At 65.3% G+C, this 57,671-nt stretch carries 47 protein-coding genes, 1 tRNA gene and 1 pseudogene (2 of these 49 running past the window's edge); 19 read left to right on the top strand and 30 right to left on the bottom strand.

Annotated features, from left to right (window positions below):
* The 8 genes from DPV79_RS18910 to DPV79_RS18875 form a co-directional block, all read left to right on the top strand.
* Positions 1 to 1,516, top strand: the 3' portion of a protein-coding gene (locus DPV79_RS18910) for an acyl-CoA ligase (AMP-forming), exosortase A system-associated (protein WP_113046147.1). It extends 104 nt beyond the left edge of the window; the window shows 1,516 of its 1,620 coding nt (coding positions 105-1,620); its start codon lies off the left edge, out of view; the stop codon is at positions 1,514 to 1,516.
* On the top strand, positions 1,513 to 2,721 hold the full coding sequence (locus DPV79_RS18905) for a pyridoxal-dependent decarboxylase, exosortase A system-associated (protein WP_113046146.1): 1,209 nt from the start codon (positions 1,513 to 1,515) through the stop codon (positions 2,719 to 2,721). Before DPV79_RS18910 ends, DPV79_RS18905 begins: the two co-directional genes overlap by 4 nt.
* Before the next feature lie 28 nt (positions 2,722 to 2,749).
* Complete coding sequence (locus DPV79_RS18900) at positions 2,750 to 3,859, top strand: acyl-CoA dehydrogenase family protein (protein ID WP_113046145.1); 1,110 nt, start codon at positions 2,750 to 2,752, stop codon at positions 3,857 to 3,859.
* Positions 3,856 to 4,449: a GNAT family N-acetyltransferase gene (locus DPV79_RS18895; RefSeq protein WP_113046144.1), complete on the top strand. Its 594-nt coding sequence runs from the start codon at positions 3,856 to 3,858 to the stop codon at positions 4,447 to 4,449. Before DPV79_RS18900 ends, DPV79_RS18895 begins: the two co-directional genes overlap by 4 nt.
* Positions 4,446 to 5,486, top strand: coding sequence for a beta-ketoacyl-[acyl-carrier-protein] synthase family protein (locus DPV79_RS18890; RefSeq protein WP_113046143.1), 1,041 nt, complete (start codon positions 4,446 to 4,448; stop codon positions 5,484 to 5,486). Before DPV79_RS18895 ends, DPV79_RS18890 begins: the two co-directional genes overlap by 4 nt.
* Entirely contained in the window at positions 5,483 to 6,409 is a 927-nt protein-coding gene (locus tag DPV79_RS18885) for a beta-ketoacyl-[acyl-carrier-protein] synthase family protein (protein ID WP_113046142.1), read from the top strand. Before DPV79_RS18890 ends, DPV79_RS18885 begins: the two co-directional genes overlap by 4 nt.
* Positions 6,410 to 6,827: 418 nt before the next feature.
* Positions 6,828 to 7,532 (top strand): autoinducer binding domain-containing protein, encoded by a 705-nt coding sequence (locus tag DPV79_RS18880; RefSeq protein ID WP_244321773.1) that lies wholly within the window; start codon positions 6,828 to 6,830, stop codon positions 7,530 to 7,532.
* Between the two features lie 239 nt (positions 7,533 to 7,771).
* Complete coding sequence (locus tag DPV79_RS18875) at positions 7,772 to 8,419, top strand: acyl-homoserine-lactone synthase (RefSeq protein WP_208866731.1); 648 nt, start codon at positions 7,772 to 7,774, stop codon at positions 8,417 to 8,419.
* Positions 8,420 to 8,487: 68 nt separating this feature from the next.
* Here the strand turns inward: DPV79_RS18875 and DPV79_RS18870 are convergent, their stop codons facing one another.
* A complete protein-coding gene (locus tag DPV79_RS18870) occupies positions 8,488 to 8,925 on the bottom strand; it encodes a hypothetical protein (protein WP_341867607.1) in 438 nt (145 codons plus the stop codon).
* A gap of 817 nt (positions 8,926 to 9,742) precedes the next feature.
* Between DPV79_RS18870 and DPV79_RS18860 the strand changes: the two genes are divergently transcribed.
* Positions 9,743 to 10,036, top strand: coding sequence for an H-NS histone family protein (locus tag DPV79_RS18860; RefSeq protein ID WP_113046138.1), 294 nt, complete (start codon positions 9,743 to 9,745; stop codon positions 10,034 to 10,036).
* Positions 10,037 to 10,385: 349 nt separating this feature from the next.
* Here DPV79_RS18860 and DPV79_RS18855 read toward each other — a convergent pair whose 3' ends face one another.
* The 8 genes from DPV79_RS18855 to fdnG form a co-directional block, all read right to left on the bottom strand.
* Positions 10,386 to 11,639 carry a tyrosine-type recombinase/integrase gene (locus DPV79_RS18855; protein ID WP_113046137.1) on the bottom strand — a complete coding sequence of 418 codons (1,254 nt, stop codon included), beginning with the start codon at positions 11,637 to 11,639 and terminating at the stop codon, positions 10,386 to 10,388.
* Positions 11,640 to 11,809: 170 nt separating this feature from the next.
* Positions 11,810 to 11,905, bottom strand: a tRNA-Sec gene (locus tag DPV79_RS18850).
* Positions 11,906 to 11,937: 32 nt separating this feature from the next.
* Positions 11,938 to 13,863, bottom strand: a complete 1,926-nt coding sequence (selB, locus tag DPV79_RS18845; RefSeq protein WP_113046136.1) for a selenocysteine-specific translation elongation factor — start codon at positions 13,861 to 13,863, stop codon at positions 11,938 to 11,940.
* Positions 13,860 to 15,299: an L-seryl-tRNA(Sec) selenium transferase gene (gene selA, locus DPV79_RS18840; protein ID WP_060376246.1), complete on the bottom strand. Its 1,440-nt coding sequence runs from the start codon at positions 15,297 to 15,299 to the stop codon at positions 13,860 to 13,862. The genes selB and selA overlap by 4 nt, the downstream gene beginning before the upstream one ends.
* Before the next feature lie 73 nt (positions 15,300 to 15,372).
* Complete coding sequence (gene fdhE, locus DPV79_RS18835; RefSeq protein ID WP_208866730.1) at positions 15,373 to 16,308, bottom strand: formate dehydrogenase accessory protein FdhE; 936 nt, start codon at positions 16,306 to 16,308, stop codon at positions 15,373 to 15,375.
* Positions 16,309 to 16,727: 419 nt separating this feature from the next.
* A complete protein-coding gene (locus DPV79_RS18825; protein WP_021162866.1) occupies positions 16,728 to 17,354 on the bottom strand; it encodes a formate dehydrogenase subunit gamma in 627 nt (208 codons plus the stop codon).
* Positions 17,351 to 18,265: a formate dehydrogenase subunit beta gene (gene fdxH, locus DPV79_RS18820; protein ID WP_021162865.1), complete on the bottom strand. Its 915-nt coding sequence runs from the start codon at positions 18,263 to 18,265 to the stop codon at positions 17,351 to 17,353. Before fdxH ends, DPV79_RS18825 begins: the two co-directional genes overlap by 4 nt.
* Positions 18,266 to 18,275: 10 nt before the next feature.
* Positions 18,276 to 21,347: a formate dehydrogenase-N subunit alpha gene (fdnG, locus tag DPV79_RS18815; protein WP_081078936.1), complete on the bottom strand. Its 3,072-nt coding sequence runs from the start codon at positions 21,345 to 21,347 to the stop codon at positions 18,276 to 18,278.
* 142 nt (positions 21,348 to 21,489) lie between these two features.
* Here fdnG and DPV79_RS18805 point away from each other — a divergent pair, with 142 nt between their 5' ends.
* The 4 genes from DPV79_RS18805 (at position 21,490) to DPV79_RS18795 (ending at position 24,845) form a co-directional block, all read left to right on the top strand.
* Positions 21,490 to 22,422, top strand: a complete 933-nt coding sequence (locus DPV79_RS18805) for a YihY/virulence factor BrkB family protein (RefSeq protein ID WP_113046133.1) — start codon at positions 21,490 to 21,492, stop codon at positions 22,420 to 22,422.
* 103 nt (positions 22,423 to 22,525) lie between these two features.
* Positions 22,526 to 22,744, top strand: a complete 219-nt coding sequence (locus DPV79_RS42150) for a hypothetical protein (RefSeq protein WP_133295685.1) — start codon at positions 22,526 to 22,528, stop codon at positions 22,742 to 22,744.
* 81 nt (positions 22,745 to 22,825) lie between these two features.
* Positions 22,826 to 23,986, top strand: coding sequence for a porin (locus DPV79_RS18800; RefSeq protein WP_060343329.1), 1,161 nt, complete (start codon positions 22,826 to 22,828; stop codon positions 23,984 to 23,986).
* A 385-nt stretch (positions 23,987 to 24,371) separates the two neighbouring features.
* Complete coding sequence (locus DPV79_RS18795; protein ID WP_060050602.1) at positions 24,372 to 24,845, top strand: VOC family protein; 474 nt, start codon at positions 24,372 to 24,374, stop codon at positions 24,843 to 24,845.
* A gap of 128 nt (positions 24,846 to 24,973) precedes the next feature.
* On the opposite strand, the gene DPV79_RS18790 is transcribed toward DPV79_RS18795, so the two are convergent.
* Complete coding sequence (locus tag DPV79_RS18790; protein WP_113046201.1) at positions 24,974 to 25,786, bottom strand: AadA family aminoglycoside 3''-O-nucleotidyltransferase; 813 nt, start codon at positions 25,784 to 25,786, stop codon at positions 24,974 to 24,976.
* 281 nt (positions 25,787 to 26,067) lie between these two features.
* On the bottom strand, positions 26,068 to 26,517 hold the full coding sequence (locus DPV79_RS18785; RefSeq protein WP_011355701.1) for an HU family DNA-binding protein: 450 nt from the start codon (positions 26,515 to 26,517) through the stop codon (positions 26,068 to 26,070).
* Between the two features lie 257 nt (positions 26,518 to 26,774).
* Here DPV79_RS18785 and DPV79_RS18775 point away from each other — a divergent pair, with 257 nt between their 5' ends.
* Entirely contained in the window at positions 26,775 to 27,893 is a 1,119-nt protein-coding gene (locus DPV79_RS18775) for an acyltransferase family protein (RefSeq protein WP_113046132.1), read from the top strand.
* A gap of 399 nt (positions 27,894 to 28,292) precedes the next feature.
* On the opposite strand, the gene galU is transcribed toward DPV79_RS18775, so the two are convergent.
* Both galU and DPV79_RS42690 read right to left on the bottom strand, forming a co-directional pair.
* Positions 28,293 to 29,180 carry a UTP--glucose-1-phosphate uridylyltransferase GalU gene (galU, locus tag DPV79_RS18770; RefSeq protein ID WP_021162860.1) on the bottom strand — a complete coding sequence of 296 codons (888 nt, stop codon included), beginning with the start codon at positions 29,178 to 29,180 and terminating at the stop codon, positions 28,293 to 28,295.
* Between the two features lie 230 nt (positions 29,181 to 29,410).
* The gene (locus DPV79_RS42690; RefSeq protein ID WP_006479318.1) at positions 29,411 to 29,554 is read right to left on the bottom strand and encodes a hypothetical protein; all 144 of its coding nucleotides are present in this window, start codon (positions 29,552 to 29,554) and stop codon (positions 29,411 to 29,413) included.
* A gap of 217 nt (positions 29,555 to 29,771) precedes the next feature.
* On the opposite strand from DPV79_RS42690, the gene DPV79_RS18765 reads away from it, so the two are divergent.
* Positions 29,772 to 30,947, top strand: coding sequence for an acyltransferase family protein (locus DPV79_RS18765; RefSeq protein ID WP_021162859.1), 1,176 nt, complete (start codon positions 29,772 to 29,774; stop codon positions 30,945 to 30,947).
* Between the two features lie 522 nt (positions 30,948 to 31,469).
* On the opposite strand, the gene DPV79_RS18760 is transcribed toward DPV79_RS18765, so the two are convergent.
* From DPV79_RS18760 to DPV79_RS18750, 3 genes are read right to left on the bottom strand one after another with little or no spacing between them, the layout of a single operon-like run.
* Positions 31,470 to 33,935: a glycosyltransferase family 4 protein gene (locus DPV79_RS18760; protein WP_059859118.1), complete on the bottom strand. Its 2,466-nt coding sequence runs from the start codon at positions 33,933 to 33,935 to the stop codon at positions 31,470 to 31,472.
* Positions 33,932 to 35,398, bottom strand: a complete 1,467-nt coding sequence (locus DPV79_RS18755) for a flippase (RefSeq protein ID WP_060065527.1) — start codon at positions 35,396 to 35,398, stop codon at positions 33,932 to 33,934. Before DPV79_RS18755 ends, DPV79_RS18760 begins: the two co-directional genes overlap by 4 nt.
* A 26-nt stretch (positions 35,399 to 35,424) precedes the next feature.
* Positions 35,425 to 37,617 (bottom strand): NHL repeat-containing protein, encoded by a 2,193-nt coding sequence (locus DPV79_RS18750; protein WP_165843534.1) that lies wholly within the window; start codon positions 37,615 to 37,617, stop codon positions 35,425 to 35,427.
* A gap of 488 nt (positions 37,618 to 38,105) precedes the next feature.
* Here DPV79_RS18750 and DPV79_RS18745 point away from each other — a divergent pair, with 488 nt between their 5' ends.
* The 3 genes and pseudogenes from DPV79_RS18745 to DPV79_RS18735 all read left to right on the top strand — a co-directional run.
* Complete coding sequence (locus DPV79_RS18745) at positions 38,106 to 39,170, top strand: acyltransferase family protein (protein WP_113046129.1); 1,065 nt, start codon at positions 38,106 to 38,108, stop codon at positions 39,168 to 39,170.
* Between the two features lie 35 nt (positions 39,171 to 39,205).
* A complete protein-coding gene (gmd, locus tag DPV79_RS18740; RefSeq protein ID WP_113046128.1) occupies positions 39,206 to 40,252 on the top strand; it encodes a GDP-mannose 4,6-dehydratase in 1,047 nt (348 codons plus the stop codon).
* Positions 40,239 to 41,186, top strand: a pseudogene (locus tag DPV79_RS18735) (NAD-dependent epimerase/dehydratase family protein); the annotation flags it as partial. The gene gmd and the pseudogene DPV79_RS18735, both read left to right, overlap by 14 nt.
* 129 nt (positions 41,187 to 41,315) lie before the next feature.
* Here DPV79_RS18735 and DPV79_RS18730 read toward each other — a convergent pair.
* From DPV79_RS18730 to DPV79_RS42145, 13 genes are all read right to left on the bottom strand, one after another.
* Positions 41,316 to 42,506, bottom strand: a complete 1,191-nt coding sequence (locus DPV79_RS18730; RefSeq protein WP_048022068.1) for an O-succinylhomoserine sulfhydrylase — start codon at positions 42,504 to 42,506, stop codon at positions 41,316 to 41,318.
* Between the two features lie 247 nt (positions 42,507 to 42,753).
* Complete coding sequence (purF, locus tag DPV79_RS18720) at positions 42,754 to 44,286, bottom strand: amidophosphoribosyltransferase (protein ID WP_021158732.1); 1,533 nt, start codon at positions 44,284 to 44,286, stop codon at positions 42,754 to 42,756.
* A 51-nt stretch (positions 44,287 to 44,337) separates the two neighbouring features.
* Positions 44,338 to 44,832 (bottom strand): CvpA family protein, encoded by a 495-nt coding sequence (locus DPV79_RS18715; RefSeq protein WP_006491262.1) that lies wholly within the window; start codon positions 44,830 to 44,832, stop codon positions 44,338 to 44,340.
* Positions 44,833 to 44,838: 6 nt separating this feature from the next.
* Entirely contained in the window at positions 44,839 to 45,678 is an 840-nt protein-coding gene (locus DPV79_RS18710; RefSeq protein WP_113046126.1) for an SPOR domain-containing protein, read from the bottom strand.
* Between the two features lie 29 nt (positions 45,679 to 45,707).
* On the bottom strand, positions 45,708 to 47,018 hold the full coding sequence (folC, locus tag DPV79_RS18705; RefSeq protein WP_021158730.1) for a bifunctional tetrahydrofolate synthase/dihydrofolate synthase: 1,311 nt from the start codon (positions 47,016 to 47,018) through the stop codon (positions 45,708 to 45,710).
* Between the two features lie 100 nt (positions 47,019 to 47,118).
* The gene (gene accD, locus DPV79_RS18700) at positions 47,119 to 47,991 is read right to left on the bottom strand and encodes an acetyl-CoA carboxylase, carboxyltransferase subunit beta (RefSeq protein WP_021158729.1); all 873 of its coding nucleotides are present in this window, start codon (positions 47,989 to 47,991) and stop codon (positions 47,119 to 47,121) included.
* Positions 47,992 to 48,055: 64 nt separating this feature from the next.
* Positions 48,056 to 48,871: a tryptophan synthase subunit alpha gene (gene trpA, locus DPV79_RS18695; RefSeq protein ID WP_042974247.1), complete on the bottom strand. Its 816-nt coding sequence runs from the start codon at positions 48,869 to 48,871 to the stop codon at positions 48,056 to 48,058.
* A 41-nt stretch (positions 48,872 to 48,912) separates the two neighbouring features.
* Entirely contained in the window at positions 48,913 to 49,767 is an 855-nt protein-coding gene (locus DPV79_RS18690) for a DNA-methyltransferase (RefSeq protein WP_021158728.1), read from the bottom strand.
* Between the two features lie 9 nt (positions 49,768 to 49,776).
* Entirely contained in the window at positions 49,777 to 50,970 is a 1,194-nt protein-coding gene (gene trpB, locus DPV79_RS18685; RefSeq protein ID WP_027791145.1) for a tryptophan synthase subunit beta, read from the bottom strand.
* Between the two features lie 55 nt (positions 50,971 to 51,025).
* Complete coding sequence (locus DPV79_RS18680) at positions 51,026 to 51,727, bottom strand: phosphoribosylanthranilate isomerase (protein WP_042974244.1); 702 nt, start codon at positions 51,725 to 51,727, stop codon at positions 51,026 to 51,028.
* Entirely contained in the window at positions 51,724 to 52,536 is an 813-nt protein-coding gene (gene truA / locus DPV79_RS18675) for a tRNA pseudouridine(38-40) synthase TruA (RefSeq protein ID WP_048022073.1), read from the bottom strand. The genes DPV79_RS18680 and truA overlap by 4 nt, the downstream gene beginning before the upstream one ends.
* On the bottom strand, positions 52,536 to 54,671 hold the full coding sequence (locus tag DPV79_RS18670; RefSeq protein ID WP_113046124.1) for a motility hub landmark protein FimV: 2,136 nt from the start codon (positions 54,669 to 54,671) through the stop codon (positions 52,536 to 52,538). Before DPV79_RS18670 ends, truA begins: the two co-directional genes overlap by 1 nt.
* Positions 54,672 to 55,082: 411 nt before the next feature.
* On the bottom strand, positions 55,083 to 55,283 hold the full coding sequence (locus DPV79_RS42145; protein ID WP_133295684.1) for a hypothetical protein: 201 nt from the start codon (positions 55,281 to 55,283) through the stop codon (positions 55,083 to 55,085).
* A 234-nt stretch (positions 55,284 to 55,517) separates the two neighbouring features.
* Here DPV79_RS42145 and flgE point away from each other — a divergent pair, with 234 nt between their 5' ends.
* Entirely contained in the window at positions 55,518 to 56,762 is a 1,245-nt protein-coding gene (flgE, locus tag DPV79_RS18665; protein WP_048022078.1) for a flagellar hook protein FlgE, read from the top strand.
* A 105-nt stretch (positions 56,763 to 56,867) separates the two neighbouring features.
* On the opposite strand, the gene asd is transcribed toward flgE, so the two are convergent.
* A protein-coding gene (gene asd, locus DPV79_RS18660; RefSeq protein WP_027791140.1) for an aspartate-semialdehyde dehydrogenase crosses the window boundary here: on the bottom strand, positions 56,868 to 57,671 show its 3' portion. It continues 318 nt past the right edge of the window; the window shows 804 of its 1,122 coding nt (coding positions 319-1,122); its start codon lies beyond the right edge, outside the window; the stop codon is at positions 56,868 to 56,870.

The raw sequence follows: 57,671 nt of genomic DNA, 5'->3' as shown, positions 1-57,671 counted from the left end.
CCGCGCGAGAGGCATGGGCAATGCGCTCGACGCGCTTGGATTCACGGCCGGCGCGCGCATTGCGATCTATCTGGACAAGCGTGTCGAAACCGTCGTGTCGATGCTGGGTGCCGCCGCCGCGCAATGCGTGTTCGTTCCGATCAATCCGCTCCTCAAACCCCATCAGGTCGCTCACATCCTGCTCGACTCCGGTGCCGATTGCCTGATTACCAGCGCGCTGCGCGCGCGGGTCCTTGACGAACATGGTCTTACCGGCGTTTCCTACACCATCATCGTGGACGATGCCGTCACCGCAAGCCGACATCTCCGAACAACAACGCGCGTTCAAAGCTGGCCCGAGTCCGCCAGCGGACATCGCACGGAACGCGAGGATGAAAATGCATCGCCCTCGCCGGCGTTGGCCAATGTCGACACGGATCTGGCCGCCATTCTCTACACCTCCGGCTCGACCGGATTGCCGAAAGGCGTGATGCTGAGCCACCGCAATCTGCTCGAGGGTGCCTGGAGCGTTGCCCACTATCTGAACCACGCCTCATCCGATCGCGTCCTCGCCGCCCTGCCGCTCAGTTTCGACGCTGGCCTGAGTCAGCTCACATCCACTTGGGCGGCGGGCGCGACTGCCGTGCTCATCAACTATCTCGCACCGCAAGACGTGATCGATGCCTGCGCGAGCGAACGCATTACGGCCATCACGGGCGTACCGCCCTTGTGGATGCAACTGGCCCGTGCGGCTTGGCCCGAGCCGGCACGCCGAGAGCTGCGCTACTTCGCGAACACCGGTGGCAGGCTGCCGACGCCCGTCTTGCAGCAACTCCGGGCATTGTTTCCGCAGGCCAAACCCTATTTGATGTATGGCCTGACGGAGGCATTTCGCTCCACGTTTCTCGCCCCCTCAGAGGTCGATCGTCGCCCCGATTCCATCGGGAAAGCCGTCCCTAACGCCCGAATTCTGGTGGTTCGCGATGATGGCTCGCCTTGTGGACCGGACGAAACCGGCGAACTTGTCCACGTCGGAGCCTGCGTCACGCTCGGTTATTGGAATGACGCGACACGCACAGCCCAGCGCTATCGACCTTCGCCCGAGCTCAAACCCGGTGGCGCGCCCCGAGATCGTGCTGTCTGGTCAGGTGATCTGGTACGGCGCGATGCAGACGGATTTCTCTACTTCGTCGCACGCAACGACGCCCAAATCAAGAGCTCCGGCTATCGCATCAGCCCGGAAGAGGTCGAAGAAGTCGTTCACGACAGCGGTCTCGTCACGGAAGCGGTTGCCTTCGGGATCCCCGATGATGAACTAGGCGAAGCGATCGTCCTGTTGGTCGTGCCAGCCGCCACTGGATTCGATGCTCAAGTGCTTCAGACCTGGTGTGTGGAGCACGTGCCACGCTACATGGTGCCGCATCGAATCGTGGTGCGCGAGACCGTTCCGCGCAACCCCAACGGAAAATTCGATCGAGCCGCATTGCGCACGGCCTTCGCCGGTCCTGACGCCGCCTCCGAAGTGAGGCAATCATGAACGCGCTGTTTGGCGAGCGTGAAGGCATGCTCACCGTCGGCGGCGTCGAGATCAATCGCCTGGCGGACCGCGCAGGACGCACGCCGTTCTTCGCCTATGATCGCGCCACGCTCGACGCGCGTGTATGCATGTTGCGCGACACGCTGCCAGCCGGTATCGACCTACATTACTCGATCAAGGCGAACCCGATGCCCGCAGTCGTCCATCACCTAGCGCCACAGATGGACGGGTTCGACGTGGCATCGGCCAACGAGATGGCACTTGCGCTGAATGCCGGCATGCCCGCGGAACTGATCGGCTTCGCCGGGCCCGGCAAGAATCGCGACGACTTGCGTCGCGCCGTCGCAAGCGGTGTCAACATTCACCTCGAATCGATCACGCAATTGCACCTCGTGACAGCCCTTGGCTGGGAACTCGGCGTTCAGCCCAAGGTCGCCATTCGAGTCAATCCAGACTTTCGTATCGACCACAGCGGCATGCGCATGGGCGGCGGCGCCACCCCTTTTGGGCTCGACGCGGAGCAGGTCCCCGGGCTACTGCGCGAGCTCGATGCCAGAGAAGTATCGTTGGCCGGTTTTCACATTTTTTGGGGATCACAGTGTCTGCACGCCCCGACCGTCGTCGAGGCTCAACGGAAAAGCGTGGATCTCGTTGTGAGATTGGCCGCTGGCCTGTCGCTCGCGCCGCAATATGTCAACCTCGGAGGCGGTTTCGGCATCCCGTATTTCGCAGGCGAAACGTCACTCGACCTCGCTGCGGTCACCGACGCCATGCACGATTGGCTCGGCATATTCCGCGGTCGTTTACCGGACACACGCACGGTACTGGAATTTGGACGATATTTGGTCGGGGAAGCCGGCATCTATGTGTGCCGAGTGATCGATCGCAAAGTATCCCGAGACCGAACGTTCCTGATCACCGATGGCGGTCTGCACCACCACTTGGCCGCATCCGGCAACTTCGGGCAGATTCTGCGCCGCAATTTTCCAGTCACCATCGGGAATCGCCAGACACAAGCGCCAACAGAGCGCTGCCACATCGTCGGGTGCCTGTGCACGCCGCTCGACCGGATCGCCGATGACGTGCTGCTTCCCGAGGCTCGCATTGGAGACTTTGTCGTTGTCTTCCAATCAGGCGCATATGGCCGCTCGGCCAGCCCCAGGGACTTTCTCGGCCACCCTGATGCGATCGAGATGCTCGTCTGACCACCCTCGTTCTTTGTGGAGGATTGCGATGTTCTCACCCGATTCCTTCCCGCAGGGGCCGGCCGCGGCGCCGTGGGCACTGACCGATGATCAATGCAACCTCTATATCGCGAGCCAACGCTTCGCACGCGACCGACTGGAGCCCTTGCTTGCCGGTTCGCTCAGCGTAGCATCGTGGCAAGAAACCGTCAGACTCGCTGCCGCAGCGCTTGATCTTGGAGCCATGGTTTTACCCGAGGTATACGGCGGCCTGGGAATCGATCGTCACGGTCTGGCACTTGTCGTCGAAGCGCTCGCCGCTGGGCCACTCGAGCGGGCGTTGGAGTTGACGCTGCCAGCACCCGCGCTCATGGTACTCCGCACACACAACGCGCTCGGTCCGGTTCTGGCTCGGCCCGTTCAGGCGTATTTCGACGGCACAACAGCGATCGCGTTGTCCGTGCTCGACATCGACAATGCAACAACATGGCAACTCCGTCCACTGGGCGACGCGGTGACCCTCACCATGCGGATAGATGACAAGCGGCGCCTGCTCCTCACTGAGCGCCCACGCGATCAGCGATCTTCGAGATCGACAGGCATCGCCACGCTCGGCGGCCTTGTTTTGGAGCAAGTGCATTCCGATGGGGCCGCGGCCGAAATGCCGCTCGCCGTGATTGAGCAAGCCGACCGCGATGGCGTTTCTCCCGCGCAAACGTACATGACCGAAATCGGCCTCTATCTCGCTACGCTCTTGACGGGCGCGATGCAACATAGCGTCCAGTTCGCGTTCGATTACGCGACGACTCGGCAAGCGTTCCGAAAATCGTTGGCGAGCCACCAACTCGTCGCGGCGCGATTGTCCGACATGCTGATCGCCACCCATGGCACCCACCTGTTTTTGCAGGCTGTCAGTGCGGCCCGCCCGTCGGCGCCAGTCTCGCTGGTCCGTCAGTTACTGCGACACGTCGCGGCAGAGTCTGTAAATGTCGGTCGCGAATTCGTGCAGCTTTGCGGCGGCCATGGTTATGTTGAAGGGCTCCCACCGGCAGCCCGCTTCCAGACGGGCCACTGGTTTGCCTTCCTGCTGCAGCGCATCGACACAACGCTCGGCTGGCTCGCGGAGCCGCAGGTCGCGAATGAGGAGGTCGACGGATGAGTGGTTGCGCCCCTACGGATGGCACGCTTCAGCGCTCGGTGGACAATGCCGCAACGCATGTAACGCCCTCCACGTGCTGGTTACGCGAACCCGGACCGAATGATATCGACGACATCGTCGCGTGGCTCGCACAGCCGACCACCGGTCGGTGGTTCGACTTCGGGCTCGGCCGCCAAGCCCTGCCCGCATTGGCGGTACAAGCGATGGTCCATAGCAGACAGCATCGAATACGCGTGTTCGGTTCGCCCGGCTATCCGGTGCCGAGCGGTGTGGTCGCGGTCAGTGATGTCACGCATCGCTTCGCGACGGGTTCATTCTGGATCCTTCGCGACCGGTTGCGACCAGCCTGCGTCAATATGGCTTACAACGCCGCCACGTCCCTCCTCCATGAAGCGTTCGCCCGTGATCGGTTGCGGTGCATCACTGCATGGGCTGTCGACCGCAATGTTCCGTCGCAGCGTCTACTCGCACGCTTGGGTTTTCATCTGATCGGACTGCAACGAGACTGTCATCTCGTCGATGGCACGCGCGTCGGGCGACTCCTTTACGATCTGCTGCCCGAGGACTTCGCGCTACCACGCGCACCATGAATACACCCGCGATCACGGCAATTGCCAGCTATGTGCCACGCACCGTCGCTGTACATCGTGAGTGCGGAATCGAGCCGACGCTCGGTGCTCCGATACGGTCCGGTTGGCACGCTTGGGTCGCGTCGTGGCAAGCGGATTACGCCCCCCATCCCGCAAAGAAGGCGGCTTCAACCAGAAGCGCTGCAATCAGCGCAGCGCGGGACGAATTTCGTTTTGTCCCTGTTGAGCGCGATACCGATCTATCCGGGCTCGCCGCGAAAGTGGCGCAGACAATATGTGCTGCGCGGCCGACCAATGCAGCGCCGATCGATATTGCAATGCTCTGCCACAGTAGCCTCAACGAGCATGTGTCCACAACGACTGCTGGACGCTTACGCGCAGTAATCGGCGCGCCCTGCTTCCCGTTCGCTGTATCCCAACAGCAGGGAGCCTCCACGTTCACGGCGCTCCAGCTGGCAGGTGATCTGCTGACTGCGGAACCGGAAATCCACACCATCTTGATCGTCGCTGCAGAAAAGTGGTGTCCGCCGTTCTCGCGATGGACGGATCAGGGAATCGTGCAGGGCGACGCAGCCGGTGCCATCCTGGTGGAACGCTCCAGACCCGCTTCTTGCGGACTGGTTGTGATCGACGCACGCGCCAGCCGCCTCCACCGGTTCGCGCCACCCGCCCCGCACTCAAGCCTAGACATCCGCACAGATTGGGTTCCGGCGCTGCAATCGACGATCGACGCGGTACTTCTCCGACACGCGCTTCAACCGAACGACCTTGGCACCGTCGTGGGAGCAGGAATAGATCCGCAACTTGATGAAGCTATTTGCCGACATCTCAGTCGTCGTGTCGTTGAATTTTCCGACCGCCGCCGCGCCCATCTAGGCGCAGCCGAACCTATCGTGCAACTCGCCAATGTACTCGAATCTCGTGACCTGCCAGCGCGCGATCGAATCCTGACGTGGGGCATCGGCCTGGGCGGTTTCGTCGGTTGCGCACTGTTCGAATCGCATGGCAGGCCGTTCCTATATCTTAATCCGCCATGAGCGCTTCTATCGGGATCGTCCATACCGCTTACTATCTGCCTGAGCCGGCCGAGGACGTCCGCAGTTGGGCCCAACGAACGAAGCAGTCTGCCGAGACCGTCAAGCGCCTCGAAAAAGCAGGGGTGCGCTTGTTCTATGACGCTCGGGGACAGACTGCGCTTTCGCTCGCTGCGAACGCCATCCAATCGCTCGTTCGGGCGACCCAGCTTGGGCCCGACACGATCGACTTTCTCGTCTACGTTCACACACTTCAGGGCAGCATCGCCCCACCCCCGCTATCCTTGCCGTGCCGGCTATGTGAACATTTTGGTTTCGAGCAGGCGGAGGCATTCTCGTTTGCGCAACAGCATTGCGCCTCATCACTGGGCGCGCTACGAATCATTCGCGCGATGTTTGCCGCCCGTCCGGCCATCAAGCGCGGCCTGCTGGTCGGTGCAGACGTCATGCCCCTCGCAAGCGACCGGTCAATAGCCGGGGCCGGATTGCTCAGCGACGGCGCATGTGCCGCGCTCGTCGAACGCAATGCCTCGATCAATCGATTGGTCTCGCTGGCGTTTCACGCGAGCGGAGAAGGTTGGCGCGGCACATTGGCGGACGATGAATCGCGATTCGCGGCTCAGTACTTCTTTGCGGCCCGTCGACTCGCGACGCAAGTGAGCGCTGAGGCGAATGTGCCCCTAGCCGAGATTCAGCGCATCTTGCCTTCCCATCTTGATATGCCAACCTGGCGCCGAACGGTCGCATCGCTCGGCCTTCCGGCACGTTGCCTATTTACTGACAACTTTGCCCGCGTCGCGCATGTGACGGTCAGCGACCCATTCATCAATCTCGCCGACTGCGATGATCTGGTTCCCGGTAAGCCTTTCCTGCTATGCGCCCGGGGAGTGGGAGGATTTTCCGCGGCGGCGCTATTCGTTCGCTAATAGGATCGTTGAATTCAGGAAATTTCGACGATGGCGCGGCACATGCTTGCTAAATCCGTCGCAATATCGCTCCCGTTCCGGGCGGTGACTTTTAAAAAATCACGTATTAAATTATTACAATATATTGAATGACGTTCCAATTCCAACCATTAGACTCCACACTAGTTACGCACCCAACGTCCATCTCGACGTAACCTCCGACGTCGCCCATCGTATAGCGGGTGCACGGGCAATCAGCGCCCCACGGGCCATACCTCTTTCCGGAGTCGCTGACACTGTGCTGGCGCCCTGCTCCAGCACTTCTCTTGAATGCCACTAGGCAATAAGTGAGGTAGAAGTCATGAGAGCGCGATTTCGGTATCGCACGAGCAAAAAATCGTCCAAGCCGCCACCATGGAATGTCACATTAGCCACTCGAATGGCGCCGATCCTGTCTCTCTTTACCGATGCAAAGGATATTTCTTCGCTTTCTGACTTGCTTGGCAATGCGGTGCTTCCATTGGGTTTTCCATGTTACGCCGTCACACGGATCTCCCTGACTTGCGCTCGCTCTAGACCTAGCCTATCTATGGAGGCAATCTGCTCGCATTATCCCAATAACTGGGTGCAGCACTATCTACAGCACAACTATGGCCCCGTTGATCCCGTACATCGAGCCGCTTTTACTTCCTCAGGACCTTATCGCTGGGGCGATATTACCGACTTGAACCACGCTGAGCGACATGTGCTCGTAGAAGCATGCGACGCCGGACTCAAAAACGGGCTGAGCGTCCCAATTCGTGAGATCGGGGGCAGTGTGTTGCTCATCAATCTGTCAGGGCCGTCATCCCGTATCAATGCAGGGACGAGCCGGCAGCTCGCGAGTGTAATCAGCAATCTATTTCGTTTGGAGCTGGATCGGTTCGTTCCTCCCCATCCAAAGGCATTGGTTGAGCTTTCTCCACGTCAGCATCAATGTCTTTCATGGGTCGCGCAAGGAAAAACATCACCAGAAATCAGCATGCTTCTTGGTATATCCCGTCATACAGTCGAATATCATATCGCCGAAGCAATGAAGGTTCTGAACGTAAATAGCAGGATAGCAGCCGCCGTCATTGCCTCCAATTACGGTCTACTTGATTAGCTCTCTTATTTTCAGTCGAAGTTTTCCGTGTGTAAGCGCGCCGCCTGCATGATTTAACCATCCCCGCGCCTCTCGAATCCCATATATTGAATAATTCTGGACCAGCCCGAGATCTTCACGCTCGCACGGATGACGCGCGGCCAATATTCATTTGCGCCTCCACCTCCCTACCTAACTAGTTCCTGTTGTTGTTTCGACTTGATACGGTGACGCCCATCAATAAACGATGGAGAACGCAAATGCCACTCATTATCGCGGGTAGGTTGAGCAACTTGCCGCTTGAACTTCGTGATGGACTCGGCGCGTTCCGGTACGACGTGTTCGTGCGCCGCCTCGGCTGGCCGCTACCCGATGTAAAGGAAAATGAAACCATAGAATGGGACCACTTCGACGGCGAAAACACCATTCAGGTTGTTGAACTCACTTCCGAAGGGCAGATATGTGGTTGCGCACGTCTGATGCCGACTACCGCCCCGTACCTGCTCCGAGAACTACTTCCTCGATCGTCGAACCTCGATTTTCCCTCGTCACCGACCGTATGGGAGCTATCGCGGTTCGCCGGTTCGGGTATGCAACTGTTTCCCTATGTCATGGCCGTCGCGGCGTCCCTCGGCGCGACCCGCATCATTGGTGTCGTCACCCGGGCAATCGCACGACTGTATCGCCGCTTTGGCCTCGATCTTCAGTATGTGGGACCTCTTCCGGTGACCGCTACCTCTTCGTTCGTGGTGTGCGCTATTGATCTCACGCCCGTCGCGTTCGGCAACCTTGGGTTCGATCTCGATAGTCTCCGATCTTCAATCACGTGGTATCGGCCGCTCACGCCGAATGTTCCTGGCTCGCTGGGGACGGCACCGCGCGCTACGCGTTGCGCGGCAGACGTGTAATAGATCCCGTCCCGGCGGGGACCGTCGCGCTCCGCCGGAATTGATGCGCTCGACCTCCAAGACCACAGCTAGGATGTGGATCGCCGCCGATGATGCCGGTTATCCGCATCCTTTACCCAATCCGGCCGAATGGCGGACGCGTAGGCCTGACCGGTGCGTGAACCTTCGCCGCTTGCCTGTGCGCGCAGTCCGAGACGTTCGTCAATTGCATGAGCGACAGTCGAAGATTTTGGCAGACGGCCGTCATCGCAGTCGGCCCAGAACATGTGCATCGCGTCGAACAATACTGCGAGGATCGCGGTCAGGTAAGGCAGCCGAACGATTACACCGCCGCCCATTGAATCGCCATCAACAGGACCGTAGTGCTCGCTCGGCACGTCGGCCGGCATATCAATCCGTAGCGCATCGAGTTCACGCTGCAATCGCTCTTCAACGCAATAGTGCGCGGTCGCCGAGTTCGCCAGGACCTTGCCAAGCTCGCGGAGCTTCTCGTCTTTCAGTTGCACGCATCTTGTGAGACGACGAATCTGTTCTTCGGCGTGTCGCAAGCGGATCTGCAAAGCCTCGCAATCGCAGGCCGGTGCCAAGCATGTGCTTGTATCGCTCGATCGCCAAATATTAGCGCGTTGCTCCATAACAGGCCTCGCCTCGAACATGGCGATATGTACTCCACACACCGCGAGAACTCGGATCGCTGATGCACCGAACTGACCGGACCCATCGCGCCGGCCCAGATGAGTGCGTCTTTTTTCGTTCCTTCACGCTGCAGTGTCAACTGTGAAGATTGGGGGGACTCCATCCAGCAATGAGCGCGTTTGCCAAGTTCGAGCTATCTGAACAAACGAAACGTCAAATTGGACATTGGGTCAAAGTGAGTCCGTCAATGGCACAACATCAAGCATGTACAAAAAAGTGACTTGTCTGACGTTTTACGTTTTGGCACCGTCTGGAGAATACAAAATAGGTATCCTCATTGTGTCTCCAACGCAATCCAATGGAGACAGCCCCAACCCGTCCTGGCGGATCAGAGCCGGTGCCTGCGCATCGGCGCCCACCGGGCGACCGTCCAACAAGCCGCTGATGATCGTCTGCATTTGCATACCCAACCGCAATAGCCTAATGGACGGCTTCGATTGTTCCACTAGGTCCGCGGCCTCGTAAGCGATAAATGGTCGACTCGCGGTCCAAACGATGAGAAAATCGCGCAATCGTTCCGACTTCGGTGCCAACAATGGCATGTCGCAGACATGACGCGTCACGCCGAATTGGACTCTTCGAAGCGACCATTTCAATACTGTTTCTTTTAACCACGTGGAGTGAAGAATGGCCACCTATCAAGAATTGAAAGCCAAGGCTGAAGCACTGCTCGTGCAAGCGGAAGAAGCTCGGCAGGCCGAACTAGAGACCGTGCTCGAAGAAGTTCGCGCACGTATTCAAGAGTATGGTCTCACGCCGGAACAGCTCTTCGGCCGTAAGCGCGTACGTAGCGCGAATGGCGGCCAACCTGCAACGCCGAAGTATCAGGATCCGAAAACGGGCAAGACGTGGAGCGGGCGTGGCCGCGAACCGTCATGGATCAAGGGTAAGAAACGCGATCGCTTCTTGATCGCTGAATGATCACGGCAGCGTAGCGATCGGTCGTCCTACCGACCCACTTCAGGGCCCGCAGCTTCATGCTGCGGGCCTGGTTGATCTGTATCAAGCCGTGCCGGCCCAAGCGACTCGGATTCGCCTTAGCTGCCCAACGTTGAAGACCCCGCGCAGTCCTGTGTAACCCATGCCGTTCGTCTCGCCGGCGACTCGATTTCCCACATAGCAGCGATACCGCCAGATGTCGATGAATTCGGCCTGCATTGCATTAAGATCAATGCGACATACTGACGACTCAACCTCGCACACGCGATACTGGGCAAGTGCGAACCCGCCCGACTCGCAGCACTGTTCCTAGAACAGTAGCAGCGTCGATTTAGGCAGCGAACGTTTGCGACATGACCGGTGCCATTGACGCTTCAAGCGTGCGTCCGCTTGAACAATACGCCCCCCAGTCTTCCATCATGAGCCGGCGCCTCTCGAGTTGATCGCGACGCCGATAAGCCGCTATCGTCTGCGATGTAATGACGTGTGCCAAGGCTTCCTCTGCCAGAGAATCCGGATAGTCGGTACATTCGGCCACCCAGTCACGAAACGTCGACCGGAAACCGTGCACGGTGATCCCCGAGTACGACATGCGTTTCAACAGGGCCAACATTGCCATGTTCGACAGTGGGCGCCCTTCCGCGCAGCCGGGGAAAAGATACCCATATTTGGCCTTGGGTAGCACAGCTCGGACAACTTCGACGGCTCGCTCACAAAGCGGCACGCGAAGCGGCCGACCGCTTTTCGTACGATCGCCCGGGATGCTCCAGATACGACTGTCGAGATCGAATTCCTCGACCCGCGCAAATCGGACCTCGTTCGTACGAGTCGCCGTGAGAATAAGCAAATGCAGCATTCGTGCTGCGCGTCGCGGACGGAGTTCCAGTTCACGGATAAACGTTGGCAGGTCTTCCCATGGCAGCGCCGGATGATGCTTGATCTGCGAACGCTTCTTCGAGCGCGGCAACACCAGTTGGAGGTGATCGACGTATCGGGCCGGGTTGCCGCCGGCGCGGTGCCCCATCACGGTCTCCGCGTCGAGGATTGCCTTGATGCGACCGCGCACCCGGCGTGCCGTTTCTGCCTTTTTAGTCCAGATCGGCTGGAGGATACGCACGATCATCGCCGTGTCGATGTCGCGCACGCGCACATCGCCGATGATGGGATAGGCGTAAGTCTTCAGTGTGTTGCCCCATTGCTGAACATGCTTGCGGTTTCGCCATTCCGGTTCACGTGCGAGGATGAACGCTTCAGCCGCCTCACGGAACGTCACATTGGCGTCGACCGAGATATCGAACTGTCGCCGACGCTGCTCTTCGCGCCGGGCGAGGATGGGATCGACCTGGTTACCGACCATCTCGCGATATCCGATAGCCAATTTCCGTGCTTCTCCGAGCGAGACGCGCGACAACGGTCCGAGGCCCATTTCGCGCACGCGCCCATCGAGCTTGAAGCGAAACACCCAGGAGCGGGCGCCGCTGTCGGCGATCTGCATATAGAGGCCACCGCCGTCCGCGTAATGGCCGGGATCGGCCGCCTTCGCGACGCGCAGCGCGCTGAGTCGATGTAACTGTCGTCCCGCCATGTCGCCCTCCTTTCCTACCCACAAAACCCACGCCGCTACCCATACTTCGTGCGGAAATTGTGCGGGACGCGAGCGGAAGCGGCAAGCACGCCGTTACCCACAAATCGCTTTTAAATCAGCGATCTACGGGGCGTTTACGGAAGCCATCGGAATGCGCGGGAAGCCTTGACTGGCGGAAGGCAGCCAGAGTCGAACTGACCCGGGAGTGTCTGACACCCCCAACCGGATTTGAAGCCCGGCCGTACCACCGGATACGAATGCCTTCCATCGTGGGAAAAAAACAAAGAACAACGAGCGCCTACGCCTGAATACCCGCCCAACCGCTGTCAGGCCGCAGGAAGTGAAGATCGCGGTGGAAGCGAGTATACCCAACCCGGTCGAAGAACTCGAGAATCTGGATCGCACGCTTGCGGCCGAGCCCCGTCGCGTCGCGAAACGTCGCGGCATCGAGCCCGCCGTCGCGCGACGGCGCGAGATGCGCAACCAGTTCCGCGAGTTCGCGCACGACGTCCGCGTGATAGAACAGGTCGCGCACGACCTGGTGCACGTCGCCGCGCCGTGCGAGCTTGCGCAGCACGGTACGCACCGCGTCCTCGGCCGCCCCGGTGTCGCGGGCCAGGTCGCGCACCCACGGCGGATCGAAGCGCCCCGCATGAATCAGCGGCAGCAGTTGCTGCGCCAGCGCTTCCTCGCGCGGCTCGAGGCTCACCGAATGCGACGGCAGGTGCAGCCACGGCCCGCTTCGCGCCACTTCGCCGCCGGTCACCAGCGCATCGACGAGCGCGCGCCACAGCGCATCGCCGGCGAGCGGCGCCGCCATCCGCCGCAGCCGCGCGGCGTCGAGCCCCTGCTCGTCGGGCAGGCGCTCGTGATACGCGCGCAGCGTATCGATCGCCCGCGTCTGCAGCGCACGCCAGTGCGCATGCGCAATCACCGCTCCGTCATTCGACGCGGCGTCGCGCTGCCCGATCGCCAGCGCGTCATCCGGCAAAACCAGCGCGTTCGGCGCAAAACCCGTCAGATGCGTGAGCATCGCGCGCGGGATGCCGAGCGGCGCCTGCGCGAGCAGCGCATCGAGACGCCCGGCGTCGAGCCATTCGGCCAGCGCGTCGAGCCACGCGCGGCGCTGCGGCGTGCGACGCTTGCGCGCCGGCCCGAACGGGTCGAGCACGCGGCCGCCGCCGACCGTGCGCGTCGCCTGCGGATTTCGGACGATGAAGCGGTCGCCCGGCAACGCAAACACCGGCTCGTCGAATACCAGTTGCACGCGCATCCGCTGGCCGGCCGCAAGCGTATCGCCGTCGAGCAGCGCGACATGCGCGACGCGATGCAGCGTGCCGAGATGCACGTGCAGCGGTGCCCAGTGCGTGAGCGTCAGCCCCGCATCCGCGAGCAGCGTCAGTTCGACGTCGAGACGCGGCGACGTCGCGACGAGCCGCGCATCGGCCACGGTATCGCCGCGCTCGACATCGGCCTTGTCGACCCCGGCCAGGTTCAGTGCGCAACGCTCGCCCGCGCGGCCGGCCTCGACCGGCCGGTTCTGCGCATGGATGCTGCGCACGCGCGCCGCGCCGCCCGTGCGCACGATCGCGAGCGTATCGCCGGTTGCGACGCGGCCCGCGAACGCGGTGCCCGTCACGACGGTGCCCTGCCCCGAGAGCGTAAACACACGATCGACCGCGAGCCGGAACAGCCCGTCGTCGCGGCGTGCGCGCCACGCGATCGCCGCGTCGGCCAGGTGACGCTTCAACGCGGCGACACCCGGGTCGTCCACGGCCGTCGCCCGCGTTTCGAAGATCGGCACGCCGGCCAGCGTCGAATCGTTCAGCCACGCGGCGATCTCGTCGCGCACCTCGGCCACGCGCGCGGCGTCGACGCGATCGCACTTCGTCAGCGCGACCGCGCCATGCGTGACGCCGAGCAGTTGCAGGATCGCGAGATGCTCGCGCGTCTGCGGCATCACGCCGTCGTCGGCGGCAATCACGAGCAGCGCGAAGTCGATCCCGCATGCGCCGGCCGCCATCGTGTGAATCAGCTTCTCGTGGCCCGGCACGTCGATCAGGCCGAGCACGTCGCCGTTGTCGAGCGGCGTATACGCATAACCGAGTTCGATCGAGATGCCGCGCGCCTTCTCTTCCTTCAGGCGGTCGGTATCGACGCCCGTCAGCGCGCGCACCAGCGTCGTCTTGCCGTGGTCGATGTGTCCGGCGGTACCGACGATCATGCAGCGGGCCCCGCGAGCGGCACGCATTGCGCGACGAACGCCGCCTCGTCGGCCGCTTCGAGGCAGCGCAGGTCGAGCCGCAGCGCGTTGTCGGCCACGCGGCCGATCACCGGGCGCGGCCATTCGCGCAGCCGCTTCTCGAGCTGCGCGAGCGCGCGGCCGCCGCGCTTGCCGTCCGCCGTGCGCACGACGAGCCCGGCGCTCGGCAGCTGGTCGACCGGCAGCGCACCGCTGCCGATCTGGCTGAACATCGGCTCGACCGCTACGTCGAAACCGCCGCCGAGCGCGGCCTGCAGCGCCGGACGCACGCGTTCGGCGGCCTCGGCGATCTCGCCGTGCGGGCGCGTCAGCAGGCGCAGTGTCGTGAGCCGGTCGCGCAGGAACTCGGGAGACTGGTAGAGGCGCAGCACGGGTTCGAGCGCCGCGAGCGTCAGCTTGCCGACGCGCAGCGCGCGCTTGAGCGGATGTTTCTTGATCTTCGCGATCAGCGCGCGATCGCCGACGATCAGGCCGGCCTGCGGCCCGCCAAGCAGCTTGTCGCCGCTGAACGTGACAACGTTTGCGCCGGCGGCGATGGTTTCCTGCACGGTCGTCTCGTGCGGCAGGCCCCATTGCGTCAGGTCGGCGAGCGTGCCGCTGCCGAGATCGACGGCGACCGGCAGCCCGTGCTCGCGCGCGAGCGGCGCGAGTTCGGCGAGCGACGTCTCCTTCGTGAAGCCGCTGATCGCGTAGTTGCTGCAGTGCACCTTCATCAGCAGCGCGGTGCGCGGGCCGATTGCCTCCGCGTAGTCGCGCAGATGGGTGCGGTTGGTCGTGCCGACTTCGCGCAGCCTGGCGCCCGCGCGGCTCATGATGTCGGGGATGCGGAATGCGCCGCCGATCTCGACCAGCTCGCCGCGCGACACGACGACTTCCCGCTTCGTCGCCAGCGCCGACAGCGCCAGCAGCACGGCCGCCGCGTTGTTGTTGACGACGGTCGCGGCTTCCGCGCCCGTCAATTCGCACAGCAGATCGTCGATCAGGTCGTCGCGATCGCCGCGGCGGCCCGTGGCGAGGTCGAATTCGAGGTTGACGGGGCGCGTGAGCGCGTCGACCACCGCGCGCACCGCGTCGTCGGGCAACAGCGCGCGCCCGAGGTTCGTGTGCAGCACGGTGCCCGTCAGGTTGAACACGGTGCGCACCGCGCCCGCGCTCTGCGCGGCCAGCGCGCGCGCGACGGCCGCGGCGATGCGCGGTTCGTCGAGCGGTTCGGCGCCCGCCGGATCGTGCTGCGCGGCGGTACGCCAGCGTTCGAGCTCCGCGCGCACGGCGTTCAGCACGCGCGTGCGGCCGTAGTCGGCGAGCAGCGGTTGCAGCGGTGCCGACGTCAGCACGCGCTCGACCGACGGCACACGCGCCAGCACGGCATTCAGTTCATTCAAACCGGGTTCGGTCACGTCGTGGTGGCTCCAGTCTCATGCTTCGCAGTCGGCCGGCGCCGGCGCTCGCGCGCCGCCCCGGCCGACGTCGTCAATCCGCTTCCTGCGCGACGTCCGGCCACAGCAGCGGGTTCGGCGAACTGCGCTGGTAACCGGCCTCGTTCATCAGCAGGTCGAGCGTGAGGCTCGCGAGGTCGTCCGCCAGCGGCTCGAACTCGTAGTCCTTGTCCTGATAACCGATCTTGCGATAGGTCTTGCACTCGTCGCACGATTCGGCCTTGACGGCTTCGCTGCCGCCCTCGATCCCGTGATACGCGATGCCTTTCGTCGAATCGCAGTGCGAGCACTTCGTGCGCACCATGTGCCACTCGGTCGTGCACAGCCCGCACTGCAGGAAACGGTAGCCCTGGTACTGCCCGCCGACCCGCACGACGCTCGCGACCGGGTGCGTGCCGCACACGGGGCACAGCCCCGGCTGGTCGAGATACGGGACGTCGGCCGGCGCAACGCAGCTTGCGAGATCCGTCCAGACGACCTGCAGCGCGGCCATCAGGAACGGCGCGGTGGCCGGGTCGACTTCGGCGAAGCGCAGCGCGAGGATCGCGTCGGCCTGCGCGTCGAGTTCGGCGGGCGCCATCAGGCGCAGCCGGTCGAGCAGCTTCGCGAACTGCGGGTTGACGAGCCCGGCGCCTTCGACGCGGTCGAGCAGTTCGTACAGCACGGCACGCCATTGCGGGTTGCGCTCGCCGTCGAGCGCCGGTATGAGCGGCATCGAATGCTGCTGTGCAAGCGCGATCGCTTCCTTCGACGGCAGCGGCAGTTCCAGCGCCTGCAGTGTCGCGTGCTGCGCATCGGCGACGGTGGCCATCAGCCGCAGGTAGCCGCTGATCGGGTTCAGGTCGGCCAGCTTGCGCAGCCGCGCGGCGCGCGCCGAGAACGCGGTGGCGCGCTCCGGCAGGCGAAAGCGCGGGATGGCCGAATGATCGAGTGTCGAGATCTCGGTCGGTTCGAGGATGCGTTGTGTCACGAAAATGTCTTCCAAGGGGTCTGTTTGCGCATGGAACGCGCATGCGTTGCCACGAGAACGGCCGCTCGCGAGGCGCGCGACGCCGCGAATACTGACGTATTCGCAAGGAGCGCAACGCGGCGAGCGGCCGTTCTCGTGGCAACCCCAAATTTAAAAAATACATGCCACGGGAATGCCCGAAATCGCCCGTATGGCGGCGTCGCTCGTCGCTTGTTTGGCTCGGCCAAACGGCGCTCCTCACTTCTTGCCCTACGCCCCGCAGGAAGTCCCCTTGGGGGACGAGCGATTTCGGGCATTCGCATGCGCGTTCCATGCGCAAACAGACCCCAAACAAGCGCCGACGCATCGGCGCTTTCGGGCGGTTCCGGCGGTTGGCGGAACGGCCCGCCGCAACTGGCGAGCCGCCCCGCTCCGGTGCGCTATTTCACGCTTTCACGGAACCACTTCGGGTGATGCTTGCGAGCCCAGCCCAGCGTGACGGTGCCGCGCACCATCGCGCCGATCGAGCCCTTCACCCACAACGCCGCGTAAATGTGCACGATGATGCTCGCGATCAGCACGAAGGCCGCCACGGCATGCACGACAGCGGCCGCGCGGATCACCCCGATCGGGAAGTAGAACGAGAAGTAACGCCGCCAGATCACGACTCCCGACAGCAGGAGCAGCAACAGGCACGCCACCAGCGTGAAGAATAGCAGCTTCTGCCCGGCGTTATAGCGCCCGACGGGCGGCAGCTTGTCTTCCTGGTTGGTCAGCACGTCGCCGATCTGCTTCAGCCATTGGCGATCGTCCGCATCGAGCGCATTGTGGTGCCAGAAGCGCACGACCAGGATCGCGAACGACACGAACATCACGAGGCCGACGAACGGATGCAGGATCCGCGTCCACTGGCCGCCGCCGAACAGCGCGGTCAGCCAGAACATCGACGGATGAAACAGCGCGAGCCCGGACAACGCGAGCAGCACGAACGTGATCGCGGTAATCCAGTGGTTCGTGCGCTCGTTCGGCGTGTAGCGGACGATCAGGTTGGGGTCGTCGTGGTTCATTTCGCGTCCTCCTTGATGCGTCGCGCCTCGTCGCGGGCGGCGGCTTCCTCGTCGTCGGTGACCTCGTTCGGACCGACCCGCGTGTAGTGGAAGAACCCGGCCAGCGCGGTCAGCGCGAGGCCCGCGACCGCGAGCGGTTTCGCGATGCCCTTCCACAGCTTCACCATCGGGCTGATCGACGGGTTGTCGGGCAGCCCGTGGTACAGCGACGGTTTATCGGCATGGTGCAGCACGTACATCACGTGCGTGCCGCCGACGCCCTGCGGGTCGTACAGCCCCGCATGCTCGAAGCCGCGCTCCTTCAGGTCCTCGATCCGCTCGGCCGCGTGCTGCTTCATGTCCTCCTTGGTGCCGAACACGATCGCGCCCGTCGGGCAGGTCTTCACGCAGGCCGGTTCCTGGCCGACCGCGACGCGGTCGGAACAGAGCGTGCACTTGTACGCGCGATGATCCTTCTTCGAGATCCGCGGAACGTTGAACGGGCAGCCGGTCACGCAATAGCCGCAACCGATGCAGTTCTCCTCGTGGAAATCGACGATCCCGTTGTTGTACTGCACGATCGCGCCCGGCGACGGGCACGCCTTCAGGCAGCCCGGATCCTCGCAGTGCATGCAGCCGTCCTTGCGGATCAGCCACTCGAGGTCGCCCGCCGGGTTCTCGTATTCGGCGAACCGCATCACCGTCCACGAGTGCTCGGAGAGGTCGGCCGGGTTGTCGTACACGCCGACGTTGGTGCCGACTTCGTCGCGCAGGTCGTTCCACTCCATGCATGCCGTCTGACATGCCTTGCAGCCGATGCACTTCGATACGTCGATCAGCTTCGCGACGCTCCCGGTCACCGGTTCGCGCACCGTGGGCGGTGGCGTCGTGGTGGCCGAGACGCGCTTGATATCCAGCGATTGCAATGCCATCTCTTTCCCCTTACGCCTTTTCGACCTTCACCAGGAACGACTTGAATTCCGGTGTATAGGAGTTGCCGTCACCCACGGACGGAGTCAGGGTATTCGCGAGATAGCCGGGCTTCGTCAGACCCTTGAAGCCCCAGTGCAACGGGACACCGACCGTCTGGACCTTCTTGCCGTCGACCATCAGCGGCTTGATCCGCTTCGTGACGAGGGCGACCGCGATGATGTAGCCGCGCTTGGACGACACCTTCACGCGCTCGCCATGCGCGACGCCGACTTCCTTCGCGAGGTCTTCGCCGATCTCGACGAATTGCTCGGGCTGGATGATCGCGTTCAGCCGCGCATGCTTGGTCCAGTAGTGGAAATGCTCGGTCAGCCGGTACGTGGTCGCCGCGTGCGGGAACTCCGGTGCCTGGCCGAACGACGCCCGATCGTCCGGGAACACGCGGGCGGCCGGGTTGTTCAGCGCCAGCGGGTTGTTCGGGTGCAGCGGGTTCGTGCCGATCGGCGTTTCGAACGGCTCGTAGTGCTCGGGGAACGGGCCTTCGTTCATCCCCGCACGCGCGAAGAAGCGCGCGACACCTTCCGGATTCATGATGAACGGCCCCATCCCGTTTTCGGGTGGTTCGTCCGCCTTGAAATCGGGGATGTCGGCGCCCTTCCACGCGCTGCCGTTCCAGCCGATCAGCTTGCGGGTCGGGTCGAACGGCTTGCCGCTCACGTCGCACGATGCGCGGTTGTACAGGATCCGCCGGTTCGCCGGCCAGGCCCACGCCCAGTTCAGCGTCTGGCCGATGCCGGTCGGATCGGAGTTGTCGCGCCGGCCCATCTGGTTACCGGCCTGCGTCCAGGCTCCGCAGAAGATCCAGCAGCCGCTCGCGGTCGTCCCGTCGTCCTTCAGTTGCGCGAACGCGGCCAGCTGCTCGCCCTTCTTCACGAGCGTCTTCGCCGGATCCTTAGGATCGGGCAGATCGGCGAGCGCACGGCCGTTGAACTCCATCGCGAGTTCTTCGGGCGTCGGGCTTTCCGGGTTCGCGTACGGCCAGGTCAGGTTGACGATCGGGTCCGGATACTTGCCGCCGTCCGTCTGGTACATCTTGCGCATGCGCAGGAACAGCCCCGACATGATCTCGAGGTCGCTGCGCGCTTCGCCCGGCGGCTCCGCGCCCTTCCAGTGCCATTGCAGCACGCGGCTCGAACTCACGAGCGAACCGTTTTCCTCCGCAAAACACGTGGTGGGCAGGCGGAACACCTCGGTCTGGATCTTCGACGCGTCGACGTCGTTGTAGTCGCCGTGATGCTTCCAGAACTCGGACGTCTCGGTCGCGAGCGGATCCATGATCACGAGCCACTTGAGCTTCGCGAGCCCTGCCGCCGTCTTCACCTTCGACGGCGCCGCCGCGAGCGGGTTGAAGCCCTGGCAGATGTAGCCGTTCATCTTGCCGGCATTCATCAGCTCGATCGCCTGCAGCAGGTCGTACTGCTTGTCCAGCTTCGGCAGGTAATCGTAGGCCCAGTTGTTCTCGGCGGTCGCCGCGTCGCCCCACCAGGACTTCATGAAGCTGACGTGGAAGGCCTTGTAGTTCTTCCAGTAGCTCAGCTGGTTCGGCCGCAGAGGCTGCTGCACGCGCTTCTTGATGTAGCCGTCGAAATCCTGCTCGGCCTGCATCGGCAGCGTCATGTAGCCCGGCAGCAGGTTCGACATCAGCCCGAGGTCGGTCAACCCCTGGATGTTCGAGTGGCCGCGCAGCGCGTTCATCCCGCCGCCGGCGATGCCGATGTTGCCGAGCAGCAGCTGCACCATCGCGCCGGTGCGGATGATCTGCGCGCCGATCGAGTGGTGCGTCCAGCCGAGCGCGTACAGCACCGTGCCGGCGCGGCCGGGAACGGCGGTGGTCGCGAGCATCTCGCACACCTTCAGGAACTTCTCCTTCGGCGTGCCGCAGACCTGCTGGACCATGTCCTGCGTATAGCGCGCGTAGTGCTGCTTCAGCAGGTTGTACACGCAACGCGGGTGCTGCAGCGTCGGGTCGACCTTCACGAAGCCGTCGTCGCCGCGCTCGTAGTCCCAGCTCGATTTGTCGGGGTACGCGTGTTTCTCCGCGTCGTAGCCGGAATAGATGCCGTCGTTGAACGCGAAATCCTCGCGCACGATGAACGAGAAGTCCGTGTAGTTCTTCACGTACTCATGCTGGATCTTGTCGTTCGTCAGCAGATAGTTGATCACACCGCCCAGGAAGACGATGTCGGTGCCGGTGCGGATCGGCGCGTAGTAGTCGGCCACCGAGGCCGTACGCGTAAAGCGCGGGTCGACGACGATCAGCCGCGCCTTGCGGTGCGCCTTCGCCTCCGTTACCCACTTGAAACCGCACGGATGGGCCTCGGCTGCATTGCCGCCCATCACGAGAATCACGTCCGCGTTCTTGATGTCGACCCAATGGTTCGTCATCGCTCCACGGCCAAACGTCGGGGCAAGACCTGCCACCGTCGGGCCATGTCAGACACGCGCCTGATTGTCGAATGCGAGCATCCCGAGACTGCGGACCGTCTTGTGCGTCAGGTAGCCGACCTCGTTGCTGCCCGCCGACGCGGCCAGCATGCCGGTGGTCAGCCACCGGTTGACCTTCGCACCGTCTTCCGCCGTCTCGACGAAGTTCGCGTCGCGGTCGGCCTTCATCAGCTTCGCGATGCGGTCGAGCGCGTCATTCCACGAAATCGGTTCCCACTTGTCCGAGCCGGGCGCGCGATACTCGGGGTGCGTCAGGCGGTTCGGGCTGTGGATGAAGTCGATCAGGCTCGCGCCCTTCGGGCACAGCGTGCCGCGATTGACGGGATGGTCGGGATCGCCTTCGATGTGGATGATGCTCGGCTGCGCGTTCTTCGCGCCGTCTCCGAGGCTGTACATCAGGATGCCGCAACCCACTGAACAGTAAGGACAGGTGTTGCGCGTTTCGACGGTGCGCGCCAGCTTGTACTGTCGGACTTCGGCGAGCGCTTCGGACGGAGAGAAGCCCATCAGGGCTAGACTCGATCCGGCAAGCGACGTAGCCGTCACCTTCAGGAACTGGCGCCGGGACATTTGGAGCATGGCTGGTCTCGGCGTTATTGTGGGGGTGAGGAAACTGAAAGGAATTATAGACAGTTCGCGCAACTATGTTCGAATCTTCGGATCAATACTGAATTGTCTGATTACCAACGATGATCCGCGTTCCGCGCGCCACCGAAACGTCATGAAACGACAGATCACCTCCGAAGCCACCCGTCTCGCGCAAGAACAGGCCAACTGGGCCCTCACGGCGTTCAAGCGCTTCTCGGCCGACCGTTGCTCCGCGATGGCCGCGGGTATTGCATTCTTCTCCGCGTTCTCGCTCGCGCCGATGCTCGTGATGGTGATTGCCGTGGCCGGCTGGTTCTACGGCGACGATGCCGCGCGCGGCCAGGTGTTCGAACAGGCGCACCAGCTGATCGGCGACGACGCGGCGGCCAGCATCCAGACGATCGTGCAGAACGCGCACCGCGCGGGCGAGCGCGGCGGCCTCGCCACCCTGATCTCGTTCGCCGCGCTGGCCATCGGCGCGTCGGCCACCTTCGCGTCGCTCAGCGCCGCGCTCAGCGTGATCTGGCCGGCCACCGAGAACCGCTGGTCGAGCATGCTCGGGCTCGTGCGCGTGCGGCTGATCTCGTTCGGGCTCGTGCTCGGCGTCGCGTTCCTGCTGATCGTGTCGCTCGTGCTCGACACCGCGATCACGTTCGTCGGCACCTGGCTGCTGGGCAATTCGCCGTACGTGGTCGTCACGAACCTCGTGCAGTTCTTCGTCGGCATCGCCGTGCTCGCGGCCGCGTTCGCATCGCTGATGAAGTTCCTGCCCGATGCGCGCGTCGCGTGGCGCGACGCCGCGATCGGCGGCATCGTGTCCGCGATCCTGTTCTCGGGCGGCAAGAAACTGTTCGCGCTGTACCTCGCGCACGCAGGCACCGCCAGTGCATTCGGCGCGGCCGGATCGTTCGCGGTCCTGCTGATGTGGCTGTACTTCTCCGCGATCGTGCTGCTGCTCGGCGCGGAATTCGCGGCGGCCCGCGGCAACGCGCATCGTCTCGCCGGTACCGCACCGGCCGTGTCCGCTCAAGCCGACCGGCCCGTCGATCGCATGCGCGACGACTGATTCACGCTGTTGGCAACGTCGCGGCGCGACCCCGCACACCCGTCTGCCCTCCTGCAACCGCGCAGTCAGCCGCGCATTCGCGTGACGTTGATACGTTCTTTGCATGTCCCGGCTTCGTTGCCGCAACCGCAAACGTTTGCAGGCATCCATTTCTGTCCGCAAACGTGCCGAAACAGGCTGCCTGCCGCAATGCGCATCAACTTTTGAAACAATCGCGCCGCAGCAAATGTCAACTATTTCAAAAATGGGAACAGTCGTTGATGTGCTTGATATATATGGACTTTTTCGCGCTGTTACCTTTTCGAGACACTTTATTTTTTAGGCTTTCTTGCGTCTACGGCACTGAGCTATTCTCCAATCCGCAACAAATAACGATGAATCACTTGCGTGGAGAAACTCAACGATGAAGAAACTTGCTCTCTCGACCCTCTCGCTCGCCCTGCTGGGCGCCGCCGGCGCTGCTCAGGCACAGTCGAGCGTGACGCTGTACGGCGTGATCGACACGTCGATCACCTATGTTCACGGTAACGCAGGTCAAGGCAACAATTCGTGGTCGATGGGTAGCGGCAACCTGCAAGGCAGCCGTTTCGGCCTGAAGGGTTCCGAGGACCTCGGTGGCGGCCTGAAGGCGATCTTCCAGTTGGAAAACGGCTTCAACTCGGCATCGGGCGCACTGGGCCAGGGTGGCCGCATGTTCGGCCGCCAGGCATTCGTCGGCCTGCAGAGCGACCAGTACGGTACGCTGACGCTGGGTCGCCAGTACGACCCGCTCGTCGACCTGGTTCAGGCAGTCACGGCTGACAACTACTTCGGCAGCGTGTTCGCCACGCCGGGCGACGTCGACAACAACGACAACAGCCTGCGCGTCAGCAACGCGATCAAGTACACGTCGCCGGTGTTCGCTGGCCTGCAGTTCGAAGGCATGTACGCGCTCGGCGGCGTCGCCGGCTCGACCGGCAAGGGTCAGACGTGGGCGGCAGCTGCAGCCTACAACAACGGCCCGCTGGGCGTGGCTGCAGGTTACTTCCACGCGAACAACGCATCGGCGCTCACGGCTGGCAAGCGCGGCGGCTGGACCGGTACGTCCGACGCAATCTTCGACGGCGACTCGGGCACGACCTTCATCAACAACGCGTTCGTGTCGTCGACGTCGATCGGCATCGCGCAAGTGGCAGCCCAGTACGCATTCGGCCCGGTGACGGTCGGTGCCGGCTACAGCAACGCGCAGTACAAGGCTGACGGCGCGTCGACGTTCGGCACGAACCAGAAGTACAACACGGGTCGCGGCTTCGTCACGTACCAGGCATCGGCACCGCTGCTGCTCGGCCTCGGCTACATCTACACGAAGGGTAGCGGCGACAACAACGCCAAGTACCATCAGGTTTCGCTCGGCGCGGACTACTCGCTGTCGAAGCGCACCGACGTGTACCTGGTTGGCGCATATCAGCACGCAAGCGGCCACAACGCCGACGGCAGCGATGCGCAAGCGTCGGTCGGCTCGTACGGCATCGCCGGCAAGAGCTCGCAGGAAATCGTCGCACTCGGCCTGCGTCACAAGTTCTAAAAACGAAGTATCCGGCGTGCACGGCGTCTCCGACGCCTTGCCGCCGACCTGGAAAGCCAGCCCGGTTTCGGCCGCGGCTGGTTTTTTTTCGTCCGTCTCCGATGCGCCGGCAGCCCGCGCACGGGCCGGCGGCCCGAACCCGAACCCACGCGCACGCCGACCGGCCCTCAGCGGCGCCTGGCGGCTGTAAAGCGCCGGGAACGCCGTTTGCGGATCGTCGCGCCGGTCGCCATCCGTCCGCCGAGCGGCTACCATCCGCATTGCCGGCGCCGCTCGTCCGGTGCGATCGCGATGTGCCGCAGCGTGTCGATTTCGGCAACCGTCGCCCGTCGTGTGGATGGCGGCACACGGTTTGCCGCTGCCCCATACAGACAGGAGACTCGTCATGACGATTCAGAAGATCACGCCTTTCCTCTGGTATTCGACGGAAGCCGAAGAAGCAGCGGCCTTCTATGCAGGCATCTTTCCGGATTCGCGCATCGTGCGCGTCACGGCGGTGCCCGGCACCGACGGCACACGCATGGTCGAGTTCGAGCTGTTCGGGCAATCGTTCTTCGCGATGAGCCACCCGCGCACCGACACGTTCAACCACGCGATCTCGCTGCTGGTCAGCTGCGCCGACCAGGCGGAACTCGACCGCTACTGGAACGCCCTGCTCGACAACGGCGGCACGGCCGACGCCTGCGGCTGGCTGCGAGACCGCTACGGCGTCTCGTGGCAGATCGTTCCGGAAGCGCTGATCCCGATGATGTCCGACCGCGACACCGTCAAGGCCACGCGCGTGGCCGCCGCGATGATGCAGATGGTCAAGCTCGACGACGCCGCGCTGAAAGCCGCCTTTGCCGGTACGGCCGGCTGACGATGCCTGTCGCATAAGCGCGTGCGAGTGATGCGCCGGGTCGCCGGACAGGCGTCCGGCTCGACGGCAAACGCGTGCGACAGCGTCGCAAACGCCCGTGCTCCTCGTCGGCCTCGCCCGCAAGCCGGCTACGTTCGCGGCATCTGCGGCGACGTCGACAGCATCGATTCGACCGTTCGCCGCGCGTAACCGATGAATGCGGCGAGGGGTTCGCCCGACAGGATCGCCGTGTCTTCCTCTTCGCCGAGATAGGCGGCGCGCGCCGCCGCCACAACCGGACGGTACGTTTCCGGCAGACGCGCCAGCGCCCATGTCGCGGCGACGTCCTTGGGCGCGATCCTGCCGGTCGCGGCGCTGTACCAGATGCGCGCGAGCGCGAGCACCACGTTGCACTCGTCGCCGCACCAGCCCGGTTCGGCATGCCACTGCGCGACGGTCGCCAGCAACGCGGCGACAAAATCCCCCGCGGGCACCGGCTCGAGCAACGCAGCAGCCGGCGGGCCGGCCAGCGCGACACTGTGCTGCCGCACCTTCGTCAACAGGATCGCCAGATCGTGATCGACGAGCGCCGGCTCGACGATGCCGGCTTCGAGATCGTGACGCAGCCACTCGCCAAACTGCAGTTCGCGCCGCGCCGGATGACGCCACGGCACGATTTCGTCGTGCGCGACGACGGTCACTTCCAGCGCGCGCATGCCGCCTGCGCAGCCGGGCGGCGTCGACACGGCGAGCAGGCCGAGCATCAGCGCACGCCGCGTCGGCTCGTCGGGCCGGCCCGACACCGTCGCCAGCAGGTCGATGTCGCTGCGCGGTTTCAGTCCGCCGTCGAGCGCCGAGCCGAACAGATGGATCGCGTTCAGCGTCGCGCCGAGATGCCGCTCGATCGTGTCGCATGCGGCGGCGACCTGCGCCGCGATTTCGTCGGGAATGGCTTCAGTCACGATGCGCGTGTCTCGCGACGCGTACGCAACAGGCGCAATCGGCGCGGCGAGCACGAGCCCCTGTGAGTGGATTGCCGTTCGTCATCGCGCATGCACGACACGTCGCCGAGCGTGCATCACGCGTCGAACCGGACTTTCCGCCATTTCGCTTCCACACGTCCGCACTTCTTCGCGGCCGCGCGCTTTGCGCAGCGCAATAAAAATCCCCGCACGCTTTCGCGTACGGGGATCGTCGGACTTCGCAACGGCTGCCGAATGCATTCGGCAGCCGCCGCGCGGCATTACGCTGCCGCGTCCTTCAGCTTCTTCAGCGCACGTGCCTTCACGCGCACGCTGGCCGGCTTCGCCGGGAACCAACGCTCTTCGCCCGTGAACGGATCCTTGCCGAAGCGCTTCTTCTTCGCCGGCACGACTTGTGCCGTGATCTTCAGCAGACCCGGCAGCGTGAACTCGCCCGCGCCCTTCTTGTGGACCGAGCCGAGCACGACGTTCTCGAGTGCGACGAGCACTGCCTTGACCGCCTTCACTTCGACAGCCGCGCGCTCAGCGATGTGCGTTGCGAGCGATGCCTTCGTGAACTTGTCCTTCAGCGGCGTCGGAGCGGCCGGTGCCGCCTTCGCGACAACCTTCTTTGCCACTACTTTCTTCGCGGGCGCAGCCTTTTTGGCAGCCACTTTCTTGGTGGCGGGTGCGGCAGCCTTCTTGGCCACCTTTTTTGCGGAAGTCGCCATGTTTCTCCTACCAGGTGTGGTCGTTGGATACACGAAGCGTGCAACGCGCGCGCTTCAACGCCGGATTCTACAAGCGCCGTGACGCTTCGTGCAGTACTTTTGTGCGTTTTCGCGGGGTTTCCCGCAGGTTTTTTTGCATGCGGGCGATTTCATCGACGCTCCAGCATCAAAAAACGCCTTCACGTATGCATCCGAACGCGAATTACGTTCGATATTTGCGCACCTATACTGGGCTCGCTCAATGCCCGGATGCCTCCATGCGCGAAGCCCGATACGTCAAAGGACTCGACGGCCTGCGAGCCCTCGCCGTCATCCTCGTTTTCCTGTCCCACAAGGGCCACGTCCTTGCCGTCGACGTCGGCAAGCTTGGCGTGTGGACGTTTTTCCTCATCAGCGGATTCCTGATCGTCGGCGAGCTGCATCGCAATCGCCAGGCGGTCGAGTGCGGCGCCATGACGCGCCGCCATGCGCTCGCGCTGTTCCTCGCGAAGCGCGCGCTGCGGATCTTTCCCGTCTATTACCTGCTGCTCGCCGCGCTCGCGATCGCGCACGCGCTGTTCTACCAGCGCGGCGTCAATCTCGGGCTCGCGTGGCACGCGGTGTTCCTGTCGAATTACTGGATCGGCGTCGTGAAGGACGGCTGGCCGGGCTCCACGTCGCACTTCTGGAGCCTCGCGGTTGAACAGCAGTTCTATCTGATCGCGCCGCTCGCGCTGCTCGCGGTGCCGGCCGCGCGACACGTCGCGCTCGGCATCGCGGCCGTCGTGCTGTGCGCGCTCGCGCATCTCGCGCTCTACCTGTGCGACGCGTCGCCGGTGCTGATCTACGCATTTTCCCCGTGGAATTTCGCGCTGATCGCGCTCGGCGGCGTTGGCGCGATGGCGCTTGCCGGACGCGGCGCGGCCGCCGTGCGTAGCGTGCCGCCGGGCTGGCTCGGCGCGGCCGGCGTCGTGTTCTTCCTCGTGCTGCCCGCATGCACGGCACTCCCCGACGCGATCGCGGGGCTCGCGGATCTCGGCCTGTCCGCGTCGCTCGGCGCGCTGCTGCTGTGGATCGTCAGCGAACCCGAGCATCCGGTCGTGGCGTTGCTCGACTGGGCGCCGCTCGTCTATCTCGGCACGATCAGCTACGGTTTCTACCTGTTCCACAACCTGATTCCGACGCGCTTCGGCGTGCTGCCCGCGCACTTCGCGCACGGGGCAATACCGGAAATCGTCCGCGAAACGCTGCCCGAGATGCTGCAGTTCGCGCTCGCCGTGCTGCTTGCGCACCTATCCTGGCGCTACCTCGAAAAGCGGCTGCTCGACTTCAAGAAGCCGGTCGCCGCGATGCTGGCCCGGCGGTTCGTCGCACAGCCGGGCACGTCGGCACGTTGAATGCCGCACCGATACGGATACGATCGAACGGGAAAACCGCGATTCGGGCCACCCCCGGAAGCCGACACCCGGCCAGCGTGGCGTGGCACCCCGTCATCGACCGGCACCGGCAGAACCGCTGCGGCACCGAACATCGACGTGCAGCGCGCAATCGAATCGCGACAGAGGCCGCACGGTCACCCGCCGCGGCACCGGTTTCAGGCGTGACACCCATGCTTGCCGGAGCGCCCGGCTCCGCACGCGGCAACGCTCGCACGGCAAACCCGCCACCGCACTCACCTCGACGGTGCGCACCAGAATCACGCATCCGCTCGCCCGTATACGCAAAAAAGCCCCGGCGCGCGAGCGGCCGGGGCCAACGGAACAACCACCACCTGAAACAACGGAGCGCGAGGCTGCTTAGGCGACAGCAGCCAGCGCGGGCAAGCAGGTACGCAGGTAGGCCTCGAATTCGCGGCTCACTTCCGGATGCTGGAGCGCGAGCTCGACGGTGGCCTTGAGATAGCCGATCTTGCTGCCGCAGTCGAAGCGCGTACCGTAGTAGCGATACGCGAGCACCTGCTCGTTCGCGAGCAGCGACTGGACCGCGTCGGTCAGCTGCAGCTCGCCGCCGGCGCCCGGCTTGAGCTTGCGCAGGTGATCGAAAATCGTCGGCATGAACACGTAGCGGCCGACCACGCCGAGATTCGACGGCGCATCCTCGGGCGCGGGCTTCTCGATGATGCCCGACAGCTTGATGATGTCCTCCTCCCATTCGCGGCCTTCGACGACGCCGTACGAACGGCTGTCGTCGCGCGCGATCGTCTCGACCCCGATCACCGAGCTGTGATAGTGGTCGAACACGTCGACGAGCTGCTTCAGCACCGGCTGTTCGCCGTGCAGCAGGTCGTCGGCAAGAATCACCGCGAACGGCTCGCCGTGCACCAGCTTCTCCGCGCACAGCACCGCGTGGCCGAGGCCGAGCGCTTCCGGCTGGCGCACGTAGAAGCAGTTGACGTGGCTCGGCTTGATGCCGCGCACGAGCTCGAGCAGCTTTTCCTTGCCGCGCGCCTCGAGCTCGGCCTCGATCTCGTACGACTTGTCGAAGTGATCCTCGATCGCGCGCTTGCTGCGCCCGGTAACGAAGATCATCTCGGTGATACCGGCGTTGATCGCTTCCTCGACCGCGTACTGGATCAGCGGCTTGTCGACGACGGGCAGCATTTCCTTCGGGCTCGCCTTCGTTGCCGGGAGGAACCGCGTGCCGAGACCGGCAACGGGGAACACGGCCTTGGTGACTTTCAACATGTTCGCATCCTGATTGCGTTGACTGCGCCGCGTCGACCAACGACCCGGCGCGATTGTGTTCCGAACGGCATATCGAGAATCGACGGTACTGCCAATTCGACTCCGCTCATTATCGATATGGACTGATTGCCCAATGATTCCGGAAAAAATATAATCCTTTCAACCCGGTCGATATTGCCGAACCGAGTGCCGAGGCAGAAACAAATTACCGATTTTCCAGATACAAATTCTTACGATTCGAATTCCTCGATATAGGGCACGCCGCCCCGTTCGAGCCCCGGGCGAATCGGTTCGTTCTTCAGCGCCTCGCGGTACGCCGACAGCACGGCCATGACCAGCAGTACTGCAGCGCTCGCGATCCAATGCATGTCCATCTTGCCGCTCCTTGCATCAATCAACTGGAGCTTCAAACTATCAGAAAAAAATCGGTAAATAATTGACCCGCCTCGCGGAACCGCTTTCTGAACGCGATAAACCCATGATGTGGAATACCGATATTTCCCGGTGAGATTTTTTTATTCATTGATCGAATTCTTGCGCATTACGATTGGATGAAACTTCCCGTCCATCCGTCGCAAGGAATCGAATCGCATGCAAGCTTTCAGCGGATCGTCTCTGACCGCGCCGCCCGTCGCCGACCACAAGGAACACGTGATCGACGCGATGCGCGGCTTCGCGGCGCTGCTCGTCGCCTATTTCCACTGCCGGCAGGTCGTCTGGGTCGGCATGCAGAGCTTCCATCACGCTTACGGCCATGCGCTCAACCCGGGCGCGATCGCCGGCTACCTGACCTTTCCGTTCGCGTGGGGCTCCGCCGGCGTGCCGATCTTCTTCGTGATCAGCGGCTACTGCATCCACCGTAACGCGGCGCTCAAGCTGGCGGCCGATCCCGCGTACCGGCTCGACGCGCCGAACTTCTGGATGCGCCGGTTCGCGCGCATCTACCCGGTGCTGCTCGCCGCGCTGCTGTTCACGCTCGCGCTCGACTCGGTCAGCCTGCAGATCGAGCCAGTCAGCCACAAGATCCGCGACGTCGGCCTCGTCGCGTTCCTCGTGAACCTGTTCTCGCTGCAGGGCGTCGCCGGCTACACGTACGGGTCGAACGGCGCGCTGTGGACGCTGTCGCTCGAAGTGCAGTTCTACGCGATCTACCCGCTGCTGTTCGCGGTACGCCGGCGCATCGGCATGCCGGCGGTCGTGGCCGCGGTCGCGCTCGTCAACGTCGCGTCGGCGTGGCTGCTCGAACGGCACGACCTGCAGTTCTTCACGTCGTACTGGCTGTCCTGGACGATCGGCGCGTGGATCGCCGACGTGCGCGCACAGTCGCCGCGCGACGCGGCCGCCGTGCCGTCGCGTGCGTGGTACGGCGCGGCCGCCGTGCTGCTGGCCGCCGGCTGCGGCGCATTCCATTTCGGCCAGTACGGCGCGTTCCAGCTCTGGTCGGCCGGCTTCGCGTGCTTCCTGTACCGCGCGCTCGCCCGCCCGCCGCGCACGACGCCGCCGCTGCGCGTGCTGAGCTGGTTCGGCGACTTCAGCTATTCGCTGTATCTGATTCACCTGCCGCTGTTCGTCTGCCTCGGCTCGGTGCTGTTCCATTCCGAACTGCAGTTGTCGATCTGGCCGTCGTTCGCGTTCATGGCCGTCGCGATCCCGGTCGCGTACCTGTTCTACCGGATGTTCGAACGGCCCGCGATGACGTGGTCGGCCAGCTTCAAGCCGACCCGCCCCGCCCGCGTCGTTACGTCGGCGCCCGAACGGGCCGCCTGATCCGGCCGGCCCGGGTTCCCGAGCCCTCGCGCGGCACCCCGCCGCGCGGGGGCTTTATCGTGGCCTGAGCGCGTCGGCACGCCGGGTTGACCGGATGGGCAGGCCTCCGGCGTCGGGCCGCGCCACGACCCGCCTGGGCCGTCCTCGGCCTGCTTTCGCTGCGCGGGGTGCCCTGGGCACCGTCTCCTCGGGTCGTCTTCTCGGGTCGTCTTCTCGGGTCGCCTTCTCGGGTCGCCTTCTCGGGTCGCCTTCTCGGGTCGCCTTCTCACGCCGCCTTCTCACGCCGCCTTCTCGCGTCTACTTCTCACGCTGCCTTCTCGCGCCGCCCTCTCACGTCGCCTTACCCCGCCGCCGTCTCACATCGCCCGCCGCGCCCCCAACGGCGATCGTGCAAACACGCGCCCGCCACACTACGCAACGACCTGCCCGCCACTCGCCCGACCAGCCCCCCGCGCTGAAAAGCAAAGCCCCCACGCAGCGTATTGCCGCATGAGGGCTCGTTCCCGGGGCGGCTCGCGCCGGCTACTGCTTTTTCGCCTTCGCGGCCTTCGCCGTATCCGCGAGAATCTTCTCGACCCGCTCCACGTAGGTTTCGGTGCCGAACCGGCGCACCGCCGTCGCACGCCCACTCGCGACGAGCCGCTCGCGCAGCGCACCGTCGCGCTTCAGCGTATCCAGCGCCCCGGCCAGCGCGGCCGCATCGCCCGGCGTGCAGAGCAGCCCGTTGTCGCCGTCCTCGATGATCTCGACGACGCCGCCCGCGCGGGCCGCGACAACCGGCCGGCGCGCGAGCATCCCCTCGACGATCACGCGCCCGAACGGCTCGGGCGTGATCGACGTATGCGCGACGACGTCGACCGCCGTCATGCACGCGGCCACGTCGCGCTGGAACCCGAGGAAATGCACGCGCTCGTCCATCCCGTGCCGGGCGACGAATTCGTGCAGCTGCGCCGCGTATTCGTCCTCGCCGAACAGCGGCGCGCCAACCAGCACCACGTGCATGTCGGGATGCCGCGCGGCGGCCTCCAGCAGCACGTGCTGCCCCTTCCAGTGCGCGAGGCGGCTGAACGAACCGACGAGCCATGCGTGCTCGGGCAACCCCAGCCGCGCGCGCAGTGCGGCCTGGCTGACGCCTTCCAGCGCATCGAACGGCTCGGCCGAAATGCCGTTGAACACGACGTCGACGTGCTGCGGCGTGAAGCCCGTCAGCGCGCGGAACGCCTGCGCGGACGCGTCGGAGTTCGCGATCACGCGCGTGACGCCGAGCCGCGCGCAGTACTTGATCGCCAGCAACTGCTTGCTGCCGAAATGGTCGGTGCTCACGATGTCACGCAGATGCCACACCACCGGCTTGCGCGCGAGCCGCCCGGCCAGCGCGGCAACCACCATCGCGCGCTGCGTGTTCGCGTAGATCACCTCGGCGCGGCGCGCCCGCCGCGCCACATCGCGCACGAGCCGCACGAGCTGCTTCACCGCGCCGACCGACACGCCGCCCTGCTTGCGCACGCCCGCGAGCGCCCCCTGGTCGACCACGTCGACGCGCGCGCCGATCTCGTCGAGCGCCGCACGGAACGGGCCGTCGTCGAACAGCAGCACGTCGGCGTTCGCGCGCATGTGCTTCATGATCTCGAGCAGCGACAGCTCGGCGCCGCCAAGCACGCCGCTCTGGTCGAGCACGAGCGTCGCCGGGCCGCGCGCGGCCGGCAGCGGCGCGACGGCCGTACCGCGCTGCGCGGTCGAGCCGGGCAGCGCGGCTTCCACGTAGTCGAGAAAGCGCCGCCGGAACGTATCGGCGGAAAACCGCTCCGCGTTCGCGCGGCATGCGTCCGGCGTGAAACGCTGCGGCGCGCGCTCGAAATCGTCGACGGCCGCGACGATCGCGTGCGGCGTCTGTTCGTCGAAGAAGAGCCCGGTCGGATTCCGGTTCGACTGCGGGTCGAGCACGGTTTCGAGCGCGCCGCCCTTGCCGTAGGCGATCACGGGCGTTCCGCACGCCTGCGCCTCGACGACCGAGATCCCGAAATCCTCCTCGGCCGCGAACACGAACGCCTTCGCGCGCCGCATCCGGTCGTGCAGTACCGCGAACGGCTGGTAACCCATGATCTCGACGTTCGGGCCGGCTTTCGCGCGGATCTTCTGCATCTCGGGGCCGTCGCCGATCACGACGAGCTTGCGCTCGGGCGTCTTCGAGAACGCCTCGACGATCAGGTCGATCTTCTTGTAAGGCACCATCCGCGACGCGGTCAGGTAGAAATCGTCCTTCTCCGCGTTCAGCGAAAAAGCGTCGACGTCGACCGGCGGGAAGATCACCGCCGCGTCGCGGTGGTAGACCTTCCTGATGCGCCGCGCGATGAACGCGGAGTTCGCGACGAAACCGTCCACCGCGTTCGCGGTGCGCGTATCCCAGTTGCGGATGTAGTGCAGGATCATCCGCGCGAGCAGCGATTTCGGCCCGCGCGTGAGGTTCGACTGTTCCAGGTACTGGTGCTGCAGGTCCCACGCATAGCGGATCGGCGAATGCACGTAGCTGATGTGCATCTGGTCCGGCCCCGTCAGCACGCCCTTCGCGACCGCGTGGCTGCTCGATATCACCAGGTCGTACTCCGACACGTCGAGCTGCTCGATCGCGAGCGGCATCAGCGGCAGGTAGCTGCGGTACTTGGTGCGCGCGAACGGCAGCTTCTGGATGAACGACGTCGTCACCGGCTTGCCGCGCACGAACGCTCGGTCGTCGAGGAAGTCGACGAGGCTGAACAGGTCGGCGTCGGGAAAACACGCAACGATCTGTTCGAGCACGCGCTCGGCGCCCGCGTAGGTCACGAGCCAGTCGTGGACGATTGCCACGCGCAGTGCGCGCGACGGTTGCCGCGCGCTGGCGCGCTCGGCCGGCACGGGCCGGCGCAGTGCGGCGACATCGCCGGCTTCGGCCGCGGCGGCATCGGCCGTGGCGAGATTCAACAAGGCGTGTTCCGCCAGATCGCGATTCATGCTGTTCTCCTCGCATTGAGACGGACAAACAGGTCGCGCACGAGCGCGCGCAGCCCCGGCGTCATCGTGAGCGACCACGCGACGTTCAGCAGCAGCACGACCGCGCACATGCCGATCGACTCGACGAGCCCCGGCCATGCCTGCGCCAGAAACAGGCTCGCCAGCAGGAACGCGAGGTGCGCGAGCATGTCGAGCACGATCGCGCGCATCCGGATCGCCGACAGGTACAGCAGCACGCCGTAGTCGACGAACGCGCGCGCCGCGACGACCACCGCCGCGCCGATCAGCCCGAAGTGATGGATACCGAACCACAGGCCGCCGACGAAGAACGGCATCTGGACGAGCCCGGCAAAGGCCGCGCGGGACGGATTGACCTGCGACTGGATCAGGATGCGCGTGACGCTCGCCTGGCCGACGAGCCACACGCTGATCACCAGCACGCGGCCGACCGGCGCCGAATGCGCGGCGAGATCCGCGCCGACCCACAGCGTGAGGAACGGCGCGAGCGCGAAGATCGCGACGATGCCGACCGGCGTGAACACGCCGTTCAGGAATTCGAGCGACTGCCGCGCGAGCGTGTCCGCATGGTCGCGGCCCACGGCCGACAGGCGCGGGAACAGCGTGCGTACGAGCGCGTTCGGCAGCATGTTCAGGCGCGTGACGAGGTTCTGCGGCACCGTGTAGTAAGTGACGAACTTCGCGCCCATGCCGGCGCCGAGCATCACGCGGTCGAGCGTGTCGGCGATCATGCTCGTCGTGCTCGCGATCAGCATCCAGCCGCCGAAATTGAACAGCCCTTTCGCGGTGCCCCATTGCGGCGGATCGATGCGCCGGATCCCGAGCACCTTGATGCTGGCGTGGCCGAGCATCACCGCCGCGATCAGGCGCGCGACGACCGCCGCGGCGAGCACCGTCTGCAGGTTCGGCGCGATCCACCACGCGGCGCCGAGCGGCAGCAGCTGGAACAGGAACGTGCCGATCGTCTGGTTCGTGTTGAACACGCCGAAACGTTCGGCACCGTTGATCGCGCCGGCGAACACCCACGACACGTTCGCCAGCGGAATCGCGAGCGCGAGCCACGGCAGCGCGAGATACACCTCGTGCTGCATCGCCGCCGACACCTTCGTGAAGTAAGCGGTGTAGACGAACGCGCCGAAATAGATCAGCAGCCCGCCCACGATGCCGGTGCCGAGATTCAGCCAGAACGCGCTCCAGAACACGCGCGCGCTTTCGTCGTCGTTGCCGCTCGCGAGCGCCTTCGAGATGTGGTTCTGCGCGGCCATGCTCATCCCGAGATCGAGGATCCCGAAATAGCCGATCAGCGTCCACACGAGGCTGACGACGCCATAACGTTCGACGCCGAGCGCGTGGATATACGCGGGCACCGTCACCAGCGACACGAAGGTCGGCAGGATCAGCCCGATGAAGTTGATCGAAACGTTCTTGAGTATGCCTTTGTCCATGCTTCTGCCTTGTGTGACGTCGTCCGTCACGGTTTCCAGCGATACATCAGCACCTTGCCGCGCGCGTCTTCCTCGACGAACACGAGGTACTCGCCGTTCTCGCGCCGGAACGCGCTGATGCCGAACGGCACGTCGACCCAGCCGGATGCCTTGCCGACCTCGGCGCCCGGGCTCATCACGCCCACTTCCTTGCCGGTTTCCTTGTCGTACACGTGGATCTTGCCGACCGGCTCCACCCCGAACAGGTAGCGGCCCTCGGCCGTGATCCCGATCAGGTCGAAGATCGGCTTCGCGTCGAGCTGCCACGGCAGCGCGACCTGGTAGCGCACGACCGGCGAGCCCGTCGACCACTTGTCGAAGCGGACCAGCACACGGCCCACTTCCTTGTTGATGCCCGGCTGCGGCGGGGCATCGGCCGTGTAACCGGTCACGTACAGCGTGTCCGTCTGCGCGTCGTAGATCGAGCGGCGCAGCTGCGTGAACGGCTGCGGCATCGGATAGGTCGTGACCTTGTCGTACGAGTAGATCGGGTTGCCGGCCTTGTCGACGCCGCCGTACTGGAAGCGGTGGATGCCGCGCACGTCGCTCGTGCGCCAGATGTCGCCCTTCGTGTCGACCCACCAGCCCCAGCCGCCCGCCTTCGCCTTGCCGGTGGTATTGATCTCGAACTCGTCGGCATCCAGCCGGCCGTTGCCGTTCGCGTCGCGCCACAGCCAGTCGCCGCCCGGCGGCTTGTTCGGCACGTTGTCGACCGGCCGCGCGCGGCCCGCGATCAGACCGGACGGAATCGCGACTTCGCCGTCGCGCTTCGCGTCGAAGCGGTAGATCTTCAGGTGATCGGCGTACATGTCCGTCAGGTACAGGAACGTGCGGCCGTCGAGGCGCCGCGCGATCGGCATGCCGGGCCACTGGTCCGTATGGAACACGGGGTCGTCCGGATACTTGAAGCGGTTCGACAGGAAGCCGACGTATTTCCAGTCCTGGCCCGGCGGCTTCGACAGGTCGAGCTCGAAGCGCTTGTTGCCCGTGTACACGCTGTTCGGCCGCGCCGGGTCGAGCCATGCGCCGTCGACGAACAGCAGCCCCTGCACCTGCCAGCGCAGCTTGCCGTCCGGCGTGTAGCTTTCGAGCACGGCGCCGAGCCCCGCACCGATCGTGTCGTGACGCGGCCCGATGCCGTTCATCGACACGTAGATGTTGCCCGCCCGGTCGACACCGACGCCCGTCAGCCCGTTGAAACGCTGCGGCCCGGGCCGGCCCGGCACCGGGCCCGCGAAGATGCCGCCGCGCTCGCCGAGCGTGCCCGACTGCGCATAACCCTTGCCGCCTTTCGAGAAGATCAGGATCTGCTGGCGCGGCCCGTTGTCCGCGACGAGCACGCGCCCTTTCGCGTCGACTGCCACGTCCACCGCATCGGTGCCTTCCGGCAGCGCGGGGGCGTCGTCGAGCTTGCGGCCGTCGGCGCGCACGTGCGCGAGGTGCGCGGGCCCCTTGATCGTGTCCGTGAGCAGCCACAACGTGCCGTCGCCCGCGAGCGCGATGCGGCCCGGCTCGTGCGCGCTCCACGTACCCTTCTGCTGCATCGTCTCCGCGTCGTACACGTCCACCGCGTCGCGCGTCGGATTCGTCGCGAACAGCGTCTTGTCGTCGGCCGCGAGGCCGCCGACTTCCGCCTTCTGCTCACCCGTTTCCGAGCGCGCGGGCGCCGCCACCTCGTTCATCACCATGAAGCTCGCGGCCATCCGCGCGCGGCCGGCATCGGCACGCCCGCCCGGGGCCACCTGCGGCGCCGCGCGGAACGGCGCCGGCTGCTTCATGTCGCCGATCGTGCGGCGCGAGATGCCGAACCACTGCTTGCCCTTGTCCGGCCAGATGCCCGGCGACTGCAGGTGGCCGCGCTCGTTGCCGACACCGATCGCGACGTACGCATATTTGCTGTTCACGGCGATCGCGCTGCCGCCGAGGTTGCCCCAGCCGTGCGTGCCGCCGGCGAAGCCGAGCATCTTCCCGTCCTGGTAGACGCTCGCTTCGGCGCCGCTCTCGTCCCATGGCGCATTCGTATACACCTTGCCTTCAGGCGTCACCGCGATCGCGCGGATGTCGATCTGCGTCCAGCTGCCGTCGCCATAGCCGAACGTATTGCCGATCCACGACGTCGTCGCGGGCAACACCGTTTCGGCCGGTACGGCGCTCGTCAGCAGCGTCGCGCATACCGTCATGCCTACCAGAATCAGACGTCGCAATGCGCTTCTCCAGACTTGATGCAACAGCGACCGGCACCGCTGCCGGCGCACCCTGTCGCTAAATGGGTTTCAAACGTCGCGATGCAGGTTACAAGCAAAAATAATCACAAGAAATTTGGAAATATTTGGGGATGTTTCCGCCTGAAATATCGAACCGGAACAGACGCGCAAAGACACCCGAAAACGGCAATTACGACCGCCTTTCGCCTTCCAGTCTGTAGAAAGTGCCGCTTTTCTCCGCCTGGCGGGGCCTCCCGGGCGGCGACCATTCATCCCTCTACCGAATTAACCGGCATTTGAATGTTTGTCGTCAGATAAATGACGCGCGTTTTTTTGCCGATTTCTTTTCCCTAGAATCGATTTCGATTCGATATTTCATTTAATGGCATGCATTACGTTCACGTTTACGCATCGGATGTGCGACTCGCCCCGGCTCAGGCCGCGCGTCGCGAAGGAGCGGCGCGATGACGGGCCTCTCGCGACCCGCGGCCCCCACGCCGCCGCAACACGGCCGCATCGCGCAGCTCGACGGGCTGCGCGCGATCGCGGTGGGCGCCGTGTTCCTGCAGCACGCGCTGAAGGCGCCGCTGTGGATGGGTGTCGACCTGTTCTTCGTGCTGAGCGGCCTGCTGATCACCGGCATCCTGCTCGATCGCAAGGCGCGCGGGCAGTCGTACTTCAGCCACTTCTACGCACGCCGCGTGCGCCGCATCCTGCCGCCGTACGTGTTGCTGCTGGTGGTGTCGACGATCCTGTTCGGTGCGGGCTGGCTGCCGCACTGGCCGTGGTTCGCGTTCTTCTCGACCAACATCGGGCTGTCGCTCGGCAGCATCGGCCACGACAGCCTGAACGTGTTGTGGTCGCTCGCGGTCGAGGAGCAGTTCTACATCTTCTGGCCGTTCGTCGTGCTGTGGTGCTCCGAGCGCGCGCTGCTGTGGATCGCCGCCGCGCTGATCGTCGCGGCCCCCGTGCTGCGCGCGATCGCGACGCCGTGGTTCGACTCGTTCTGGCCGATCTACTACCTGACGCCGTTCCGGATGGACCTGCTCGCCGCCGGCGCGCTGCTCGCGATCGTGCTGCGCCGCGACCGGCGCGCGCTGGAACCGTTCTATCCGCTCGCGATCGTCGGCGCGCTCGTGTCGCTCGCGATCCTCGGCTGGCTGCACCTGTCGTTCCCGCGTTTTCGCGCCGCGAACACGCCGCTGTCGAACGCCGCGCTCTACAGCATCTCGCTGCTGCTGTGCACGTCGATCGTCGTGATCGCGCTGCGCGGCCGCGGCCTCGTGCAGCGCGTGCTGACGAACCCGATGCTCGTCTACGTGGGCACCGTCAGCTACACCGTGTACCTGATCCACCTCAGCGTGCTGTACGCGCTGTGGCCGCTGCACCTGAACCGCTTCGTCACGGCCGCGCTGGCGCTCGCGATCACGCTCGCGTACGCGACCGTGAGCTGGTACGGCTTCGAACGGCGCCTGACGCGCGGCCCCGCACGCCGTGCGCTGCCGGCCGCCGCCGGCACGACCGCCTGACTTTCACCCTCCATCGTTTCTACCAGGACAACGTCATGAGCCAAACTCGCAAGAAGGCCATCATCACCGGGATCTCGGGGCAAGACGGCGCCTACCTGACCAAGCTGCTGCTCGACAAGGGCTACGAGGTCACGGGCACCTACCGCCGCACCAGCTCGGTGAATTTCTGGCGCATCGCCGAGCTCGGCGTCGACGCGCACCCGAACCTCACGCTCGTCGAACACGACCTGACCGACGCCGGCTCGAGCCTGCGCCTGCTCGAACGCACGCAGCCCGACGAGCTGTACAACCTCGCCGCGCAAAGCTTCGTCGGCGTGTCGTTCGACCAGCCGGCGACGACCGCCGAAGTGACCGGCCTGGGTCCGTTGAACCTGCTCGAGGCGATTCGCGTCGTGAGCCCGAAGACGCGCTTCTACCAGGCGTCGACGTCGGAGATGTTCGGCAAGGTGCAGTCGATCCCGCAGACGGAAGCGACTTCGTTCTATCCGCGCAGCCCGTACGGCGTCGCGAAGCTGTACGCGCACTGGATGACGGTGAACTACCGCGAATCGTATGGCCTGTTCGGCAGCAGCGGCATCCTGTTCAACCACGAATCGCCGCTGCGCGGCCGCGAGTTCGTCACGCGCAAGATCACCGACACCATCGCGAAGATCAAGCTCGGCAAGGCGACCCGCCTCGAGCTTGGCAACCTCGACGCGAAGCGCGACTGGGGTTTTGCACTTGAATATGTCGAAGGCATGTGGCGCATGCTGCAGGCCGACGAACCCGACACCTACGTGCTCGCGACCAACCGCACCGAGACCGTACGCGATTTCGTGCGGATGGCGTTCGCGGCGGCCGGCTACCAGATCGAATGGACCGGCAAGGGCGAACAGGAACGCGGCCTTGATGTGGCGACGGGCAACGTGCTCGTCGAAGTGAATCCGAAGTTCTATCGTCCCGCTGAAGTCGACCTGCTGATCGGCTGCGCGGACAAGGCCAAAAGCAAGCTCGGCTGGGCGCCGAAGACGACGCTCGAACAGCTTTGCCAGATGATGGTCGAGGCAGATCTGACGCGGAATCAACACCATGACACGTTCTGATACCGAGCACACCCGGCGCCGTGCATTCGTCACGGGCCTGACGGGCTTCACCGGCCGCTATATGGTGCAACACCTCGAGGCGGCCGGCTACGACATCTGGGGCACGGTCGCACCGGGCTCGCCACCGTCGGACGATCCGATGTTCGTGAACTGCACGCTGTTGCCCGTCGACCTGCTCGACGCGGATGCGGTACGCGCGGCCGCGGCCGACGCGCGCCCCGATGCAGTCGTGCATCTCGCCGCGCGCGCGCATGTCACCCAGGACGATCCGGCGCAAACCTACGCGGTCAACGTTGTCGGCACGCGCAACCTGCTGGCCGCGCTCGCGGGACTCGACCGCCGCCCGTCGGCCGTGCTGCTCGCCAGCAGCGCGAATATCTACGGCAACTCGACAGCGGGCGTGCTCGACGAAAGCGTCCCGCCCGACCCCGCGAACGACTACGCGATCAGCAAGCTCGCGATGGAATATGCTGCAAAGCTGTGGGCCGACCGGCTGCCGATCGTGATCGCACGGCCGTTCAACTACACGGGCGTCGGTCAGAGCGACTCGTATCTGCTTCCGAAGCTCGTCGCGCACTACGCACGCAACGAACCGCGCATCTCGCTCGGCAATCTGGACGTACGCCGCGATTTCTCCGATGTGCGCGATGTGACGGCCGCTTACGTAAGGCTGATCGAAACCGCGCCTGCCGGCGAGATACTCAATGTCTGTTCGGAGCGCGCGTATTCGCTGAAGGAAGTGCTGGCGATGCTGTCGCGCATCGCCGGATACGTGATCGACGTAACGATCGATCCGCGCTTCGTGCGGCCCAACGAGGTGAAGAGCCTGAGCGGATCACGCGACAAGCTGCGGCGCGCAGTAGGTGAGCTACCGGTCACGCCGCTCGACGAAACGCTGCGATGGATGGTGAGTGCGATGCGGGACGACACACCGCCGCCCGCCCGCCCGCTGAACGGGTCGCGCACGCGCGACGGTGTGCGCCGGGACTACGCCGCTGAAGGCGACAGTTCATCGTCGCCGGCGCGCCCGGTCGCATCGCTATGAGGGCGCCTGGCGCCCCGCTCAGCCTTCCAGCCCGCGCGCGAGATCCTTGCGCAGGTCGCCCGCATCCTCCAGGCCCACCGACAGGCGGATCAGCCCTTCGCTGATCCCCGCTGCCGCGCGCGCCTCCGGCGTGATGCGGCCGTGCGTGGTGGTCGCCGGATGCGTAATGGTCGTACGCGTGTCGCCGAGGTTGCCGGTGATCGAGATCAGCTTCGTGTTGTCGATCACGCGCCAGGCATTCGCACGCTGCTGTTCGGGCGTGTCGCCCTTCAGCTCGAACGACAGGATCGCCCCGCCCGCCTTCTGCTGACGCTTCGCGAGTTCGTGCTGCGGGTGCGATTCGAGGCCCGGATGAAACACGCGCGCGACGGCCGGATGCGAATCGAGCCAGCGCGCGATCTCCAGCGCGTTCGCCGATTGCTTCTCGACGCGCAGCGACAGCGTCTCCATCCCCTTCAGCAGCACCCACGCGTTGAACGCCGACAGCGTCGGGCCCGCGCTGCGCACGAACGGGAACACCTTGCCCATGATGAATTCCTTCGAGCCGACCAGCGCGCCGCCGAGCACGCGGCCCTGGCCGTCGAGGAATTTCGTCGCCGAGTGCATCACGACATCCGCGCCGAGCTTCAGCGGCTGCTGCAGCACCGGGCTGCAGAAACAGTTGTCGACGACGAACAGCGCGTTCGATGCCTTCGCGATCTTGCCGATCGCCTCGATGTCGGCGAGTTCGGTCAGCGGGTTCGACGGCGTCTCGAGGAAGAACATCTTCGTTTCCGGACGCACGGCTTCCTTCCACGCGTTCAGGTCGGTCGGGTCGACGAAGGTCGTCGTGATCCCGAACTTGTTGAAGATCTGCGAGAACATCCCGAGCGTCGAGCCGAACAGGCTGCGCGAGCTGACGAGGTGGTCGCCGGCCTGCAGCGCGGCCATCACGACCGACATGATCGCGGCCATCCCGGATGCCGTCGCAATGCACGCCTCGCCGCCTTCGAGCGCCGCGAGACGATCCTGGAACATCGTGACGGTCGGGTTCGTGAAGCGCGAATAGGTGAAGTAGTCTTCCGAATTCGCGAAGCGCTCGGCCGCGTCGGCCGCGCTCTGGAAGCAGAAGCTCGACGTGAGGAACAGCGCTTCCGAGTGCTCGTTGAAGTCGCTGCGCAGCGTGCCCGCGCGCACGGCAAGCGTGTCGAAGTTGAGGGAGTCGTCCATGTTCCGTTTTCCGTATCCGATGGCCACGCGCGTCGCGCAGGCCAGATCAAAACCAGGCCCAAAAACAAAAAGCCCGCTATGCGTCGGCATCAGCGGGCTTCGGTGCGGTACGACAGCGATCGACTCGGGCCGGTTGCCACCGGCCTTCGCTTTAGCTGTTTTGGGAAGTCGCCCCGCGTCCGCAAGCTGATATCAAATCGACGCAAGGCCACATCCTATCACGCCTCGATCAAAGCGTGCGCCGGTGTCACTCGACCGACAGCTGCAGGTTCATCTGCGAACGTTCGGTGTCGCCGGCCGTATCGCGATCGGCCTGCGACGCCGGCGTGAGGCGCGCGCGCTCGATCGCATCGAGATACTCGGGCGTCACGTCGCCGGTGATGTAGTTGCCGTCGAAGCACGACGCCTCGAAGCGTTCGAGCTTCGGGTTGATGTCGCGCACCGCGCGGCGCAGGTCGTCGACGTCCTGGTAGATCAGGTGGTCGGCGCCGATGATCTTCGCGACGTCTTCGTCGGTGCGGCCGTGTGCGACGAGCTCACCGCGCGTCGGCATGTCGATGCCGTACACGTTCGGGAACTTCACGGGCGGCGCGGCCGACGCGAAGATCACCGACTTCGCGCCAGCGTCACGCGCCATCTGCACGATCTCGTGCGAGGTCGTGCCGCGCACGATCGAATCGTCGACGATCAGCACGTTCTTGTCCTTGAACTCGATGCTCATCGCATTGAGCTTCTGGCGCACCGACTTCTTGCGCACGGCCTGCCCCGGCATGATGAAGGTGCGGCCGACGTAGCGGTTCTTGAAGAAGCCTTCGCGGTACTCGACGCCGAGCTTCGCGGCGACCTGCATCGCGGCCGGGCGCGACGAATCGGGAATCGGCATCACGACGTCGATCGGCACGTTCGGCAGTTCGCGCTTGATCTTCTCGGCGAGATAGTCGCCCATGCGCAGGCGCACGTTGTAGACCGGCACGCCGTCGAGGCACGAATCCGGACGCGCGAGGTACACGTATTCGAACATGCACGGGTTCAGCGTCGGGTTCTCCGCGCACTGCTGGCTGTGGAAGTTGCCGGCCTTGTCGATGAAGATCGCTTCGCCCGGCTCCAGGTCGCGCACGAATTCGAAACCGATGCCTTCGACCGCGACCGACTCCGACGCGACCATCCATTCGGTGCCGTGCTCGGTCTCGAGCTTGCCGATGCAGAGCGGGCGGATGCCGAACGGGTCGCGGAACGCGAGCAGGCCGTAGCCGGCGATCAGCGACACGATCGCATACGAACCCTGCAGGCGGCGATGCACGCCCGAGACGGCCTTGAACACCGAGGCCGGATCGAGCTCGAGGCCCGTGGTCGACAGTTGCAGCTCGTGCGCGAACACGTTGAGCAGCACTTCGCTGTCGGAATTGGTGTTGATGTGCCGGCGGTCGATCCGGAACATCTCGTCCTTCAGTTGCTGCCAGTTCGTCAGGTTGCCGTTGTGCGCGAGGATGATCCCGAACGGCGCGTTCACGTAGAACGGCTGCGCCTCGGCTTCGCTCGACGCCGAGCCGGCCGTCGGGTAGCGCACCTGGCCGATGCCGTAGGTGCCGGGCAGGCTGCGCATGTTGCGCGTGCGGAACACGTCGCGCACCATGCCGTTCGCCTTGTACATGTGGAAATTGCTGCCGTCCGCCGTCGCGATGCCCGCCGCGTCCTGACCGCGATGCTGCAGCAGCAGCAGGCTGTCATAGATCAGCTGGTTGACCGGGGATTGGGAGATAACGCCTACGATGCCGCACATGGCATGTCCTTCAGAATGACAAAATCGGTTCCGTCCTGCCCAGCCGCGTCGTCACACGCGTACGTACTGGGCCATGCCGTCGGGCAGGAGCTGCTTCAGCTCGTGCACGCCCTGTTCGGCGAAAGGACGCAATAGCGCATTGCGCCAGAAATCCTGTTTGGGCAGTTCGGTCAGCCCGGCCGCCGCGACCAGCAGCACCACCAGCACGCAGCCGCGGACGAGCCCGAACATCATGCCCAGCGAGCGGTCGACGCCGCCCAGGCCACTGGCCTGCGCGATCCGCGACAGCAGCGCGTTCGCGACGCCGGCGACCAGCACCACGCCGATCACGACCAACGCGAAGGCGATCACCCACTGCGTCAGCGCACCGCCCGGCCAGTTCGCCGGTATATACGGTACGACCAATCCGACGTAGCGGCCCGCGATCACGATCGCCGCGATCCAGCCGATCAGCCCGAAAATCTCGGACACGAAGCCGCGCCACGCACCGCGCAGCGCCGACAACACGATCACCGCCAATACAGCGTAGTCGAAAGCCGTCAGCATCGTGCGTTACTGCGTCAGACCGGCTTCGCGCACCTTCGCGATCGCGGCGGAAGCCGCCGCGCGATCCGCGAACGGGCCTGCACGCAACAGTGTAGCCGTGCTGCCATCCGACTGCTTGCGATGCTCGACATATGCGGGCACGCCCGCCGATTTCAACTTGGTGGCCCACGAACGGGCCGTCGCGTCGTCCTTGAACGACCCGAGCTGCACCGCGAAGCGTGCACCGGCCGGTGACGACGGCGACGACGCGTCGCCGCTGTCCGGGCTCGCGGCGTCGGCATTCGCGACGGCCGCGGGTGCGGGCTTCGGCGCAGCCGGCTTCGCCGCGGGCGCAGCCGGTTTCGGCGCAGGCTTCGGCGGCGTCACGCTCGCCGTGGTCGTGGTATCGGGTTTCGCGGCCGGCTTGGCGGCATCCTTCGGCGCGGGCGCCGGTGCGGCCGCAACGGCCGTGTCGGATGCCGGCGGTTCGTCATGCGCGACGCCGGCCTGCACGTCGGACACATCGTCGTCGCGCGGCGCGACCGCCTGATGCGCGGGCCGGTTCGGGATGTCGATCGCGATGTCGTCGGTGACCGGCTTCGGGTGCGAATCGAGCACCATCGGCAGCACGATCACCGCGGCGACGACGAGCGCGATCGCGCCGACGAGGCGACGGCGTGCGCGTTGCTTTTCTGGAAGGGTCGGATCGAGGAGCAGCGCGTCCGATTCCGGACGTTCGGTGCGGCGCGAGCGGCGCTCGACGCGTTCAGTGGTGCGCTCCGTGCGCACGTTCCGGGAGGTCCCGGTGCGACCGCCGCGCCGCGGGGGCGCGTCGTCGTCTTTCTTGCCGAACGAGAAAATTCCCATGAATGGCTGAGTCCGAAACTGCCCGTCAGTCAGTGTTGCTGCGATTTACGGTAGGCCAGCACGCCGGCAACCGTATGGAAACTGCCGAAAACCACGATTCTATCATTCTCGGATGCTCTTTTTAGTGCATCGCGAAACGCTTCGGCGGGCGACGTGTAACGCGTGACGCTCGAATCGGGCCCCTCCTCCACGCCGGCCTTGCGCAGCGCGGCTTCGAGCTGCTCGGCGGTGGCCGCACGCGGCAGCGGCAGGTCGGTCACGCACCAGTGGTCGATCTCGCCCTTCAGGTGCTGCAGCACGCCGTCGATGTCCTTGTCGTGCATCGCGCCGAACACCGCGTACGTGTACGGGAAGAAACCCATGTTGCCGAGGTTCTGCTCGAGCACGGCCGATGCATGCGGGTTGTGCGCGACGTCGAGCACGATCGCCGGCTTGCCGGGCAGCACCTGGAAGCGCCCCGGCAGCTCGACGTTCGCGAGACCGAGCCGGATGTCCTGCGCCGACACCGGCAGCACCGGGCGCAACGCCTCGAGCGCGGCAAGCGCGGCCGATGCATTGATCAGCTGATTCGCGCCGCGCAGCGCCGGATACGCCAGCGCCGGATAGCGCTTCTCGCGACCGAGGTAGCTCCACTGCTGGCGCTCCGCGCCTGCCTGCGCCTCGTAGCGGAAATCGCGGCCGACGAGCCACAGGTCGGCGCCGATCGCTTCCGCGTGGTCGATCAGCGTTTGCGGTGCGGCCGGATCGCCGCAGATCGCCGGCTTGCCGGCACGGAAGATCCCGGCCTTCTCGAACGCGATCTTCTCGCGCGTGTCGCCGAGGTATTCGGTGTGGTCGATGTCGATGCTCGTGACGATCGCGCAATCGGTATCGATGATGTTGACCGCGTCCAGCCGGCCGCCGAGGCCGACTTCGAGGATCACCGCGTCCAGCCCGCGCGACGCGAACAGGTGCAGGATCGCGAGCGTCGTGAATTCGAAGTACGTGAGCGACACGGGCTCGGGCAACGACGTGCGCGCGGCTTCGACGGCCTCGAAGTGCGGCAGCAGTTCGTCATCGGTGACGTTCTGCCCGTTCACGCGCGCGCGCTCGTTGAATTCGAGCAGGTGCGGCGACGTGTGGCAGCCGACCTTGTAGCCCGCGCGCACGAGGATCGTCTCGAGGAACGCGCAGGTCGAACCCTTGCCGTTCGTGCCGCCGACGGTAATGACGGGGCACGCGAATTCGAGCTGCAGCGCCGCCTTGACCTGCCCGATGCGGGTCAGGCCCATGTCGATGCCGACCGGGTGCGCGCGTTCGAGATGCGAAAGCCACGCGTCGAGAGTGGGAAAAGTGCTCATCGGTTCAAATCTGGATCGGTACCGCCACTACGCCAAAAAACGAAGCGCGTCGCCTGACGCGGAAGCCAGGCGACGCGCAGAGTTCACAACCTTGCGCCGGTCAAGCCAGCGCGTCGGCCGGCTGTCGCTGCAGCAGCGCGAGCAGTTGCGCGATCTCGTCGCGCATCTTGCGACGGTCGACGATCATGTCGATCGCGCCCGTCTTGATCAGGAATTCGGCGCGCTGGAAGCCTTCCGGGAGCTTCTCGCGGACCGTCTGCTCGATCACGCGCGGGCCGGCGAAGCCGATCAGCGCCTTCGGTTCGGCGATCACGACGTCGCCGAGGAATGCAAAGCTCGCCGACACGCCGCCCATCGTCGGGTCGGTCAGCACCGAAATGAACGGCAGCTTCGCTTCGGCCAGCTTGGTCAGCATCGCGGTGGTTTTCGCCATCTGCATCAGCGACAGCAGGCTTTCCTGCATCCGTGCACCGCCCGACGCGGTGAAGCAGATGAACGGCACCTGCTGTTCGAGCGCGTTCTGCGCGCCGCGTGCGAAGCGCTCGCCGACCACCGAGCCCATCGAGCCGCCCATGAACGAGAACTCGAAGCAGGCCGCGACCACCGGCAGCGTGTGGATCGCACCGCCCATCACGACCATCGCGTCGGTCTCGCCCGTGTCGTCCATCGCTTCCTTCAGACGATCGGGGTACTTGCGGCTGTCCTTGAACTTCAGCGTGTCGACCGGCACGACTTCCTGACCGATTTCATAACGGCCTTCCGGATCGAGCAGCCCGTCGAGGCGCTCACGCGCGCCGATGCGCATGTGGTGATCGCACTTCGGGCACACGTGCAGGTTCGCGTCCACGTCGTTGCGGTACAGCACGGCCTCGCAGGACGGGCACTTGACCCACAGGCCTTCCGGAATGCCCTTGCGGCTTTTCGGGTCGGTCTGCTTGATCTTCGGCGGCAACAGTTTGTCGAGCCAGCTCATCGTATGGTTTCCTGTTCCGTGGCGGGCCGGGCCGACCGGCCCGTTCCCGCTTCCTGTGTTGTGTTTATCGCGCCGTCTTGCCCGCGCCGTCCAGGGCGGCGCGCAGCTCGGCAATGAAAGTCTTCAGCGCGGCGGCGGCACCCTCCGGCGCAGCGCTTTCGAGCAGCTGCACGAGGCGGCTGCCGATCACGACCGCGTCCGACACCTCGGCCACCGCGCGCGCCGTTTCGGCGTCGCGGATACCGAAGCCGACGCCGACCGGAACCGGCACGCGCGACTTGATGGCCGGGATTTTACCCGCAATGCTCGAAACATCCAGATTTCCTGCGCCGGTCACGCCCTTGAGCGACACGTAATACACGTAGCCGCTCGCGATCTTGCCGACGTCGGCGATACGTTCGTCGGTCGACGTGGGCGCGAGCAGGAAGATCGGATCGATCTGCGCGGCGCGCATTTTCTCGGCGAACACACCCGCCTCTTCCGGCGGATAGTCGACGACGAGCACGCCGTCGACACCGGCCGCCTGCGCTTCGGCCGCGAACGCGTCGACGCCCATCCGCTCGATCGGGTTCGCATAACCCATCAGCACGACGGGCGTTTTGGGGTCGGTTTCGCGAAAGCGCTTCACGTCGGCGAGCACGCTCTTCAGCGTGACGCCGCGCGCGAGCGCGCGCTCCGACGAGCGCTGGATCACCGGGCCGTCGGCCATCGGGTCCGAGAACGGCACGCCGAGTTCGATCACGTCCGCGCCGCCTGCGGCGAGCGCGTGCATGAATTCGACGGTTTTCGCGGGATCGGGATCGCCGGCCGTGATGAACGGGATCAGGCCCTTACGGCCTTGTTCGGCGAGCGCGGCGAAGGTTTGCTGAATACGGGACATGGCAATTTTTCCTCAATGCTTCGGCGACGCGGCGGCGCGATTCACGCGCACGCCGGCGCAGCGAGCGCGTTCACACGCTCGTGCGCGATCGCACAATAGCTTTCGTTGATCTCGTAGCCGACGAAGTCGCGCCCCTGCCGTGCGCAGGCCACCGCGGTCGTGCCGCTGCCCATGAACGGATCGAGCACGCGGCCGCCCGGCGGGCAGCTTGCGAGCACCATCCGCTCGATGATTTCCAGCGGCTTCTGGGTCGGATGATCGACGCGCTCCGCGTGCTGCCGGTGCAGGCGCGAGACCGACCAGACGTCCTTCGGGTTGTAGCCCATCTCCAGCCACTTGCTGCCTTCGAACAGCTTGCGCGAGCGGGCCTTCTTCGTGTCGGCGTCGTACGGGATGCGGACCGGATCGAGATCGAAGTAATACGCCCTGGAAACCGCGAAAAAGCCGATGTTGTCGTGCACCGACGTGAAACGGCGCGTCGTGCCGCCCATGCTCGGCACGCGCCGGTCCCAGATGATCTCGTTGACCATCGTGAGTTGCGTCTTCAGGAAACTGAAGATTTCCGGCGCGTACTGCCACGTGCAGAAGATGTACATCGACCCGCTCGGCTTCAGCTTCGGAATCGCGAGCTCGAGCCACTCGCGCGTCCACGCGAGAAAGTCGTCGCCCGAACGCTTGTCCGAGTCGTTGCCGTAGTCCTTGCCGAGCCCGTACGGCGGATCGGCGACGATCAGGTCGATCGACGCGTCCGGCAGGTGCGCGGCATCGGTCAGGAAATCGCGGTTGTGCAGTTCGATCCCGGACGGCAGCGCGCGCGGCACGGCGGCGGCGGGTTGAACCGCCGCCCCCGCCTCGCTCGCGGCACCGCCGCCCGGTTCTTCGATCAGGTCACGCATCGGTCGGGGTCAGAGCTCGATGCCCGATCGCTCGGCGACCGTGTGCATGTCCTTGTCGCCGCGGCCCGACAGGTTGACGAGCAGGATCTTGTCCTTCGGCAACGTCGGCGCGAGCTTCACGCCGTACGCGATCGCATGGCTCGACTCGAGCGCGGGAATGATCCCCTCGATCCGGCAGCAGTCGTGGAACGCCTTCAGCGCCTCCTCGTCGGTAATGCCGACGTACTGTGCGCGGCCGCTGTCCTTCAGCCATGCGTGCTCGGGGCCGACGCCCGGATAGTCGAGGCCCGCCGACACCGAATGCGTCTCGATGATCTGGCCGTTGTCGTCCTGCAGCAGGTAGGTACGGTTGCCGTGCAGCACGCCCGGGCTGCCGGCGATCAGCGACGCCGCGTGATGGCCCGTGTCGAGGCCGTCGCCGGCCGCTTCGACGCCGATCAGCTGCACCGACGTGTCGTCGATGTACGGATAGAAGATGCCCATCGCGTTCGAGCCGCCGCCGACGCAGGCGATCACCGCGTCCGGCTGCCGGCCCGCGAGCTCGGGCATCTGCACCTTGCACTCGTCGCCGATCACGCGCTGGAAGTCGCGCACCATCATCGGGTACGGGTGCGGGCCCGCGACCGTGCCGATGATGTAGAACGTGCTTTCGATGTTCGTGACCCAGTCGCGCATCGCTTCGTTCAGCGCGTCCTTCAGCGTGCGCGAACCCGATTCGACCGGCACGACCGTCGCGCCGAGCAGCTTCATCCGGTAGACGTTCGCGGCCTGGCGGCGCACGTCTTCCGAGCCCATGTAGACGACGCACTCCATCCCGAAGCGGGCGCAGATCGTCGCGGTCGCGACGCCGTGCTGGCCGGCGCCCGTCTCGGCGATCACGCGCTTCTTGCCCATGCGCTTCGCGAGCAGCGCCTGGCCGATCACGTTGTTGATCTTGTGCGCGCCCGTGTGGTTCAGGTCCTCGCGCTTCAGGTAGATCTGCGCGCCGCCGAGCGTCTCGCTCCAGCGCTGCGCGTGATAGATCGGCGACGGGCGGCCGACGAAATGCTTCAGCTCGCGCTCGAATTCGGCGACGAAATCGGGATCGTTCTGGAATTTTTCATACGCCGCGCGCAGTTCGTCCAGCGCGTGAATCAGCGTCTCGGCGACGAACACGCCGCCATACGGGCCGAAGTGGCCGCGGTCATCAGGAAGGTTGTACATGGTGTCTCTCTCGATCGGTCGGGGCGCCCCGCTTTCGGGGCCGCGCCGGCTTGCATCACCCGGCGTCCGCTTCGCGCACCGCGCGTACGAACGCCGCCATCCGGGCGTGATCCTTCACGCCCTTCGCGCCCTCCACTTCGATGCCACTCGAGACATCGACAGCAAACGGACGCAACTGGCGAATCGCATCACCGACGTTTTGCGCGCTCAAGCCACCACTCAAAACGGCCCGATGCGCGAGCTCTGCGGGAATAAGAGACCAATCGAAGACCTTGCCGCTACCGCCGTAATCCGGCACCAGGGTGTCGAACAGGAGGCCGCGCGCTTTCGAATAATGAAGTGCCGATTCTACCAAATCGGCACGCTGCGTCGAGGGGCCGACGCGCACCGCGCGCAACCACGGCAGGCGGGCCGCGCGGCCGAGCGCGTCGCACTGTTCCGGCGTCTCGTCGCCGTGGAACTGCAGCAGCGTGAGCGGCACGTCGCGCACGACGGCTTCGATCTCGGCTTCGGTCGCGTTCACGAACAGCCCGACCACCGACACGAACGGCGGCGCGAGGCGCGCCAGCTCGGCCGCCTGCGCGATCGTCACCGCGCGCGGGCTCTTCGGGTAGAACACGAGGCCGATCGCGTCGGCGCCGAGCGCCGCCGCGTGCAGCACGTCCTCGGGACGCGACAGCCCGCACAGCTTGATACGCGTGCGCGGCGGCAGGCCGGCCGCGGCGGGAGTCGAAGGAGACACGGCGTGATCCGTCATGGTTGAGGGTCCAGGTCGGCCCAGACGCTGCTCCACGGCACGCTGCCGAGCTGCGCGGGCGGGACGGCGAATTCCGCCGGGTAGCCGACGTGGGCGAGGTACAGCCCGTCGGCCATGAACGTGGGCGCCGCGAGAGTGCGGTCGCGCCCGGCCAGCACGTCGGCAAGCCAGTCGGCCGGATAACGGCCGCGGCCGACCGCGACGAGGCAGCCCATCAGGTTGCGCACCATGTGGTGCAGGAACGCGTTGGCGCGGAACCGGAAATGAATGAAATGGCCCACGCGCCGCACGTCGATCTGGTACAGGTGTTTGACCGGTGTCTTCGACTGGCATTCCGACGACCGGAACGACGAGAAGTCGTGCTCGCCGATCAGGTGCGCGGCGGCGGCGCGCATCGCGTCGTCGTCGAGCGGCGTATGGATCCAGCCCGCGCGCCCCGCCAGCATCGGCGAGCGCACGGGATGCACGTACAGCGCGTAGTAATAGGTGCGCTCGAACGCCGAGAAACGCGCGTGAAACGTCTCCGGCATCGGCTTCGCCCATTGCACCGCCACGGTCGGCGGCAGGAACGCGTTGGTCCCGCGCACCCACGAGAACACCTCGCGATCCAGGTCGGTATCGAAATGCACGACCTGCCCGAGCCCGTGCACGCCCGTGTCGGTCCGCCCGGCCACCGTCGTATGCAGCGGCACGCGCGCGAACTCGGCCAGCGCGTGCTCGAGCCGGTCCTGCACGGTCTTGCCGTGCGGCTGCGCCTGCCAGCCGCAGAACGCCGCGCCGTCGTACTGAATGCCGAGCGCGATCCGCATCACGCCTCGTCCGCCAGTTTCGCGAGCAGCGCACGCGCATCGTCGCGCGTCGCGGTGTCGTTCGCGTCGACCACTTCCTGCAGCAGCGTCCGTGCGCCGGACAGGTCGCCCAGCTCGACGTATTCGGTCGCGAGGTCGAGCTTGTTGCGCGCGATGCGGGCAAGTTCGCCCGGCGTCAGCGCCGGCAACGCGGCGCCCGGCGTCGACGGAAGATCCAGATCGAAGTCGAGCTTCAACGCGCCGAACTGCGCGCCGCCGAGCGGCGGCAGCGACGACGTCGCGAACGGGCTGCCCGCCTGGCCGGCTGGCGTCGCCGCGTCCGGATCCCAATCGAACTCGTCATCCTGATCGGCCGGATGTTCGGGGGCCGGATCGATCGCGCCAATCGGAAGGCGCGGGTCGGCTTGACCGTTAGTTGCAACCTGATCGATGTCGGACTGCGTTGCCTTCGCGGCAGACTCGTCCGTCGCCAGCGACGGCTCGTCCTGCGTGCGCGGCGGCAGCGGCATGTCGAGGCTGTTGAGCGCGCTGATCGCGTTCTGCATCAGCGCCGCGTGCTGCGTTTCGGCGGCCGCAGGTGCGATCGGCGTCTCGGCAGGCTGCTCCGCAGGCTTTTCGGCAGCGATCTTCTCTACCGGCTCGGCATCGTGCGGAGCCGGAGCCGCCTCGCTCGCGGTCGGCACTACGGCGTGCGCGGCCGGTAATTCGGGCTGCTCGTCATGCGGCGGCACCACTTCCGGCGCCGGCGGCACATCCGTGTCAGGCGCCTCGACCGTCTCCGCCGCTGCGGCAGTGGCCGCGGCAAGGCTCAAGTCGGAAGCCGCGTCGCGTGCGACCGGCATCTCGGGCCGGATCGGCAGTTCCGGCTCGAAGGACGGCGCGGCGTCGGCTTCTGCCGCCGCAGCCCCGGCCCCGCCCGCGGCGACCGCAGCAGCCGTCGCGCTCGTACCCGCATCACCCGTTTCTTCCGCGCGCCGGCCCTTCCGGCGCTTGCGCCACGCAAAACCCGCGGCGAGGACGATCACGGCCGCACCGGCCACCGCGGCCGGACGCCAGTCCATCTGCCCGGTACTGCGCGCAGGTGCCGCCACCGGCGCGGCCGGTTGCGCGGGCGCCGATACCGATGCCGGCTGGACTGCGCTGGCAGCAACGCCGGACGCGGCTTCGCCTGCCGTCGGCGCGGCAGCGGACGCGCCCGTATCGTTCGCGGCCGGACGCGGCGCAACAGGTGCCGGCGCCAGCGCCGGCGTGACCTCGTTCGTCGTGGCCGGCTTGCCGATGCCGTGCTTCTGCAGTTCCATCAGCACGCGGTTCTTCAGCGCCAGCAGTTGCTGCAGGCTCGACGGCCGCGGCTGCGACGCGCCTGTGGCGGGCGCCGCGCCGGCCGGTTCGTTCATGCCCGAAACCTGGCTGCCCGCAACAGGCGGAAGCGCGGCGCCACTCGCGGACGACGGCACCGACTGGATCGCGCCGCTCCACACATGCGGACCGCTTGCACCGGCAACGGGCGCCGCCGGCTGCGTGCTTTCGACGGCCGATGCGCCGTGTGCCGTCGAAGCGCCGAGCGATGCCGCCGCACCGGCGGCCGTCGCGACGCTCGCACCGCTCACCGGAGCCGCATGCACGGCCGGCGCCACCGGCGCGAATGGCACGGTCGCCGCCGGGGTCGACCCCGGATGCGGCGCCGACGCACCATGCTGCGCGACCGCCGTGCCGCCGGATGCCGCCACGGGCGCGGACGCTGCCGTCGTACCCGATGCACCGGATGCACCGGCCGGCACGAGTGCCGCGCCTGTCGCATCGAGCGCCGGCACGGTCAGCGTCGCGCCGACTTTCAGGCGGCTCGCGTCGTGCTTCATGAACGCCTGCGGATTGGCGTCGAACAGCGCGCGGCCGGCGCGCGCGAGCACACCGGGATCGCGCGACTGCGTGGCCGCTTTCGCGATGTCGTTCAGCGACTGGCCGGGCTGGACCGTCACGGTAAGCGGCACTGCACCGCCGGCAGCGGACGCCGGCAGTTCGCCGGTGCCAGCCGCCCAGGCCGATGCGGTTGCGCCGAGCGCCAGGATCGCCAGCGCGCCACGCACGGCGCGCGACAGACGGGACTGACGCGGAAACAAGGAAATTCGGGACATCGTTGGCTCTATCGCCGCGCGCGGGCGCGGCTCGGATTCGCGGTTGAAAGCGTCAATAAAGTTGCCGCAGAAATGCAAAAGCGTCGCGTTGAACGCGACGCTTTCGGCGGGTCTGTGCGTCGTAACCGCGTAGTTTACTTCACGTGATCGGGTTCGGGCCGAATTCGTCGCCGATGGGTGCAACCGGCCACGTTCGCGCGTCCGCGCCCCCGCCGGCCGGGCCGCTCGAATGCCCGGGTTCACACGGTGCGACCAGCGTTCCCGATCGATCGGAAGCACACCTCCCTCAACTGAAAAACACCCGGCCGCATCCCGTCCCGAACGAATGGCGCGCCCCTTGCCGCTCACCCGGCGGCCTGCCCACTCCGGGGCTCGATGCCGCGCCACGACCGCGAAATCGGGCACGTTTGCTCAATAAATCGCGCCACCTGCCGTTAATGAATTAGCAATATCCAATAAAAACAAATCCCGCCGATCCCCCAATCCATTCAAATAAATTTCAATTGATCGATAAGAGGCCAATTCCCCTCTCTTATCGTCGGATTGGACATTACCACCCCCAAACCCCCGCCGCACAAGGATTCCAAGCCTTACCCCCGTTTCATTGCTCATACGAAATCGATCATTTCTACAGCAATTCAATTACATTACACAAAATTACACAGATCGAATAATTGCCGTCGTTACGATCGTCTTCAAACAAGAATCGGCGCAGTTCGACCATCGCGCACGCACCTGCCGGAAAGGCGGGCACGCGCGTGGCCGGGCTGACGTCGTGAGGTGCCAGGGAGGCATCGCGCAGTCGCACGACTGCATCTACTCACCAGCTCGTTACGGGGATCGAACATGGGCTATCAGCAGGGTTTGAGCGGGTTGGCCGGCGCGGCGAACCATCTCGACGTGATCGGCAACAACATCGCGAACGCAAACACGGTCGGCTTCAAGCAGGGGCGCGCGAACTTCGCCGACATGTACGCGAATTCGGTCGCGACGTCGACCAACACGCAGATCGGCATCGGCACGCGGCTCGCGTCGGTGCAGCAGCAATTCGGCCAGGGGACGATCAACACGACGAAGTCGTCGCTCGACATCGCGATCAACGGCAACGGCTTCTTCCAGATGTCGAACAACGGCGTGACGACGTACTCGCGTGACGGCGTATTCCACCGCGACAAGAGCGGCGCCATCGTCGATTCGCAAAACCGCAACCTGATGGGCTATGCGGCAGGCCCGGGCGGCGCGATCAATACCGCGGCGACCGTGCCGCTGCAGGCGCCGACCAACAACATCGCCCCGCAGGCGACGACGAAGATCACCGGCCAGTTCAACCTGAATTCGCAGGACAAGGTGCCGGCCAAGACGCCGTTCAACCCGGGCGACAACACCACGTACAACTACAATTCGTCGATCCAGGTGTACGACACGCTCGGCGGCTCGCAGCAGGTGTCGATGTACTTCACGAAGAACGCGGCCGGCACCTGGCAGGCCTACGCGGGCGTGCAGGGCCAGACGCCAACGAATCTCGGCACCGTCACGTTCGACACATCGGGCCGGATCACCTCGACGACGTCTGCCGCCACCGGCCAGCCGACGCCGAGCCTCGGTCAGTTCGCGTTTTCGATCCCCAACGCGTCGGGCGGCGCCAATCCGCAGAACCTGACGCTCGACCTGGGCGGCACGACGCAGTTCGGCGGAAAGAGCGGCGTGACCAACCTCGCACAAGACGGCTTCGCGAGCGGCACGCTGACGACGTTCTCGATCGGCACCGACGGCAAGCTGACCGGCAACTACTCGAACGGCCAGAGCGCGGTGCTCGGCCTGATCGCGCTCGCGAACTTCAACAACCCGAACGGGCTCGAGAACATTGGCGGCAATCAGTACGTGGAAACCGCCGCGTCGGGCGTGCCGCAGATCTCCGCGCCGGGCAGCACGAACCACGGCACGCTGCAGGGAAGTGCGCTGGAAAACTCGAACGTCGACCTGACGACCGAGCTCGTGAACCTGATCAAGGCGCAGCGTGATTACCAGGCCAATGCGCAGACGATCAAGACCCAGCAGACCGTCGACCAGACGCTGCTGAACATGCGCTGACGCGCACATGAAAAACGCGCCGCGCCGGCCTTGATATCGTCAAGGCCGGCGCGGCGCGCCATCTTGTGCAACGCGGCCCGCGCATCGCGGGCCGGACACACGAGCTTACTTGTCGAGCAGGATGCGCAGCATGCGGCGCAGCGGCTCGGCCGCACCCCACAGCAGCTGGTCGCCGACCGTGAACGCCGACAGGTATTCGCCGCCCATCGCGAGCTTGCGCAGGCGGCCGACCGGCACCGTCAGCGTGCCCGTGACGTTCGCCGGCGACAGGTCGCGCATCGACGCTTCACGCTCGTTCGGCACGACCTTCACCCAGTCGTTCGCCGACGCGAGGATGCCGTTGATCTCGTCGAGCGGCACGTCCTTGTTCAGCTTGATCGTCAGTGCCTGCGAATGGCAGCGCATTGCGCCGATCCGCACGCACAGGCCGTCGACCGGAATCGAACCCGGCTCGCCCATTGCCGGCTTGCCGAGGATCTTGTTGGTTTCCGCGCCGCCCTTCCACTCTTCCTTCGACATCCCGTTGCCGAGATCCTTGTCGATCCACGGGATCAGCGAGCCGGCGAGCGGCACGCCGAAGTTGCTGGTCGGCATCGCGTCGCTGTTCATCGCGGCCAGCACGCGGCGGTCGATGTCGAGGATCGCGGATGCCGGATCGGCGAGCTGCTCCTTTACCGCGCCGTTCAGCGTGCCCATCTGCGACAGCAGTTCGCGCATGTTCTGCGCGCCCGCGCCCGATGCGGCCTGGTAGGTCATCGCCGTCATCCAGTCGACGAGGTTCTCGCGGAACAGGCCGCCGAGCGCCATCAGCATCAGGCTGACCGTGCAGTTGCCGCCGATGAAGTTCTTCGTGCCCTTGACGAGCGCGTCCTTGATCACGTCGAGGTTGACCGGATCGAGGATGATGAC

This window comes from Burkholderia reimsis, assembly GCF_003294055.1.
GTDB lineage: Bacteria > Pseudomonadota > Gammaproteobacteria > Burkholderiales > Burkholderiaceae > Burkholderia > Burkholderia cepacia.
Note: the sequence above shows the minus strand (reverse complement) of the source record. Positions and strands in the feature narration are given on the sequence as shown.

Coding starts and splice junctions, on each gene's coding strand:
- flgE (WP_048022078.1), top strand. CDS start 55,518: ATGGGCTATCAGCAGGGTTTGAGCGGGTTGGCCGGCGCGGCGAACCAT.
- DPV79_RS18680 (WP_042974244.1), bottom strand. CDS start 51,727: ATGACGGATCACGCCGTGTCTCCTTCGACTCCCGCCGCGGCCGGCCTG.
- DPV79_RS18785 (WP_011355701.1), bottom strand. CDS start 26,517: ATGGCGACTTCCGCAAAAAAGGTGGCCAAGAAGGCTGCCGCACCCGCC.
- fdxH (WP_021162865.1), bottom strand. CDS start 18,265: ATGGCATTGCAATCGCTGGATATCAAGCGCGTCTCGGCCACCACGACG.
- DPV79_RS18905 (WP_113046146.1), top strand. CDS start 1,513: ATGAACGCGCTGTTTGGCGAGCGTGAAGGCATGCTCACCGTCGGCGGC.
- DPV79_RS18875 (WP_208866731.1), top strand. CDS start 7,772: ATGCCACTCATTATCGCGGGTAGGTTGAGCAACTTGCCGCTTGAACTT.
- DPV79_RS18805 (WP_113046133.1), top strand. CDS start 21,490: ATGAAACGACAGATCACCTCCGAAGCCACCCGTCTCGCGCAAGAACAG.
- DPV79_RS18745 (WP_113046129.1), top strand. CDS start 38,106: ATGACGGGCCTCTCGCGACCCGCGGCCCCCACGCCGCCGCAACACGGC.
- DPV79_RS18715 (WP_006491262.1), bottom strand. CDS start 44,832: ATGCTGACGGCTTTCGACTACGCTGTATTGGCGGTGATCGTGTTGTCG.
- DPV79_RS18885 (WP_113046142.1), top strand. CDS start 5,483: ATGAGCGCTTCTATCGGGATCGTCCATACCGCTTACTATCTGCCTGAG.
- DPV79_RS18670 (WP_113046124.1), bottom strand. CDS start 54,671: ATGTCCCGAATTTCCTTGTTTCCGCGTCAGTCCCGTCTGTCGCGCGCC.
- selB (WP_113046136.1), bottom strand. CDS start 13,863: ATGATCGTCGGTACCGCCGGACACATCGACCACGGCAAGACGACGCTG.
- DPV79_RS18860 (WP_113046138.1), top strand. CDS start 9,743: ATGGCCACCTATCAAGAATTGAAAGCCAAGGCTGAAGCACTGCTCGTG.
- DPV79_RS18775 (WP_113046132.1), top strand. CDS start 26,775: ATGCGCGAAGCCCGATACGTCAAAGGACTCGACGGCCTGCGAGCCCTC.
- galU (WP_021162860.1), bottom strand. CDS start 29,180: ATGTTGAAAGTCACCAAGGCCGTGTTCCCCGTTGCCGGTCTCGGCACG.
- trpB (WP_027791145.1), bottom strand. CDS start 50,970: ATGTACAACCTTCCTGATGACCGCGGCCACTTCGGCCCGTATGGCGGC.
- DPV79_RS18750 (WP_165843534.1), bottom strand. CDS start 37,617: ATGACGGTATGCGCGACGCTGCTGACGAGCGCCGTACCGGCCGAAACG.
- purF (WP_021158732.1), bottom strand. CDS start 44,286: ATGTGCGGCATCGTAGGCGTTATCTCCCAATCCCCGGTCAACCAGCTG.
- DPV79_RS18795 (WP_060050602.1), top strand. CDS start 24,372: ATGACGATTCAGAAGATCACGCCTTTCCTCTGGTATTCGACGGAAGCC.
- truA (WP_048022073.1), bottom strand. CDS start 52,536: ATGCGGATCGCGCTCGGCATTCAGTACGACGGCGCGGCGTTCTGCGGC.
- DPV79_RS42145 (WP_133295684.1), bottom strand. CDS start 55,283: ATGAGCAATGAAACGGGGGTAAGGCTTGGAATCCTTGTGCGGCGGGGG.
- folC (WP_021158730.1), bottom strand. CDS start 47,018: ATGAGCACTTTTCCCACTCTCGACGCGTGGCTTTCGCATCTCGAACGC.
- DPV79_RS18825 (WP_021162866.1), bottom strand. CDS start 17,354: ATGAACCACGACGACCCCAACCTGATCGTCCGCTACACGCCGAACGAG.
- DPV79_RS18760 (WP_059859118.1), bottom strand. CDS start 33,935: ATGAATCGCGATCTGGCGGAACACGCCTTGTTGAATCTCGCCACGGCC.
- trpA (WP_042974247.1), bottom strand. CDS start 48,871: ATGTCCCGTATTCAGCAAACCTTCGCCGCGCTCGCCGAACAAGGCCGT.
- DPV79_RS18800 (WP_060343329.1), top strand. CDS start 22,826: ATGAAGAAACTTGCTCTCTCGACCCTCTCGCTCGCCCTGCTGGGCGCC.
- DPV79_RS18890 (WP_113046143.1), top strand. CDS start 4,446: ATGAATACACCCGCGATCACGGCAATTGCCAGCTATGTGCCACGCACC.
- DPV79_RS18895 (WP_113046144.1), top strand. CDS start 3,856: ATGAGTGGTTGCGCCCCTACGGATGGCACGCTTCAGCGCTCGGTGGAC.
- DPV79_RS18730 (WP_048022068.1), bottom strand. CDS start 42,506: ATGGACGACTCCCTCAACTTCGACACGCTTGCCGTGCGCGCGGGCACG.
- DPV79_RS18710 (WP_113046126.1), bottom strand. CDS start 45,678: ATGGGAATTTTCTCGTTCGGCAAGAAAGACGACGACGCGCCCCCGCGG.
- accD (WP_021158729.1), bottom strand. CDS start 47,991: ATGAGCTGGCTCGACAAACTGTTGCCGCCGAAGATCAAGCAGACCGAC.
- DPV79_RS18755 (WP_060065527.1), bottom strand. CDS start 35,398: ATGGACAAAGGCATACTCAAGAACGTTTCGATCAACTTCATCGGGCTG.
- DPV79_RS18690 (WP_021158728.1), bottom strand. CDS start 49,767: ATGCGTGACCTGATCGAAGAACCGGGCGGCGGTGCCGCGAGCGAGGCG.
- DPV79_RS18880 (WP_244321773.1), top strand. CDS start 6,828: ATGGCGCCGATCCTGTCTCTCTTTACCGATGCAAAGGATATTTCTTCG.
- DPV79_RS18900 (WP_113046145.1), top strand. CDS start 2,750: ATGTTCTCACCCGATTCCTTCCCGCAGGGGCCGGCCGCGGCGCCGTGG.
- gmd (WP_113046128.1), top strand. CDS start 39,206: ATGAGCCAAACTCGCAAGAAGGCCATCATCACCGGGATCTCGGGGCAA.
- DPV79_RS42690 (WP_006479318.1), bottom strand. CDS start 29,554: ATGGACATGCATTGGATCGCGAGCGCTGCAGTACTGCTGGTCATGGCC.
- DPV79_RS18855 (WP_113046137.1), bottom strand. CDS start 11,639: ATGGCGGGACGACAGTTACATCGACTCAGCGCGCTGCGCGTCGCGAAG.
- DPV79_RS18765 (WP_021162859.1), top strand. CDS start 29,772: ATGCAAGCTTTCAGCGGATCGTCTCTGACCGCGCCGCCCGTCGCCGAC.
- DPV79_RS42150 (WP_133295685.1), top strand. CDS start 22,526: ATGTCCCGGCTTCGTTGCCGCAACCGCAAACGTTTGCAGGCATCCATT.